Raw genomic sequence first — 44512 nt, forward strand, 5'->3', positions numbered from 1 at the left:
TGTCTTCTTTACTTACCATCATACGGAATAACATCTTGTCCAAATTCTTTTGTGATATATGCTTTCATATCATCTGATTGCAGTACTTTAATTAAGTCCTGGAACTTCTTATCATTTTTATGTCCTTCCTGAACAGCAAGGATATTGGCAAATGGTGAAGACTTCCCTTCAAGTGCAATCGCATCTTTATGCGGGATGATACCATTGTCTATCGCATAGTTGGAGTTCATGATCACTGCAGCACCTTCACCGTTTTTGTATGTTTTCGGTAGAAACTCTGCACTTTGCTTATTGTTGAATTTCAGATTCTTTTTGTTCTCAATGACATCTGTGAACTTGGCGTCTTCAATTTTCACACCTTCTTTAAGCTTAATAACACCTTCATTAACGAAGAATGACAGGAAGCGTCCTTCTTCAGCAGGATTACTGGATACGAAGATTTCAGCACCGTCTGGAATATCACTCAGTTTTTTGTACTTCTTGCTGTATACGCCCATCGGTGTCGTGAAGACTTTTCCGACTTCTTCTATTTTATAGCCGTGTGTTTTTTTCTCGGCATTTAGATAAGGGATGTGCTGGAACAGGTTAGCATCAACGTCACCTTCGTCGAGTAGTTTATTCGGTACTTTATAATCATTAACAATTTTAACTTCAACATCATAACCTTTTTTCTTCATCTCTTCTGCTGCATGCTTCACTATTTCACCGTGCGGCGTCGGGGATGCTGCGACGACAATTTTATTACTTTCTTCTTTAGCACTTGACGCACCACATCCCGCAAGTGAAGCTGATAATACAATAGCCCCTAATAAACCTAATCCTTTTTTCATAACAGTTTCCTCCTCAAAATTAACTTCAACAATAAAAAATACTTTCTCCATCAAAAAATAGAGAAAGTATCAGCTTCCTCTCATCTTCTAAAGCAATCGCTTTATGTGAATTAGCACCATGTCGTCTGACTGGTTGCCGGGCTTCGCAGGGCACATCCCTCCGCCACTCTGGATAAGAGTTCATTATTAAATTAGTATTATCTTATCAAGCTGAAAATCCACTGTAAATATCAGATTATTAAAAATATTAAATCATTTATATTTAAGACAATTTCATTATTTTCTGACAATGTGTCTGCTATGATATGAAAGAGGTGAAATTATGTCTGAACAACAAAAAGGTATGATCTATGCAGCACTCAGTTATATGATCTGGGGTGTGCTACCGCTTTACTGGAAGCTCATAGATACTATCAATCCATATGAAATACTTGCACATCGTATTATCTGGTCTCTTGCTTTTATGATTTTTCTAATTATAGTTTTGCGCAAGACAACAGAATTCACCGTGCAGACAAAGCGTTTATTCAAGGAACCTAAACAGACGCTGAGTTTATTTACCGCTGCGCTCGTTATAGCCATCAACTGGGGGCTGTTTATATGGGCTGTTTCGAATGGACACGTGATGCAGGCCAGTCTCGGCTACTATATTAATCCACTGATGAGTATTCTGCTGGGTCTCTTCTTCATGAAAGAGCGTTATTCTAATGTCGAATGGATTGCCATCGCATTGGCAGCAGCTGGTGTTTTATTTATGACGTTTTCACTAGGTGTATTCCCCTATATTTCCGTGATGCTTGCGGCTTCATTCGCGGTGTACGGGCTGCTGAAAAAGAATATCCGTATTGATGCCATGTATACTATACTTCTGGAGTGCTTATTTACTCTACCTTTTGCACTCATCGGTATTATTTACTTGAGAAGTGCGAATATGAGTCATTTCGGTCTCAATCAGGATAGCTTTACATTACTCTTTTCGGGCGCACTGACTGCTATTCCACTTATTTTATTCACTGCAGGTGCCCGGCGTATTCCATTATCACTTATTGGATTCTTGCAATATATCGGACCTACACTGATGTTATTGCAAAGTGTTTTTCTGTTCAACGAAGCATTCACACTTACGCATCTCGTGACCTTCAGTTTAATATGGGCAGGACTACTCTTATATAGTTCATCCAAAATCATCGCCTATAGAAGGCGCACTCGTTAAATAATCTATCAGGAGGTCAACGCGTGAACTTTGAAATTCCTCTTACTCTAATGGTATCTCTTATATTAGCACTTGCTATTTTCAGTCAATGGCTCGCCAGTATTCTGAAATGGCCGGCCATCGTACTGATGGCCATTGCGGGCTTATTGATAGGTCCGCTTCTCGGACTCTTTAACCCGCAGGAAATAATGGGTGACGATGTCTACCGCACGATTGTCTCCTTTTCAGTCGCCATTATTTTATTTGAAGGGAGCAGCAATCTAGATATTCGTGAACTAAGATCTATCTCAATCGCCACTAAGCGTATATTGCTGATTAGTTCTATCATCGGCCTTGTACTGGGTACAGTGGCTCTGCATTATATCGTCGATTTACCCTGGGCTATCGCTCTAGTACTCGGCAGCCTCTTTATTGTTACAGGCCCTACCGTTATTCAGCCCCTCCTTAAACAGGCTAAAGTTAAATCGACTGTTGATTCCATTTTAAGATGGGAAAGTATTATCCTGGATCCGATAGGTCCCATTATTGCTCTTTTATTTTTCTATATTTATCAATCTTTTAATGTTAAGAGTTTACTGGCTTTTGGTGCTGGTATAGGTTTCGCAGCCGTTCTTGGTGTAATAGCAGGATTATTGTTTAAAGAAATGATTTATAAAGATAAAATTTCTCAGGAGCTCATGGCACCGATCCAGTTTGTATTTATTTTTCTGATTTTTGCACTCAGTAATACCGTTCTACATGAGTCAGGACTTTTGGCAGTTACTATTTTTGGCTTAATGATGGCCCGTGCTAAGCGAGAACATCTTATTTTCCACGAGTCCAATCATTTTATTGATCAGCTTGCTCTCATCTGTGTCTCAACGGTCTTTGTTCTTATTACAGCTTCATTGACCACTGACATGTTACGCTCTATATTGTCCTGGCAGGTTTTATTGTTTGTCATCCTGATGATTTTTATCATTCGACCTTTAGCTATCTTTATTTCAACCGTTAACACCGAAATTTCATTTAAAGAAAAGGCACTTGTTTCTTTCGTCGCGCCACGTGGAATTGTAGCACTGACTGTCGCAGAATTTTTTGCAAGTAAGTTTCAGCAAACAGATTTAGCAATGATTGATATGATTTTACCAATTACCTTTGCCTTTTCATTTATATCAGTCGTCATATACGGCTTCAGCTTCAGTCCTTTCAGCAAACGTCTGGATCTATCCAGCACTGAACCAGAAGGTGTTATCTTAATCGGAGATAATCAGTTTTCCGTCACGCTGGCAAAACAGATTAAATCTCATGGTATTCCAGTGATGATAGCAGACGTCCTTTCAAGTGGCCCCGTTAAACCTGAAGATGGTATTGAACGGTACCGTGGAAATATATTATCTGAAAAAGACCGCCTGCATGCTGATTTGATCCGATTTAATAAGTGTCTGATTATCACACCATCTTTAACTTTCAATATGATGGCATTTGATATTCTCGCTGAAGAGTTCGGCTTAAAATCGGTTTATATGCTGCAATCTGACAGCGAAAAGGCTAATGAACAACTGAACACCTATATGCATGCCCATATACTCTTTGGTGATAAAGGGTTAAGGGATCTTAATAAGCTAGTCAGCAATCAAAATATTGATGAAATAGAGGCATCTGCCTATAATCAATTATCAGATGATACACTGGTACTCTACTACATCGATGCCAATAATGAAATTTCATTTAAAAGTAAGACACATGACCTTAACTTAAATGATGAAGGTATCATAGGTGTGATAAAACAATAAGAGAGACGCTGACTCACACTCAACGTCTCTCTTATTTTCTGTCTTGCATCATTGTACGAATGAAGAGGATAGTTAGTACTGCTACCAACAACAAGATATGCCAGGATTCAGCGAGCACTTTCAGAGTATCCATCAAACTTAGATCTGTATTCAACTGAGACGTTTCGGGCTTAGGTTGAACTTTATCGCCATCCTTCGTCGTTCGCTCAGCATAGATCAGCAACCGTTCATGACCAGATGGCGTGCAGGTCAGCAGTGTAATGATATCTTTTCCTTTGTCGTTGTGTAATTACGTAATTTCTGAGTGGTAATGGTTTAGTCAATAGCCCTTCCATTGTTATCATACGTTCTTACATAATTAAATATATACGTCGTCGCCGTTGATGGTACACTCTGTTTCTGAACCATCTCATTCGTCAATGTGTTGACAAGATAAATGATAGTGTCCGGTGCTGTTACATCAACTGGAACCTTCTGATAATCAAGCTGTCCTGTTACTTCTTTCAGCTGATAGACAACATCAGATGATTGAATAGGTGCCTCGCTGCTCGTCGTTTCAGCTGTCAAACGATAATTTGATGACTGGTCAATAATATATGTCTTAAGGTTCACTGTATATGCTTGAGTCAAACCATTAATCTTCAATCGGTAGATAGATTGACTACCGTCAGGTTGCGAGACCTCAATTCTCTGTTCTTTGAAAGCTGCATTTAGAGCAGGTAAATCGATTTGATGAGCACCTTGCAGTTTTAAAGTGACGACATCTTTCGACAAATTATTCGACAGTTTATTGATATCAAGTTGCCAGTTAATTTCGGAGTTATTATGAGAAGTTTCAAGTAATTTAATAATGTTTTCGTTATCAGCAGTCGATGTTGTCATATCAGCGTAAGCTGCCCGTAAGACTGAATTGATAACAACTGACAATGTTATTAACATAAATAAAACTTTCTTTTTAGATGATTAATCGTCTTCGCCCCCCTTTCTTATGAGTTTTGTAGACTTAATATTAACCTCTTTTAAAAAAATGGCAATCGTTATTTTTATTAACTTTTCCACCTGTCTAGTCATATTTAATCAACTCTCAAATAAATAGTTATTATAATATAACTATTTTTTATAAACCATTTTTATCCAGCCTTAGAGCTCTAGCGCTTTTAGTTTCAAGTATTAGTATTCGACATTTAATTGTTATTTTCGACATAGTACGACAAATTGTTTATCACTTCTTATCATCGCAAAGTCACAACAAAAAAACCCATACATCCTAGGATGTATGGGTTTAAAAACTACTATTTTTATCATTAGAAGTATCATCATGCCCCGCGCCAGCCTCTCTTGAATCATCACCAGCATTAGAGTCATTTAACTTATCATTTAAATAATCTTATCCTTGCTTCTTTAAATCGTCAAATTTCATTATTGACAATTCCTTCTATAATAAAATGTATAGATTTAGATGAAATTCTTCTTTTCAACTTCTTCAGTGTTTTCGTTCTGTTGCTCAGCAGCTGCGTCCTGCTCAAAACGTTTTTCTACACGTTCTTCTTTAACTTCTTCTACATTTTTGTTTTCTTCTGTCATAACAGCCTCCTATTATAGATGTGATATTTATATTTACCCGCGAGAGATTATTCTAAACTTTTTTCACTATTTGAGATGATGTCTCTCCTCCTTATTGTAATTTAGTCAAATAAATGAATAAAGATTCAAAATAATACTTGTATTTATATTTCGCTAAGTTATAATGAGTTTAATATTCTGAAAATTCAATTATTTTAAACATATGGGGGTCTGGCTATGAAAAAAGGATATGCATTGCTCGCATCATTAATGACAGTATCAGGATTAGCTGCTTGTTCAACTTCAGAGAAAGACAGTAAAAATAACGATACTTCTGCTGATGGTAAACTCAAGCAGGAGCTTAAGCTGATGTCTATTTCAGATATTCCGACACTTGATACTTCTCTTGCTACTGATATGGTTGCATTCAACGTGATGAATCAGACCATGGAAGGACTTTATATGCTGGATGATAAGGATAAAGCTACGCCTGGTGTTGCTATAGGAGAACCTGAGAAATCAAAGGACGGTAAGACATGGACAATTAAACTTAGAGAAGATGCTAAGTGGTCGAACGGGGATCCTGTTACTGCTGATGACTTTGTCTATTCATGGAGACGTACGCTTAATCCTGCTACTGGTGCAGAATATGCATATATTATGTATGACGTAAAAAATGCTGAAGATGTCAATCTCGGTAAGAAAAAACCTGAAGAGTTGGGTGTAAAAGCGCTGGATGCTCATACTTTGCAGATTGAACTTAATACAAACGTGCCCTACTTCCAGGAGCTACTGGCTTTTGGAACTTTCTATCCTCAGAATCAGAAGTTCGTTGAAAAAGAAGGAAACAATTACGGTGTTACTGCAGATTCAACCTTATATAATGGTCCTTTTATACTGTCCGAATGGAATGTTGAGAAAAATTATGTACTGACACCTAATAAACATTACTGGGATAAAGATAAAGTCAAACTTAAAAAAATTGATTATCAAGTGGTCAAGGATCAGCAGACTGCCGCTAATCTATATTCAACAGGTTCACTAGATATAACACAACTAGCAGCGGAGCAGGTCAGCAAATACAAGAATGAGAAAGGGTTTGATGCGCAGCTTGAAGCTCGGACATATTTTATGCGCTTCAATCAGGATAAAGTACCTGATTTAAAGAATAAGAATCTACGTCTTGCTCTTGCGAAGTCATTTGATAAGGCAAGCTATGTGCATACACTACTAAACAATGGTTCAAAAGCAACAGATGTACTGACACCTGCAGAATTCGTTTCCGGTCCAGATGGCAAGGATTATGTTGAGGGTGTGAAATCTCCGCTGAATTATGATAAAGAAGAAGCGAAAAAGTATTATGAACAAGCAAAAAAAGAACTTGGCAAAGATTCATTCTCATTCGAATACTTGACATATGATCAGGATACAGCAAAGAAAGATGCCGAATATGTGAAAGAACAGATCGAAACGAATCTGCCAGGCGTTAAGTTGACCATTAAACAGCAGCCATTTAAGCAGAAACTGAAACTGGAAGCTGATCAAAATTACGAAATTTCGTTTGGACGCTGGGGTGCAGACTATCCGGATCCAATGACGTATGTTGATCTCTTCCTGACTGACGCAACAAACAACGAAACCGGCTGGTCCAATAAGGAGTTTGATCAGCTTGTTCATGACTCAAAAGGAAAACTGCTGGATAATCCAGAAAAACGCTGGACTTCATTACAGCAAGCAGAAACTATTTTACTCGAGGATGCTGCTATCGCACCTGTTTATCAGAGCGGTATGGCTCGTCTTGTAAATCCGAAAATTAAAGGAATGGTTCTTCATAAATTTGCCGGAGATACTTCTTTAAAGGAAGCTTATTTAGAAGAATGATAATGGCCGTCTACAGTTTGCTGTAGGCGGCTATTGTTTTGATTTTCACATGTTAGTAACTTCTTACAATTCTTCTCTTACCTTTGGAAGTCTACTTAATGTGGATTTGTACGCGTTTCATCTGGCATCTCCCTACTTTCATTACATTACCACTAATCAACTTCAATAAATTTCAAAGCCATTAAACCATCATCTGCCCCATTTCAAATGAATCAGATTATAATTATTATAAAAAGGTTGAATTATATTTCTATTTAAATTAGAATAATTATAAATAAGGAGGGAATATGAAATGACTAACGATAATAATAAAAAATTAAGAGGACTATTCGGTGCACCTGTTGGAGACCGGGAAAATTCCATGACAGCAGGTCCGCGTGGTCCATTACTCATGCAGGATATCTACTTCCTCGAACAGATGGCACACTTTGACCGTGAAGTGATTCCTGAACGTCGTATGCACGCTAAAGGATCTGGAGCATACGGGACGTTCACAGTAACACATGACATTACACAATTTACGAATGCTAAGATTTTCTCAGAAATCGGTAAGCAGACTGAGATGTTTGCACGATTCTCTACTGTTGCTGGTGAACGCGGTGCTGCTGAAGCAGAACGTGATATCCGTGGCTTTGCTCTTAAGTTCTACACTGAAGAAGGCAACTGGGATCTGGTCGGCAACAATACACCCGTCTTCTTCTTCCGTGACCCTAAACTATTCGCCAGCCTGAACCACGTTGTTAAACGGGATCCAAAAACGAACATGCATAACCCTGAAAGCAACTGGGACTTCTGGACTGCTTTACCTGAAGCACTGCACCAGGTGACCATTCTGATGTCAGATAGAGGCATCCCAAAAGGTTTCCGTCATATGCACGGATTCGGTTCACATACATATAGTATGTATAATGATAACGGGGAACGTGTTTGGGTCAAATTCCATTTTAGAACACAGCAAGGCATTGAGAATTTTACAGCTGATGAAGCAGAACAAGTCATCGCGCGTGACCGTGAATCTAGTCAACGTGATCTATTTAATGCAATCGAAGAAGGTAATTTCCCGAAATGGAAGATGTATATTCAGGTCATGACCGATGAGCAAGCAAAAAATCATAAGGACAACCCATTTGATCTGACAAAAGTCTGGTTCAAAGATGAATATCCTCTAATTCCAGTCGGTGAATTCGAACTGAACCGTAACCCCGAGAACTATTTTGCTGAAGTTGAACAGGCAGCATTTGCTCCGACGAATATCATTCCAGGTATCGACTTCTCACCTGACAAAATGTTACAAGGCCGCCTCTTCTCATACGGCGATGCACAGCGTTACCGTCTCGGTGTCAACCACTTCCAGATTCCTGTCAACTCACCTAAAGCAGTAACAGGTGGCTGTCCCTTCTCAAGAGATGGGCAGATGCGAATCGACGGCAACCTAGGATCACATACAAACTATTATCCAAATAAGTACGGTGATCATCAGGATGATCCACGCTATAAGAAACCAGCACTTGAACTGGACGGTGCTGCTTACGAATGGAACTTCCGTGAAGACGACGATAACTATTTCGAACAACCAGGTAAGCTGTTCAATATCCTGACATCAGATGAGCAGCAACGTCTATTTGATAACACAGCTAGAGAAATGTCACCCGTTTCAGATGAAATAAAACACCGCCATATTAAACACTGTTATAAAGCAGATCCTAAGTATGGCCAAGGTATTGCATCAGCACTAGGTATTGATATTAATAACGTTAATTTAGACTAATTTAATTGAAAAGGATGCTCATATATGACTAATCAAGAACAAGTACATCGCTCACTCAATCAACAAATCGCGGACTGGACAGTCCTTTACACGAAACTGCATAACTTTCACTGGTACGTTAAAGGGCCTACTTTCTTTGTATTGCACGCGAAGTTTGAAGAACTTTATACACAGGCAGCAACGTATATCGATGAACTCGCAGAACGTCTGCTTGCAATTGGCGGACATCCGGTAGCTACTTTAACAGAATCACTTGAATTGTCTGCCATTAAAGAAGCTAAACAAAAACTCTCAGCAGAAGATATGGTTTCTGAATTATCTCATGACTTCAATCAAATCATCAGCGAACTGAAAAAAGGACAGCAGCAGGCAGAAGATGCTCATGATGATATGACAGCGGATATATTCCTCAGTATGATTACAGACCTTGAGAAACATAACTGGATGCTGCAATCTTATTTAAATGAATAATATATAAATAATAAAAAGAGACCTGAATTAATTTTCATTAATTCAGGTCTCTTTTCTTTTAACCTATTAATTTATTAATATTTTCTCAAGAACGGCACTGGTCGCTGATAATGCTGATCATTAATATATTGCTGAACCTTCAATAGTATGTGCTCAATATCATACGTACGGTTACCGAGTATTCTAAGTGTAAAACCGTTGATGGTCATCATACTAATACCGAAACGTATGTCTCTATCCTCACCTTTAATCATCTCTACAAGATCATCAAGTAAAGTCTGATTAATTTCAGGATGAATAAAGTAACATGAACCTAGATGTGTATAGCCTTCCATAAAACCAATATCACCGATTTCATGTTCATGTGGTATCAGCTTCATATTATCGTATAGCACTAGTTCTTTGTCGACATAAATTTCGTTTAACAGGTGCAGCTGTTTATAACTGAAATCTTTTGCTTCACTATCATAGCCGGGCGTCAATATATCTGTATAGAACATCGTACTAGTCGGTGTCAGATTGAAGATATTCTGCTGATAGTAATCAGCATCTTTGTAAGCAATAATAGGATCTGCTACATATTCAAAATAGGTATCGGCACCTAAATCAAATGTCTGATACTGCTTCACACAATCTTTAAGTGTCTTGTAGATTTTAGTTGCACCTTGAGTAGTCAGCGATAAAGAGGCTTGCTCTTCAAAAGTAAAAAGACATGAGAAAATTGTTTTGTAAAAATGTTCACAAAAGAGTTATTATATTAAGAATTATATTGGATATTATAATATAAGATATTTTGAAACTGTTTCATTACAGTGGATTGTATCTATAATCCTTACTATATCTTTTTATTCTTTATATTTAATAAATTTAATGTCACAATACATATTAAAGTTACTCATTTTAAGGAGGCTTATATGGATAAAATAAAAAATACACTATCTGCATGGCTCATCATAGAAGCTCTTCAACCTGGAGAAATTAAAAATACTGAAAAGTATTTAGAAAAAGAATTTTTTAAAAATCTTGTTAAACAAAAACAAGTAATAGGTGCAGACAGTTATAATCCTATCTGGGAAAATGAAAATTATATCATTTCAGAAACCAAATCCATACAGTATCAGCAACATTTTAAGTTTTATCGTTATGCATTTTATTACTATCAGATTCATGATTATTTTGAAAAACTGAATCCCAATCAATACAAAGAAGAAATATATAATAAATCAAAAAAGTTATGTTTCAGTTACTCATTTGAAGTGAATCATGAAGGAAAAATTAATATGGACACCTTTCATGTTCCTCTGCTGATGTATGTACTTAAAGCAACAAAACAAAATATTCATTCAGAAATCAATAGTGATTATGAAAAGACATTTAATCAGTTTAAAGAGCGAGCACTAGAAATAATAGCAGATGATATTTTAACCTTAGATAAATTGAAAAAATTAGACATGGCTTATTCAAAATTCTTTTATGTCTTTCAGTCTCAAGCGCCATCTACGCATTACATCAGCACTGAGTACATTAAACAGGATCAAGAAAAATTATCTGAATTCAACAGCTTCTTTATTCAAGATATAGAAAAAGCGCGTAACTCTCCTAACCAAACATTAAAATATTATATAGAAGGAAAAAATGAAAATGAAAGAATAAATGTAGATGAAAACAGACAATATATCGAATCTATATTATCTCCAGATTACTTACCTGACGGAAGATGGCCATCATTAGTTGAGCATCGTCTCTCTCTTATGCAGCAAGTTGCTGTTAATCAGATTATACAATCAGATAATCCAATTAGCTCTGTCAATGGACCTCCAGGAACAGGTAAAACTACTTTGTTAAAAGATATTTTCGCTCACTTAGTAGTTGAAAGGGCAAAAGTAATTACTAATTATTCCTCACCCTATAAAGCTTTTACTAAAGTGAAAGTAAACCCTATGGATCAGCATGATATCCCTGTAATTGATTCTGCACTCACTCATTTCAAAATGGTAGTGTCTTCAAGTAATAATGGTGCTGTCGAAAATATTTCCAAAGATTTACCTAAAATTTCAGAGATTATAAGACCTTTAGAGATCCCAGAGAACCCTACAGAGGAGGAACTAATAAAACTAAATTTTGAGCAAGAACTCCATAAATACACAAAAGAATTATCAGATCTCTCATCTATCTCTTCAGAATTAATCAATGAAGAGTCATGGGGTCTATTCTCAGGAGTATTCGGCCGTACCAATAATATCAATAAAGTCGTTGATATTTTAATAGAGAGTAATGAAAATAATACAGATACTAATAAATTAACTGCTATCTTAAATAAACTATCTCGTTCAACTAATATTTATAATGAGTTTTTAAAACAAAAATCTGATTTCCAGCAAACATTGGATAAAATTACAGCGATAAAAAAAGATATTAATGAAGATAAACAAACTTATGTATCCTTAAATAGAAGGATTAATGATATAAAAATCTTAAACTCTAAATATTTAGATTCGTTAAATAAACAACAAAATATCATTCAGACTATTAATTCATTAAAAACAGATAGTAAGCACTTGAACCAAAGACTCCATAATTTACAGGAGAGAATTGATACGCTTGAAATCCTTATCATCTCCGAAGAAAGTAAGCAAAAAAATAATTTTTTAAAGAGTCTTTTTGGGAGACAGAAGAATATCACAAACAATCCTCTGATTGAAGATAGAAATTCTCTGTTACTTGAAAAAAAAAGTTTGCTAACCGAAATAGATGAATTGGAAAAATCATTAATTATTAATGAAGACTCTTTAATGCAAAATGAGATAGAAATTGATCAGTTGCAGAAGGAATCTAATGAAGCTGATCAATTAACTAAGCAGATAGCAGTTATAAAGAATAAATATATTATACCTGATGAAAGTTTTTGGGCAGATGATAATTATGATGAACGTCAATGCAGCCTTCCTTGGGTCACAGATGAATTACAACACTACAGAGGATTATTATTTGTTCAAGCTATGATTTTACATCAGACGATTCTGATTGCTAATCATTCTAAGGTTCTTACTATTCTTAAAGATTTTAAAAATCGTAGGAGTTATCTGGATACTGCGCCACTTAAAGTAGAAAATGCTTGGAATTTAATACATTTAATTTTCCCGGTCATTAGTACTACTTTTGCTAGCTTCGGCAATATGTATCGGACAATGCCAAAAGATTTCATTGACTATTTATTCATAGATGAAGCAGGTCAAGCAGTTCCACAAGCAGCTGTCGGAGCTCTTTATAGAAGCAAAAAAGCTATTGTGGTAGGGGATCCTATCCAAATAGAACCTGTAGTTACTATTGATGATTATCTTCTTCAATTAATCAGAAAAACTTATCAACTTCCAGAAACCATTATTGATAAAGATGTATCAGTACAAACATTGGCTGATCTTTCAAATCCATATGGTTACTATAAAGAAAATGAAGAAAATAAAGTATGGAACGGTATACCCCTTTGGGTTCATCGTCGATGTTTAAACCCAATGTTTACAATAGCAAATGAGATTGCCTATGAAGGGAAAATGGTTTTACCTAGTTACTTTGATACCTCAGGAAAAGTAAAATGGATCGATGAAAAGGGTTCTGCTGTCAGTAAACAGTACGTTAAAGAACAAGGAGATAAGCTAGTAGAACTTCTCATAGAAGATTGGAAAAATACTGAATCTCTGCCAAATGTATATATTATTTCACCATTTTCAGAAGTTAAAGATAAGTTGAAAATAAAGGTACAAACTGAACTTAATAAACACTTAAATATCGATAAAAAGATAATTAAGTCATGGGTTAAGGAATCAATTGGAACTGTTCATACTTTCCAAGGTAAAGAAGCTGACAAAGTCTACTTTGTCACTGGCACAGATGAAACTCAAAATGGAGCGATAAACTGGTCATGTTCCAAACCAAATCTCATAAACGTGGCTGTGACTCGAGCTAAAAAAGAATTTTATATTATCGGCGATAAGTCACGTATTAGTCACCTCCCTTACTATAAAACAATTAATCAAAATACAAATTAATAGATTGGCTGAGTTATTTCTCAGCCAATCTATTATTATTCATTGTCTTGATACTCAAGTATATCTCCCGGCTGACATTCGAGTGCCTTACAAATGGCTTCCAATGTCGAGAAACGCACTGCTTTCACTTTTCCAGTTTTCAAGTTGGATAAGTTTGCGACACTGATGTCGACTTGTTCTGCCAGTTCATTCAACTTGACTTTCCGGTCGGCCATCACCCGGTCTAATCTGACTATAATCATATTCTCACTTCCTAAACCGTCGCGTCATATTCTTCTTGCAGAAACGCACCGTATTTAAAGGCTCTGCCGATAAACCATATTGTAATCGCAATGAGCACAGTATTCCAGTCGAATGTCAGCAATTGATATTTCGTTGAAGCAATAACGTTATGTTCTAATAAAAACTGATCGAGATTCGTACCTTTCATCATCAGCATACCAATTAATGAAATCATCGTCTGAAATGTATGACCTAAAACAAGTACGAGCCAAGCAATACTTTCGATAAAATTTCCATTGTTTTTATGGAAGAACTGATCCTGCTTAAATGCTTTAATCAGTTTGCGTGCTAACCAGACAATGGTAAGTGTTAATGCTAAGTTAAACAGTCCGACCATTAAAACTATTAATAGTAAATTCTTATCCACTGCTAGATGTCCCTGCAGATACTCATTCGCAAATTGATAGGATGTATTACCTATCGAGAAAGTGAGTTTTGTATTCTCCGCTTTCAACAATTGATTGATAGCCGCTTCACTTTGAGTCGATAAATAGATGGTTATACCTAATACAACAATAAAACCAAATGATATGAGTCCAACAGCAATCATATAGAGCACATCGAGAACTTTTAGTAGACCTCTGAATTTACTAGCTTCATTTTGATTCATAACTATCTTCCTCTCTTTTCAAGATAATCTTATTATAAATCACATATTATCATATTACAATATTTAATTATCGATTAACGATAATTATTTTATAATAAATAACAAATAAAATATATATGATATTTTTTAAGAAAATAATCATTTGACATCTAATTCCATATTTTCTATACTATACTTAACTACTTTGCATTACAAAGTAGTTTTTTTACTCCACACTACCTTGTATTACAAACTAGAGAGGTGAAGCGATGAGTATCAGAACTCAGCTCCTGAAAGGACTGCTGGATGCTTGCGTCCTGTCCATTATTAAAGAAAAAGAAATTTATGGTTACGAGCTCTCACAGAAACTGCTGGACTCTGGTCTCGGTAATATTAGTGAAGGAACAATATATCCCGTTCTTCTCCGCTTACAGAAGAAAGAACTGATCACTAGTGAGATGCGTGAAAGTGAACTAGGTCCTAAACGAAAATATTATTTCATTACCGCTCAAGGTATACAGGCACTCGATGAAATGATAGAAGAATGGAATACAATACAGGGACCGATTACGGAATTACTGAATGGAGGACAAACATTTGAATGAGTTTAATGCGATGAACTTAGATTACATGCGTAAAACAAAATATTTAAACGGCAGCAATAAAGCTGCTTTTATGGCAGTCGCTAATTATGTCAGATTCTCTTATACCAAATCTGAGCGTGATGCACATGTCATTTTGTCCGATATGCTCGATCATTTAATTGAAGCTCAAGAAAACGGAACGCAGACTGCAGATTTCTTCGGTGATGATTATCAAGCATTTGCACAGGAAATAACGGCTGAGCTACCTGACGAAAGTCGTTACAAAATGCTGTATCATTTTCTCTTCATTCTTGTTCTAAATTTAGGCAGCGTCACACTCGCTTATGGTGTAGGAGATTTAATCAAGCTTCTTGCTACAGGGACCCACCTAAGATTTCCACTTATCTCGCTCATCATCAGTTGCACTGTATTTGTAGTTACTGTCAGTCTTCTTACTTTTTTTATGATAATAACTGCTAGGAACAATACATCTAAAACGTTAAAAACTAAACTAATCATTTATCTGTTAGTCTTTTTAATGTTAATGGTTCCTTTGTTATTCTTTATCTTTTTCCCGATCGGCTCTATTATGAGTTTTAAATATTATTATGCAATTCCGTCAGGTATTATCTTGTTCGTTTTAGCACGTTACTTTTATAAAAAGATGAGTAGGTGATTATATGCATACAACAGAACTTCTCGGTAAAGAAATTGAAAATAAAGAAAAACAGATGAATATAGATTTTTACAATGACTTCTCTTCCATTAGACGCTATATCATGACTGACTTTTCATTATCACATCATCAGTCATTAGAACTACTGAATGAATTAGCAGATCATATTTTAGAGAGCCAGTCTAATGGCGCCACTGCACAAGAGTTTTTTGGTGATAATCTGGAACTCTATGCGAATGAATTAGTAGAAGAACTTCCTACGGAGAAGACATTTTTTAAGCTATCCGTCATTGGTTATGCCGTATTTAATGTATTAGGTTTATTATTTCTTTTGATGATGATAGTTGAATTATTTGTCACCTTTACAAGCAGTGGACACTTTGAATTTTATCCTGTTGCGTTAATCGTCAGCGTCGCTACATTTTTGTTTGGAGTATTAGGAAGCTTGTTTATCCTTCTAAAGTTTTCACATGTGGAGGAATTTAAGGACCGTAAATATAACCTTTTGAAAGAATTGCCTATCTATGCTGCTGGAGGAATAACCATATTGGGTTCACAGATGATTTTTAAGAACATGGATGTGGGTCCGAAGACTCATCTCAACTGGTATATGTACATAGTTCTGGCCCTTATCGCTGTTGTCATCGGATACCTGTGTTCCAATAAAGCCGACTAGGAGGATAATGAAATGAAATTGGGTTCTATGTCTATTACTATGGGAATTTCTTACGCGATAATGATGAGTGTTATATTTTATCAGAGTATGGGGATATCTGGAATCGCAATAGGCTTGATGTTTGGTCTTTCGATGGCGATGGCCTTTAATACAGATGAAAAGGAGGAAGAAGATGAAGACAAGTGAATTGATAGAACTGAATAACGAGAAGAGAGAATTACTGACTAAGGAAAATATGAGAGAGTATGATAAAGTACTCATCTATCTTCGCTTAGAATGGCGTCTAAGCACTCTTGCTACTGAAGAACTGCTGAATGATTTGCTCGATCATCTACTGGAAGCCCAGCAGAAAGGAATAACAACTGAAGAGTTCTTTGGAGATGATACAGAATTATTTGCAAAAGACCTTATAGCAGAACTGCCTAAAGAAAGCAGACGTAATACAACTGCACTGCTTAGCATTCTCACTATCATGCCTTTAGGCTCTATATTATTTATTCATGGTCTAGTAGACTTGATTGCTTCATTTTTCATTGATCCAAAACCTGTTGATGTGGGGTCATTTATTGTCAGTTATCTATTGTTAATTACCTCATTCTTGCTCATGCTGAATTACGTCATCCGATACTTCCAGAAAGACGAAATGGCGGCAACAGGTAAAGCTTCTACTAAAAAGCGTGTGCTGCAGTTTATTAATCTTTATTTATTGAGCGGTATTGTCTTTGCACTATTCATTATACCTTTGATTTTTCTTCATACACCCTTCGTCTATAACATGCCGGGGTATATCAGCATGATAGCGGGTGGACTCATTCTTACCATCATGTATGGTATCTATAAATTTCATGACTCTTCACCTAACTAGTAGAACATGACCATTTTTTCAGATAACAATGATATAAAAACGCCTGTGAAGCTATCCCTCTATTCACAGGCGTTTTCTATTAAGCATTCACTTCAAAAACTATTGATATTTCTTCAATATCTCTTTCCATTTTGCTTGCGCTGTTTCGTCATTTGAGACTTCGAATTTCTGTGTTGGCGTATAGTTCCCTTTCATTCCATCATCATACTCTCCAAAGCCAGAAGAAAATGATGACTGATCTTTCGGTGCAATCATTTCATAGACAACACCATTATCACCCAACATGTATTTATGAATGCCAGTTCCACCTTTAGCTACGCGTGCATAACCTTCAGCTGTAATGCCTTCAGGTTCATACTTATCGGTCAAACCTTCAGCCGCTGTATAGAAAACGACATCCGCTATCTCATGATTCTGAAAATCACTAAAGCCTGGATACTCATTATCCTGAACCTGCACCTCTCCGTACGGTGTCTCTGCGTACCAATCTTCGCGTCCAGCAGCACCGTACGTAAACCACATTTTAGTCACTGCCATGTTGCCGTTTTTTGTAACTCTGCTGCCCAGTAGTAGAATTCTTCATACATGGCAGTCATATCGCCTTGTTTAAAAGGAACAGATGCCGTTTTTCTCTAAGGTTCAGCAGCTTGTTCAATCAGAGCTACCTGACTATTCACAAAAAGAATCACCACTTGATAGCCATTGTTCGGATTATCGTTATAGATAAAAGTAACACTGCCCACAGTCGACTTCTCTGTCGGTGTGCCATAAGATGCTTCTATCTGTGCCTTAGTTACAACCATTTTTTTACGTTATATACTATGATTATCATAATACATTAATTATTCTCATTTTAAAAAATCTCTACACAGCTGTGCAGAGATTTCTTAAAATGCCGTTTTAGTCGCTGTCAGAAATTCATAGAATCCCGTCAGATCATCTAGCTGACCGTTACAACGATTACTGTCATGACAGATATAATTGCCGTTCTTGGTATAAGTACCATCCCCTGCTACTTTAGTAGTCGCCAGGAACATAGATAGCTTACTATCAGCCTTACAGATCGGGCATATCCCCTTATTAACAGAGGGCGATAAATCACCGTATAAACCTCTGAGTTCACCTTCATGATAGAAAATGATGAACTTCTTCTGCTGACCAGCATCATTCCAGCCGATATAAGTCGACTCAGTCAGGTCATAGTCAGACCAGTTCGGATACTTCAGTTTTTTCACTTTCTTAAAAAGTTTATCCAGCTCCTTATTAGAAGGTGCTTTGAATGGTTCGACATAAATTTTAAGCAGTTCAAGCTGTTTCTCAAGCTGATGACGCGTAATAGAGCCATCCATGACCACTTCAAGAAACGCTTCAATTTCAGGCAGTGATTCAGTAAAAATGCGTTCGACACTCTCCTGGATGAGACTCTGATATGTCTGGTTCATCTTAGGGTCATTCATCGTCTGATAAGCCTTCATCAGACGCAGACTCTGGCGCTTGATGCCGATATATTGATAAGGTAGTATGTTATTCATAAAAGTCAGTCCTTCAGTCATGTCTTGTGGAGTTATTATAGCCTTCAATATGATGCAACTTATAATCTACATCATTTACTTCATCAGGTTTTCCGACTTTAAGAACAAAAGCTCTGACTTGTTCTTCTGTCACTTGATTTTGATGATTCTGTACTGTTTCATCTTTAGTCTGATTTTGTGTAGTTTGAGGGGATAAGTCTCCCTCATCTGTCTCAATTGCTCGAACATAAACGTCAATCCCTGTGAATGTTACAGAGACATGGTAGCCATTCTGGTTATTACCGTCATATATAAAGGTCGGCATATATGCGCCACCCTTGCCTGCCGCTATACCTTCTTTCATATATTGATGTTCATCTAAAGTAGGTTCTCCGTACAATCTTCGAATATCCTCGACATTTAATTTCTCGGTTGGATTAAGAAGAATGGTATCTACGATATCCTGCTGATTATAGACTACAACAATATCTCCATATCTTTCACCAACACCTGTTTGTGCAGATTGTCCAACACCTTGAGACTTATCATAAACAGCTTCTACCTGATTACGTGTTATACCTTGCTTAATATTTGCAAACTTAGTTCTTCTATTTCCTGAGAAATAATAATCCATGAATGCCTGAGAAGAAATATTAACGCGACCCTTGGTGTCAACAAAACTGAAACCTTCAATTTTATCGCTATTTGCTGCATCCTCTTTTTCTTTTGCAACCTCATCAGTATCTTTTTTCTTCGCTTCGGAAGTAGGTTTTTCTGTCATAGTTTCTTCGGTTGTTACTTCTTCTGTGGTTGGTTTTTCAGTCACTGGTTTTTCTGTCGTCATTTTCTCTTCGGTTGTTTCATTACTTGGCTTCATTTTGTTACATTTTTATATTTTTTTATCAATTCTCATTATCTCAATTAAGCTCAATAATAGCATTTTAATTTTAAGAATTGCATTATGCTATTTTCCTCAAAATTAGATATCGTCATGCAATGTCCAGTTCATATGATTGTGAACATATTTTAAATCCAGAGATTAATCTATTTCATTTTTTCAATGTAGTTTGCGAGTCTTTATATTCAACATCAATTAAAAAATGACGTTTTGTTAGTAGTATATATCCTTTTGACTCATAATTGCTCGCACCGATTTCATAATGAATTCTATATTTTCAGCAAGCATTTAAAAGTCCAGAAACCTCCTTCAAGGTCTCTTGATTATTTTAATTCTCTAATTGCTATTGTAGTCTTGTCGTCTTTAATTTGCAGTTTCTCTTTCAATGGTTTCTCCGCTTCTCTATTAAATAAGATAGTATAGCCATGACCTTCAAGGCTGTCTTCAAACTGCGAATCAATAAGCATATCTGTTTCATTCTGATCATTTAGAAAAGTAAATCGATGATATTTACCTGCCATATAGGCATTTCCCTTTTTAATAACAGGTAAAATGGTATATTCATTGAAGTCCGCGTATTGATGTTTATAAATATAGTAACTTGCTGCATCTGACTTAAGAACATCGAGTAGCTCCCCTTTGTCTTCTACTCTATCTGTAGCTGATGCAGCTTGTTCTACTGAATCATAACTTTTCATCTTTTCTTTAGCACCAACTGCAAAATTTGAAGCGTCAAGCCAGTGACCATTACTATCGATATGGATGAGTGAGGGATTAAGACTTCGTTCTACTCGTAAACCCTGCGTATTATCATCATTGACCATCCTAATATCATTAAGGTTCACCCCATTATTCAGATCACCACTTCTAAAAGTAATCTCACCAATCGGTGTTTTCTCCGTCCAAGTCTGCGTCTTGAACTTTTCCTTATTCATAATAGGTGTTAAAAAAGGTTCTCCAATCGTTAACTTACTCTTTCCTGTTTCATCAACCTGTATATAGCTGTTTGTAACATACGTTGTATGCCGTCGTTGTCCGTCCAGAAGTTGATGGATGACGTAGTTACCATTTTTGAGCTTGAAGTAGTCCTGCCCCAGACCGACCACTGACATACCAGCATCAGCCATCGCATCTGATGTCTTTCCATCTGCTTCACTTAGACTCGCATATTCTTTCTCAGTCTTACTTTTATCGAACGGCTTAACATCCATGCCTATCGTATAACGATAAATCTGCCAGCCTGCTAACGCTAAGATAACTAGGATTACTAAGCCGATTAACCATTTCTTCATCTTCAGCACCTACTTCAACTTTTTCTCTATTATGACATAATAAATAAGGAAAATACTGTATTTTTAATATTTTTAATCACTAATATTTATGTAGACTTAATATTGAAATGTTTTCTGTTCATTCAGACGGTCTTCAAGTGGATATTTAGGATAAATATATTCTGATACATAGTTATACCAACGTGCATCACGATATTCCCGTATCTGACACTCTACAGTATCTTCAGATTCAGGATCATAATGAAAATCTGACATATCAAGTTCAAAACATTCATATATTTGAGTAGAGCCCTTTTCTATGACTAAATGATGAGCAAGACTTTCGATATCTGAGATCAGTTCTTCATTACTATATAGATCATTTTCCGGTAGATCAGTAATAGTAAGTATATAAATATCATCAGTTTCCCATATATAAACCTCTAGATGCGTATACTGATAGACTTCCTCCGCATATACAGATCCAGGATACATATACCAGTGCTCTAAATTCGGCAGACGTAGATTTCTTGTTAATGTCATCATCTCACTCCTCTTCTCATATTGGATATTACTTCAATATTCCATTATTTTCTATTATCATTGTATTGAAAGGAGTTTTATTATGCAAAAACAAACAGGTTATGCTTTATACTTAGCCCCGTTTATAATGACATTTTTCAGTTATCATACTTATGCTAATAGTATAATGAAGCACCCTGATGCGTGGCGTATTATTTTGAGCGGATTAGGTTTTACATTTTTCTTCTGTGCTTGGTTCTATATGATCTGGGTTAAGGAAGCATGGGGGCAATAATTTTTTTACAACACCTCGAGCATCTGTATTTCTAATGTTCATGGTGTTTTTTTAGTACAATAAAATAAAGGAGGTTCTGCTATGAATTCTGTTCAAGAACGTGCGATCCAGATTCTTAAAAATACTTATGGACCTGATAGTGAATTCCGTGAAGGTCAGCTCGAGGCGATTACAGCTGTGGTTAATAAGCAGAAGACGTTAGTGATTCAGAAGACCGGTTGGGGTAAGTCGATTGTTTATTTTATTGCGACTAAGATTCTACGCGAGCATGGTGCGGGTCCTACGATTATTATTAGTCCGCTTCTCGCGCTTATGCATAACCAGATTGAGGCTGCAAAACGTTTAGATCTTAATGTCGTCACTATCAATAGTAATAATCGCGATGAGTGGGATGATATTTATGCTTCCTTAAATACAGTTGATGCTATTATTGTCTCACCTGAGAAACTGTCGAACCCTGAATTCATCGAAAAGCTCGGCACGGTGTCTGATATTGAGATGGTTGTCGTGGATGAAGCACATTCCATATCCGACTGGGGTCATGATTTCAGGCCTGATTATCAGCGTATTGTCTACTTGCTGCAGACTTTTCCTGACCATATTGCTATTCTTGGTACGACGGCGACTGCCAATGACCGGGTCATTCAGGATATTAAGGATCAGCTGGGTGATGACTTACAGGTCTTCCGTGGTGACTTAATCCGCGATAATATTTCAATCCAGGTCAATCCTGCACAGAGTAAAGTTGAACGGCTTGCCTTTATTACAGAAGCATTGACGCGTCACCCATTCCTCAGTCAGCAGCAGGGTATCATCTACTGTCTGACGAAGAAGGAATGTGACTCGGTTGCTGACTTCCTGCTTCAGAATGGTATTTCAGCGGTTGCCTATTATTCAGGCGTACAGGATGCATTCGGTGAAGATATTTCTGCGGAAATATTGGAAGAGTTCCATACCGGCAAGACGCGCGTTATCGTCTCTACCGTCAAACTCGGCATGGGCTACGATAAATCTAATATCGGTTTCGTCATTCATTTTCAACTGCCGCAGAACTTGATTGCCTATTATCAGCAGATTGGTCGTGCCGGTCGAGATGGTTCTCCTGCCCTTGCGATTCTGCTGCACGGTGATGAAGACGAGGAAATCATTAAATCCTTTATTGATAGCGCGAATAAGGACCCTGAACTCCTGCAGCAGATTCTGCAAGTCATCGGCAGCAGTGACAATGGCTTAAAGCGCAATGAAATTCTGCAGCACTTCAACTTGAATGTGACAAAACTGACTTCAGTACTGAAATACCTCTACGTTCACAACTATATTTATATGGAGAAAAGTACGTATTTCGTCCATCCGAATCATCACTTCGATGCCGTTAAAAATGCTCAGCTTCAAGCACAGCTAAATGAGACACGGCTTGCTGAACTGGATAATCTGAAAGCCTTTATCAATTTTGACGGCTGTTATATGAAATTTATTGCAGACGAACTGGATGCACCTGATACGAAGGAAAGATGCGGGCTCTGTGCACATTGCAGGAATAGACCGTTCGTTACGTTATCAGAAGATAATGACTACCTGGAAGCTGCTAAAGATTATAAAAATAAACTGCATGGTGTGATCAGTCCGCGTAAACGCTGGTCAAATAATAAGAAAATTGATGATATTTTTGAACACGGCTGGACTTATACTGTTGATGCTTATTCACCGATTGGTAAACGTTTCATGCGGGAACGTGATCAGGGTCATTATTCAGATAAAACCATGACGACTATTAGCCAGTTCCTAAAAGAGCATATTGAAGCGCATCATATCGATGCCATTGTGGCAGTACCGAGCGTCAGACGGCCCTCTCTTGTCAAGGGACTTGCCAGACAGATTGCGCTTGAACATGGTATCTCTTATGTCGATGTACTGAAAAGAAGCGCTGACAATGCTCCGCAACGAGAAATGCATAACTCAATGATGCAGGAACAGAATGTCAGAGATAGTTTACAGACCGTTAATACGGATGCAATCAGAGAGCAAAATATTCTTCTAATCGATGATATCGTTGATTCCAGATGGACAATCACCATCGCCGCCAGCTTACTCCTCGAGCAAGGTGCAAGTCATATCTATCCATTTGCACTCGTTAACACAGGTAGCAGCGATTAAATAAAAAAAACACTTATCAAAAGATAAGTGGTAAGTAATGCACCCTGACGGATTCGAACCGCCGACCCCTTGCTTGTCGAGCAAGTATTCTCCCGCTGAACTAAGGGTGCTGATATTCATTCATTATAGCACCTGAAATCGGTTTCGCCAACAGTTGTATTGGATTTTATTAACGCACCATGCTAGTCTACAGTTACAGACTTTTTGAGGAGGATTTATGGACAAAAGAATATATATCACTATCTTTTTAGTGCTCGCTTTTACACTTTATCAGATTTATGCTGCCTACCAGGCTGTGTCAGCCGGCTCTCTAGCTGGTTTACTCTCACCTTTAATGTATGTAGGCATTATCGGCCTCGTTGCCCATCAGTTAATGATGACGAACTTACAGTCATCGTTTATGCGCCGTTATAAATTACCACAGATCATTCGCTTCCTGCTTATTCTATCAGTCGTTCTTATGGTCTTATATGCTATTCTTCTCGTGATGAATCTTGTATATGGTATTATGTTCTCCGGAATTTTCAGCGCACTGCTTCTTTATTCAAGCTATAACAGTTATAAGCAGACGCAGACACTGAAGAACCAGTACGGACTCTAAAATTGCTCGCATGATTGATGTTGCTAAGTTTTACAATTGTTAATTTTAATTTCAGTGACTGAGATATTATAAAAGTACGTTACATTTCTGACATTATAAGCTTATAATAAGATATCTTATTAGAGCAGAGGGTGTCTTTCATGTTTAGAAAAACAGTATTATCATGGTCTTTAGGTTTGACTCTAGCAACGTCTATCGTCTTCGCAGATGATGTATCAGCTTTTATTACGAAGTATTATTATGATGGTGAACAATTATCTAATCTGAAGGCAGCTGCAAGTCTGGCCGATGATTATCCGAACAGTGAGGTCTATATGAAATATACGGGCTATAATACAACTTCACCTTACAAGGCTGTCGGCTACATTCGCAATACTTATGGCTGGAATGGCGGTGAATCGATGGGAACAGGTACTGTCATCGATGATTATACAGTTCTGACGAATGCCCATGTGATCGATAATAAAAACGGGTACGCCACTGCTGCCAGTCATCTCAGTTTTCTGATGAATCGTGATGGCACTTATATCCCTTATCGTTTTGCCATCAAAGGCGTCCGTAAAGTCCCTAATTCTGATCTTGCCCTTATCTATACCACTAAGAGACTGTCTGCCTATGTAAAACCTCTTACCTTTGCAACTGAGACACAGATTAACAGTCTGAAGACCGGACAACCGCTCTTCTCTGTCGGTTATCCTCGTTTTAATGGGCGATACGACAGACGCGTGTGGAACCGTATTCTCTTCCTCAGACAGAGCTCTAACCATAATGAACTCATGTTGAAGGATATGATACGTGCCGGCGCTTCAGGTTCTCCACTTGTTGACAGTCGCTATAGAATATACGGCGTCCGGACATATGGTGAACGGGTCGACGGCTTCGATGAAAATATTTATGCCAAGTATGAAATCGGTGGTGCATTTGCACTGAAAGGTAAGACCCGCGAATATATTATGCAATATAAACAATAGACAACAAGATCTCAAAGGTATGATACCAATGAGATCTTTTTTATGGTGTCAGTAATCAGGATATAGTCCTGCAAACAGTTAAAAGGTTGGTTTTTATGCAGGTAGATAAATTATTGTTCGATGGTTTTGATGTCATCGGTAGAACTATTTTAATTGGTATTATGAGGAATCTCGCCCTTATTTTTATTTTAAGAGTCGGCGGCAAACGGACACTGACACAGCTTAATGCCTACGATATGATTGTAACTGCAGCACTCGGTTCTATACTATCCGGTATTATGACGAGCAAGGATATCACTATTGCGCAAGGTGTGACCACCTTTCTGACGCTCGTTATCTTACAATACATTTTTACGAAGTTATCATTCAACAGCAAGTTGTTCAGCTTACTGATTAAATCGAATGCAGGCACTTCAATTGAGAATGTGAATGCTGTGATTCTTGAATCTGACGGCACGCGGTCTGTTTTGACAGGTGATAAAAAACTGGATGGATTCATCAGTACTTCGCAACTTAAAACATCATAACAATCAAGCATGAATTTAAAACTCGTGCTTTTTTATATGGGTTGTTCTCCCCATTTATTACGCCACTCCATAGAACCTCTCACAAGCTGCACGAACCCCCAAATCTGCAGGGAGAAATAAGCAAGCGTTGCCACGATAAATACAGTTCCGGATAATTCATTACTGAACCACCCAATGATTAGGTGCGTAATGAGACGCCAGATAACAGGTGACAGAACGAATAATATGACCCACCAACCAGAATGACCAACGTCATGGAAGCGGCGAACCATCACTGCCAGATGAGGAATCAAAACGACCAAGATCAAGATAAGACCGATGATGTAAAGTGCAGGTATGAGGTAAGGAAAGTTAATGGACTTCATCTGAAATAGTATTGTCATAATAAAATAGAGAACCATTAGTATTCCAAAATGAAGCAACTGCGGCACCCAGTACTCCTGACGTGTTGCTCTTCCTTTAAAGTTAAGTCCTTGTTGCCAGAATCGTCGATAAGTTTCCAGAAAAGTATCGTACATCAGTATCTCTCCTTTCCACTGTATTATTACACAAATACCTCAATATTTCCTTAAATTTACTGGAAATTTAATTTTGATTATGATGTCCATGCTATGATAGATAAAAAAGGAGGCTGATTGTATGAAATTAACACGCAGTATGATGTCGATGCGCGCACCTTATCACTGGTGGTCAACTATTTTGTGGGCACTAGGTATTTTCTTTGGTTCTTCTATTTTGACCTCTTTTATTGCTATACCTATTCTTGTCTTCGCTAGTTCTATTACAGATATCAATGAATTGATGCAAGGTGATTATCTCTTTTTCTTAAATATGGCCGTTTTTCCTGTTACATTGATGTTCTTACTTCTTTGTAATCGCTATGTTTATCAGCATCCTCAGCAGGCGCTTGGCTTCTACAAAAAAGACCTGGTCAAAAAATATGGACTTGGAGCATTGATCGGTATTGCTCTGATAGTCATTGTTTTTATTTTTAACTTAATCGCCGGTGCGATTACTACTACATTTAACCCTAATCACAGTGTCCTAATGATCATCTTCATGATACTCGCGTTCGGTGTCCAAGGTCTGACTGAAGAAGTACTGGCACGTGGCTTCATTATGAATAAGACAGCCAAACAGATAGGTGTGCCTGCTGCCATCATTATTAATTCACTTTTCTTCTCTGCGCTACATCTGCTGAATCCTGGTGTTGATGCAATTTCCACATTCAATTTATTCCTGGCAGGTGTGATGTTCTCACTTCTTTTCTACTGGAGTGACAATATCTGGCTGACAGGTGCTGCACATAGTCTATGGAATATTATGTTAGGCGTAATTTTAGGCAGCGAGGTAAGTGGTATGCGGCTTGATCACACCTTATTCATCACTCAATTCGATCAACAACATATCTTTCTGAATGGTGGACATTTCGGTTTTGAAGGTGGCATTTTCACGACAATCATCACATTACTCTTTTCAAGCCTGCTCATCTATTTGATTCAGAAACATCACAGAAATGATATATAAATAGATTGCTTACCCTATAGTACAAAAAAAGCATCCTTACGATGATGCTTTTATATGAAGTAAAGCAGTGCAATAAAATGAAGCGATGCGCCTGCCAGTATAAAGAAATGCCAAATCATATGGAAATAATGACGTGATTTCTGTGCATAAAACCATGTCCCAATTGAATAGGCAAGACCGCCAGCAACAATCAGTATGACGAATGTCATATTGACTTTTTCAATGAGACTCGGGAATAAAATAATGCCGAGCCATCCCATCGCCAGATATAATCCGAGGCTGACTTTTGGGTTCACGTTTTTGGCTACTGCCTTATAGATAATACCGCCGATTGTCACGATCCACTGGATAATCATAATCGTCCAGCCTAGTTTTCCGCCAACAATACTGAGCGCAATGGGTGTATAGGTCCCGGCAATTGCAATATAAATCATGCTATGGTCAATAATACGCATAATATATTTATGGACGGAATGATTCGGCATCAAGTGGTAGATACAAGATGACAGGAACATCAGAAAGATACTGATGAGAAACACAGATATCCCTAATGTCAGTACTGCACCGCCCATTAAATATGTTTTCACTGCAAAATAAGGAAGTGAAAGCAGGATCAGAAGCGCTGGTACCCCGTGAGATACAGAGTTACCGATTTCCTCACCCATCTTAAGCGCACGAATATCTCTAAAATTATTTGCTGATGACATCTTTTCACCTCTATATGTTCTTTGCATTTATTTTAACACGATTTGCGAGGTGATGACGATTATGACTCTTTAATAATAACTGTTTGAGCTTCATCATCAATGACAAAGTAGATAACATCACTTTCTGTCTCTTCATATTTAACATCGCCGTTACTTTCAGTGGCAGTGACTGATCCTATTTCTTCTATAGAAAGTGTCCCGTCCTCCATCGATACCTCATCAGTTACAATGATGCTATCTTCAAGTTTCGCAATCTTATCATCTGGATAATGTGTCTCATTTTTTATTTTCCAGCCATCAAAATGTGCCATTATATCCTCTCCTTTTATCAAGTATTAGACTATACCCTTTCAGAGTACTTATAATGATTGAATGAACTTCTCGATTTGTCGGGGTGATTTCAATATGATGAGCTGTTGATCCGATGGAAGTTGATTCAATTTTTGCATGATGCCCGGCTTTTTATTTTGCGGGAAATTCCAGATCCACGACAAAAACTCAAGATCAAGCTTCTCGGTACATCCTTCTGCCATATCAGGTCTTACTACCCCTCTGTTATGCCAGTACCGTCTGATTGCCTGGTAAATACAGATTCTTTTACTAATATCCAGAAAGATAACTGTATCCGCTTCGTTAAGTCTTACATCCATTGTACCGGAATAATTCCCGTCTATAATCCACTCATCCCCCTGCATCAACTTCTGCTGAATCGACTTCTGTTCCTCACGTGAACTAAGCTGCCAGTCACGCTTCCACATATGGGCGTCGAGATGATGGACTGGCAAGTTCAGTTGGATTCCTAATTTTCGTGCAAGCGTCGATTTACCTGAGCCACCTGAGCCGATAATCATGATTCGTTTCATCGCAGAATGTCCTGAATATTTAGCCATACTCTTTCTTTATTACCATCGATAACTTCACCTGATTTAATGAATGCTTCAAGGTCTTCTACATCGATCCAGCGGTAGTCAATAGTCTCTGTCTCCTGCAGAACAACACTGTCTTTGCTTTGATTCGTTTCTGCGAGGTAACCGAAGTAATGTGTCTTATTCTGATCACTCGTCAGCTGATAGATAGGTATCAACTTATCCACCGCTATACCTGTCTCTTCTGCTAACTCACGGATAGCTCCGCTTTCAATGGATTCTCCCTTATAAACACTGCCACCTGCTGTTATTTCAAACAGACCCGGACCCCCACGTTTATTCCAGTCTCTCTGCATCGCAAGAAAAGAACCAACACTATGTCTCAGTACCACTTCAACAACAATGTGATAATGACCCTCAGGTATCTCCTCTCCACGTACGAGATCAACTCCCAGTTTATTCAATTTTTGATCATAAGCATCCCAGATTTCCATAGTAACCTCCTTAAATGTAGTCCTTCTATTATACAGAAAACTAAAGCTACAAGTTAATCCCATCTATCATTGCTCTTTTTATAACTTCTATATAAAAAAAAGAGCCGGATACACTGGCTCTCGGTGTTTAGCTATAAATGGAAATCACAGTCAGATAGCCTTTACTGTCAAACGCTGCGAAATAACCACCGTTTTTCGTTTCGTATTTCAGGAAAGTTTCGCCTGCTTTATTAGTTGTCGTTCTAACAAGCTTGTTATCTTTATGGGCTTTAATAAAATCAGCTTTAGCAATGGTACCCTTTTTGACCGGGAATTCAATTGTGCTAACTTTACCACTATTATCTTTAACAATAGTTGTATCGTAAACTTTAGATTTCTGACCCTCTTTACCTAATTTAGCATCAGCTGCAACTTGATAACCATTGAGCGTGAAATTCTCACTCTTCAGTGCTGTCACGAAATATTTATCCGTTACAAACTTACCGTCATATTGTGTATAGCCCTTATAGTTATAGTAAGGTTTCTGCGCCGTCTCTGTCTTCGCCTGAGCAGGTTGCTCAGCTACTACTGTACCCGTTACAATCGCTGAAGCCAGCATGCCAGCTCCTAGCATTTTAGTCCATTTATACATAATACCACTCCTTAATTTATTGCTCATCAAAAGCTACATATATAGTATATACCTAATAGCCAATCATTACAAAAATTTACCTATTAAACATGACAAGACTCCTAATCACGTGATTAGGAGTCTATCCATTATTCTACTGTAACTGATTTCGCTAAGTTACGTGGTTTATCGACATCGCAGCCTCTGTGAAGCGCTGCATAGTAAGCTAAGAGCTGTGTCACGACAACTGATACAAGAGGTGCCAGCATTTCATGTACGTGAGGAATCACATATGTGTCACCCTCTTGTTCTAAGCCTTCCATTGTAATGATACATGGATGTGCACCACGTGCAACAACTTCTTTCACATTACCTCGGATTGATAAGTTAACCGCTTCTTGTGTTGCCAGTGCGATAACAGGTGTACCTTCTTCAATCAGTGCGATTGTCCCATGCTTCAGTTCGCCTCCAGCAAAACCTTCAGCCTGGATGTAAGAGATTTCTTTTAATTTTAACGCGCCTTCAACACCTACATAGTAGTCCATTGTACGACCGATGAAGAATGCATTGCGTGTTGTTGAAAGGAAATCACGTGCTATCTGTTCCATTGTGCTTGCGTCGTCAACAATCGCTGTAATAGCAGCTGTTACTTTTGCAAGTTCTGGTAATAAATCAACATCCACTTTAATACCTGCATCTTTAGCTACGACTTGTGACAGAATCGCTAAAACTGCAATCTGAGCTGTGTATGCTTTAGTTGATGCAACAGCAATCTCAGGACCTGCATGAAGAATAAGTGTATGATCCGCTTCACGTGATAATGTTGAACCTGGTACGTTTGTCACTGTTAAAGCTGTGTGACCTAATTTTTTGATTGCAACAAGGACTGCACGGCTATCAGCTGTTTCACCTGATTGTGAGATGAAGATGAATAATGGTTTCTTAGAAAGTAAAGGCATGTTGTACACGAATTCTGAAGCAACGTGTACTTCAGTTGGTACACCCGCCCATTTTTCTAAGTATTCTTTACCTACAAGACCTGCATTATAAGAAGTCCCACATGCAACGATATACACACGGTCTGATTTACGTACAGCTTTAATGATATCTTTATCGATTTTCAGTTCGCCTTTGTCATCCTGATATTGCTGGATGATTTTACGCATAACACCTGGTTGCTCATGAATTTCTTTTAACATGTAGTGAGCATAAGTGCCTTTTTCGATATCAGAAGCATCGATTTCAGCTTTATAAGGTTTACGTTTGATTTCTTTGCCGTCTAAGTTTTTGATTGTGACGCCGTCTTTTTTAACAAGGACGATCTCACCGTCAGTCAGTTCAACGTAAGTATCTGTTACTTGCAGCATAGCCATCGCGTCTGATGCGATAACATTGAAGCCTTCTCCAAGACCAACAAGTAATGGAGATTTGTTTTTCGCAACATAGATCACTTCTGGATTTTCTTTATCTAGTAAACCAAGCGCATATGAACCGTGAAGCAATTTAAGAACTTCAACAAATGCTTTCTCAGTCTCAAGACCTTGTTTTGAGAAGTATTCAACAAGTTGAACAATAATCTCAGTATCAGTATCAGAAGTGAAAGTCACACCTGTTAAGTATTCTTTTTTAAGTTGTTCGTAGTTTTCGATTACACCGTTATGCACTAAAGTGAAACGTTCTGATTCTGATTGATGCGGGTGAGAGTTGTCGTGATTCGGCACACCGTGAGTCGCCCAGCGTGTATGACCAATCCCTGTTGACGTTTCAAATGAAGCATCCACGACTTTACGCAGTTCAGCAATACGGCCTTTTTCTTTGTAGACACGTACATCTTCGCCCTTACGTACAGCAATACCTGCTGAATCGTACCCACGGTATTCTAACTTCTCAAGCCCTTTTAATAAAATCTCTTTTGCATCCTGTGTTCCAATATAACCAACGATACCACACATAAATAATTCCTCCGATAATCTTATAAGTTTAGTTTAATACGATCTCGGTTTAAGTATTTGCTTATGCTGAGTGTCTTTGTTCGACCAGTCACCTGGAAGTTTTAACAAACAGCTGTCGAACAGCAAGTCCGGAATGGCATCCGCCGAATTTTCGATAACCATTCTCCTCGTCAACAGTCGAAACTGTACTGGCGCTGTAGCCCTAAAAATTCCCTATCCTCCTAAAAAGTTAAACCTAACTCATTATACAATTAATAAGTTGTAGATACAAGTTTGAACTGTAACATTTTACTTTGTCATTAGACCGTGTGACAAAGTTGAATTTACTAATGATAGAAAAAACGACGTACACGTCTTATTATGGAGATAACAAATCTAATATTAAAGGAGAAAAAATATTATGGCAGAACAAAAAAGCGGTATCCAACGTCGCGTTCAGGCATTCGGTTCTTTTCTGAGTAGTATGGTAATGCCAAACATTCCTATCTTCATTGCATGGGGTTTTTTAACTGCCCTTTTCATTGAAAAAGGTTGGTTTCCTAATAAGGATCTTGCAACAATCGTTGATCCAACAATTCATTATCTTATTCCTATTATGATCGCATTTATGGGTGGTAAACTCGTTCATGACGTTCGTGGGGGTGTGGTCGGTGCAGCAGCAACAATGGGTATTATTGCTGCGTTTGATCAGCACATGTTACTCGGTGCAATGATTATTGGTCCATTAACCGCATGGCTAATGAAAAAATTTGATAATGCTGTTCAACCTAGAATTCGTACTGGCTTTGAGATGTTGGTCAACAACTTCTCAGCAGGATTCATGGCACTTGGTATGATGATTGTGTCATATTTCCTCTTATCACCCATCGTCGGTTGGATTATGTGGGCTCTCGGCAAAGCTGTTCAATTTTTAGTTGACTTGCATATCTTGCCTTTAACGTCATTATTAATAGAACCTGCAAAAGTTTTATTCTTAAATAATGCCATTAATCACGGGGTATTAAATCCACTAGGTATTAATCAAGCAGCAGAAGCCGGACAATCTATTCTCTTTACATTAGAATCAAACCCTGGACCTGGTTTCGGTATTTTACTTGCCTATATGTTCTTCGGTCGCGGCACTGCAAGAGCAACTGCACCTGGTGCTGCATTAATTCACTTTGTAGGTGGCATTCATGAAATCTATTTCCCTTATGTATTAATGAAACCTGCATTAATCATCGCAGCAATTGCTGGTGGTATGACAGGTGTAGGTTACTTCTCCTTAGTTGACTTCGGTTTAAAAGCAGCACCTGCACCTGGTTCTATTCTTGCTTACATTGCAATGACACCTAAAGGTGAATTTATTCACATGTTTATCGGCATCGCGTTAGCGACATTAGTTTCATTTATTGTTGCTTCATTGATTCTCAAGTTCTCTAAAAATAAAGGTGAAGATGATATTGCAGCAGCAACTGCTGAAATGGAAGCTCGTAAAGGTAAAAAATCATCAGTTTCTGATGCGTTGACTGGCGCTTCTGCTGGTGCTACAGCCGGAACTGCTTCAACTTCTGACCGTGTCAATGTCGTTGAAGTGGATAAAGATGAAACGACTGAACCTGATTTACTTGCTAAATATGATACTGAAAATGTTGATGCGCATGATTATTCTAACGTCAGCAAAGTCATCTTTGCTTGTGATGCTGGTATGGGTTCTAGCGCAATGGGTGCTGGTATGTTACGTAACAAGTTCAAGAAAGCAGGTATCAATGCTGAGATTACAAACTCTGCAATCAACCAGTTACCTCAGGATGCACAGCTTGTTATTACACAGAAAGTACTGACAGACCGTGCGATCAAGCAAGTTCCTGATGCTATTCACATCTCAGTGGATAATTTCCTGAACTCTCCTCGTTATGATGAGCTGATTGCTAACTTAAAACAAAATCAGTAATTAGACATTTGAATTTATCAGCTTTAGAATAAAGATATGTAATTGAATAATCTTCTATAGGAAGGGAGTGTGGATATGCAAATCAGTCATCGTGAGAAAAAAATCATCGAGTCGCTGCTTAAAAATCCTCGCTCCTTTCTGTCTATTCATCAGATTGCTCAGAATTTAGGTGTTTCCAGTCGTACCGTTCACCGCGAACTGAAGTTTGTCGAGGAGACACTCAGTAAAATGAACCTGACGCTTGAAAGACAGACTGGAAAAGGTCTGAGGATGACTGGCAGTGATATTGATTTTGCTTTACTGAGTGAACAGCTTGAAATGTCTACTGTCCTTGATCTCTCTGTTGAAGAGCGTAAAGTCATTATTCTGTATACGCTGATTAAAGCGAAGGATCCTGTCAAAATATATAGTCTCGCCAGTGAAATCGGTATCTCAATCAACAAGCTGTCCAAGGAACTTGAAAATCTGGAGAGTGATCTCAGTCGTCAGCGTCTGACGTTACAGAAAAAACGCGGAGAAGGATTACAGCTATTAGGCGATGAACTGAACAAGCGTCAGCTGCTCGCTGATATTATGCTTGAAAAGCTCGATTCTACTAGTGTCTACTCTGTCATTGAAGATCATTTTGTATATCAGACATTGAACGATACAAATCTTAAAGACCTGGTCGATATGGATCAGATCTTCAGTGTAGAGCGTCTTCTGATGGATGAATTATCTGAACTGCCGTACGTCTTACTGGAAACCGCTTATCTGACATTAACCATTCATATCGTGCTGGCTATTGAGCGAATTCGTAATGATGAACAAGTTTCCATTGCAGATGATATCATTCAGTCCTTAAGCGTTACTCCCGAGTTTAAAGTCGCTGAACGATTGGCCGATTCTCTATCGGAGGCTTATCAGATTAATTTCGACAAGGAAGAAGTCATTTTTATCACCATGCACTTGCGAGGTGCTAAACGCAGAATATCAGAAAGTGAAGTCACTGTTGATATCTCTCAAAAAACAGATCAGCTGATTAACGAAGTCTCTTCTCTCACTCATCATGACTTTACAGACAATCATACTTTAAGAGAAGGACTTCTGCTCCATCTTGTTCCTGCATTAAATCGTATTTCCGGGGGAATAGATACTTATAATCCACTGACTACCATGATCAAAGAGGATTATAAAAGGCTCTTCCAGGCTGTCCATTCAGCTCTCGAATCTGTATTTCCAGATGCCTTTTTCCCTGATAATGAAATTGCTTTTATTGTTCTTCACTTTGGTGGTGCCATGAAACATAGCAGTTCAAGTGTGCTGATTGTCTGTACGAGCGGGTTCGGTACAAGCCGCATTCTCTCAAAACTGATTGAAGAGCAGTTCCCATCCGTCCATGTATCAAAACTCGCTTCAGTCAGCGACTTGAAAGCGCTCGACCTAACAGCATATGACTATATCATCTCTACTGTCGGTCTCGATATCAACCAGCCCTACACAGTTGTCAATCCGTTGTTACCGGAAAGTGATCAGCAGTTGCTGCAGCAGGTGTTCAGTAGACCTATATTGTCTCAAGTGCAAACTGCTAAAGTGAATGTGTATAATGAAGTCGTGCCATACGTCATTGGGGCACATCAAATCCTCAGCTCTGTTCATTTCAGAACGCTGACTATAGACAACTGGCCAGCCCTCCTTCAAACGTATAAAGTGGCTGATGAACTATCGGAGCGTGAGAAAGTACAAGGATTTGCTATTACCGGTTATCCAGTTGCCCTTCCTCATATCGTCCATGCTGATATAGACTTACCAATTATTGAATTTGTGACATTAACATCTCCCGTTAATATGAAAAATATGGATGACGCGGTGCAGCAGGTTCAATATCTTCTTATCATGCTGCTTCCTGAAAAAACACTTGTACGTCCGTTTGTCAGTGAATTAAGTGTTTTACTCATGACTTATCTGGATATACCTGACAAAATTTTTAATGATAAAGATTTTGTCATACAATATATGCAACAAACGCTGATCAAACAAATCAGTGAAAAAATCTATTAAATGGAGTGAATCAAACATGTCAAACTTAATCCCAACAGAAAATATTTTAGTAAACCAGCAATTCGCAACAAAAGAAGAAGCGATTGAAGCAGCAGGTCAGAAATTAGTTGATGCAGGTGCTGTTAATCCCGGCTACATTCAAGCGATGAAAGAACGTGAAGCAATCGTTTCCACTTACATGGGTAACTTCCTTGCTATTCCACATGGTACAGATGATGCAAAGGCAGAAGTCATCCAATCAGGTATCACTTTATTACAAGCACCTGATGGTATTGACTGGGATGGCAATGTCGTTAAAGTCATTGTCGGTATTGCTGGTAAAGACGGCGAGCATTTAGACTTATTATCACAGATTGCGATCGTTTTCTCTGAAGAAGAGAACGTAGACCGTGTTGTCAATGCGCAGTCTGCTGAAGAAATCAATGCAATCTTCGGGGAGGTTGAACTATAATGAAAGCCGTTCATTTCGGTGCCGGCAATATCGGTCGTGGCTTTATCGGTAAAGTACTTTATGACAACCACTATGACATCACGTTTGCTGATGTCAGTGCTCAAATTATCTCGCTCATCAACCAGGAAGGTGCCTATGATGTTATCATCGCTGAAGAAGCTAAAACACGTCAGCATGTTGAAGATGTAAAAGGTATTCATAGTGTCGAGCAGCTTGAAGCGCTGGAACAGGCAATGATGGAAGCCGACTTAATCACAACAGCGGTCGGTGTTAACATTTTACCGATCATCGGTAAATCAATCGCTTCTGCCCTCGCTAAACGCGATGCATCGCATCCAGTGAATGTCGTAGCCTGTGAAAATGCAATTATGGCGACTGACCAGCTGAAAAAAGCAATCGTTGAAGAAGTTGGAGAATTAGGCGAACATGTCCATTTCCCTAACTCAGCAGTTGACCGTATTGTACCGATCCAGAAGCAGCAGAACCCACTTGACGTTATGGTTGAGCCATTCTTTGAATGGGTGGTTGAAAAAGATGCATGGCATGGCAAACAACTTGAAGGTGTTAAATATGTCAGTGACCTGCATCCGTTTATCGAACGCAAACTTTTAACAGTTAACACAGGCCATGCATTTATCGCTTACTTCGGTAAATACAAAGGTTACTCAACAGTAGACGAAGCGATGAAAGATGCTGAAGTCGTTGAACAGTTACGCCAGGTACTCAGTGAAACGAGCGACTATCTGACAAGTAAATATGACTTCACGCAGGAAGAACAAGCGGCTTACGTTGATAAAATTATCGGTCGCTTCCAGAATCCATATCTATCAGATGATTTAAACCGTGTCGGTCGGTCCCCTCTACGTAAAATCAGTCCGGAAGACCGTATTATTAAACCTCTGAACTACCTTGCAGCAGAAGGAAAACCTCATGAAGGCCTTGTCAATATGGCTGCATACTTATTGCGTTATAATGACGAACATGATCCAGAAGCAGTAAACAAAGATAACTACATTCAGGAACATGGTGCCCAAGCATTCCTTACTGAATATGCAAAAATAGATGAAGCATTAAGTAAAGAAATCACTGATAAATATCAGGCATTATAATAAAAAAGCAGTGAGATTCACGATCTCACTGCTTTTTGTATTCATTATAATCCCATTTTCTCCTGCACAACATCCGCAATGCTATGAACGAAGCGTTCTGCATCCTCTTCTGTTTTCGCTTCAACCATAACACGTACGAGTGGCTCTGTACCTGATGGACGAACAAGTACACGGCCTTCACCGTTCATCTCTTCCTCCACTGCTTTAATAGCCTGTGCCACATCTGTATTTTCTTCTACTGCATGTTTATCAGTTACACGAATATTGACTAATCGCTGTGGATATTTCGTCATCTGTCCAGCGAGTTCGCTTAATGTCTGACCTGATTCTTTAATAATAGAAGCTAACTGAACACCTGTCAGCAGTCCATCACCTGTCGTATTATGATCCATCATAACGATATGACCTGATTGTTCACCGCCAAGGTTATAGCTCCCACGTCGCATTTCTTCAACTACGTAGCGGTCACCGACTTTAGTTTTATTACTGTCAATATCGAATGTTTCTAATGCTTTGTAGAAACCAAGGTTACTCATAACGGTAGATACAACCATATTGTCTTTCAGTTCACCACGTTTACTCATCGCTTGAGCGAGGATGAACATAATCTGGTCGCCGTCCACAATCTGACCTTTCTCGTCTACCGCAATGATACGGTCGCCATCACCATCGAATGCGAGACCGAAGTCACTACCGCTTTCAACGACCAATTCTGCCAATGCTTCTGGATGAGTAGAACCTACTCCGTCATTAATATTATTACCGTCCGGGCTACATCCCATGGTCACTGTATCTGCTTCTAAATCACCGAAAAGATAAGGTGCGAGTGAATGCGTAGAGCCATGAGCGCCGTCCAGTGCTATCTTCAGTCCTTCTAAGTCCCCGTCAATCGTTGACTTCAGGAAGCTTAAATAACGCTGACCACCTTCAAAGTAATCTGAAGTGTGTCCTAAATCTACACCTGTCGGACGAGGTACTGTATCTTCTTCCGCGTCGATAAGCGCTTCAATCTCCGCTTCCTGATCATCTGTCAATTTGAAACCATCTGCACCGAAGAACTTAATACCATTATCCTGAACTGGGTTATGACTGGCAGAGATCATTACACCTGCCTGCGCTTCCAGTTCCCGTGTTAAATATGAAACACCCGGTGTTGAGATCACACCGAGACGCATTACTTCTGCACCTGTTGATAGCAGACCTGCTACAAGCGCTGATTCAAGCATCTCTCCAGAGACACGTGTATCGCGTCCAACAAGTACAGTCGGTTTACCATGTTCTCCGTGTGCGAGTACGTAACCGCCGAAACGTCCTAATTTAAATGCAAATTCCGGCGTCAGTTCACTGTTCGCGACACCTCGTACACCATCAGTTCCAAAATATTTACCCATAATATAATAACTCCTCTATTTCTTATTTTTTAGATACATCAACTTTAACGGTCACTTTATCTGGATCTACTTTAGAGACATCACCGGGTAGCGGAATCTGCTTATCAAGTGTAGTATCTGTAGTGATTGTATCCAGATTAATCGCAATTTCAATATCACCAATGCCATCCAGTACAGATCGTTTGCCTTGTAGTTTAGCTTCTTCAACTGATAATGTAATACCCTCGAGCTTAAGATCTGCCGGCAATGTACCTGTCGTTACTGGCACAAGCTTAACAAACTTAAAGGACGGCTGTACTTCCATCATCACTTTTACTTTAGCCGGTTTAACAGTCACATCCAGCTTATTAAGATTGTTATCAAAAACTCCAACTTCTGCTTCTTCAGTCGTTGATTCGGATAGCTTCGTGTTGTCATTCAATGTTGCTTTCACATAGGCTACTTTCGCAATTTCATCGCTACTACCTGTGATAGTGACCTGCGTCGGATCAACTTTTTTCTCTATCAGTTCATACCCTGTAGCCAGTCTACCTGGATTCACTTCCGCTTCAACAGTATTAGTGACGCTCACCTTCTCAGCCAGCGTGATGTTCGCAGTCTCGGGTATCACTTCATAGTCAAGCTTATCAGAAAGACCTTCCACTTTGAATTTCTTCTTATGGTCACCTACTAAGTCACGCGACAGATCCAGCTTAACATTGAAATCCTGCATGCTCTCAGCTGTCTTCACTATCGCTTGAGGCCCTGCAATCTTCACGTCAACCGTTTGCGGTGCTCCTGACAAATAAAGATTAGTCTTATCGTAAACTGTTTCAACTGGTACATCACGAATGATGACTGAATCCTCTTGACTCAGTTGTTCCTGTGACACTACATTAAAGATATCATTGACTGATAGAAAAAGGACAAGTGCCAGGACAAATGAGATGATTCTCAGTCCCCATTTAGACTCCAACATTGTCATCTCCACCTTTCTTATCCAGGTGTGAACTGAACCAGTGCTCCGTCAGAAGTGCTTCAAATACTTCGAGCGAGACTTCTTTACGCAGTCTGCCGTTATAAGTGACGGAAATCGCACCTGTTTCTTCTGACACTACAATTGTGAAGGCATCAGAGACTTCCGATATACCGACAGCAGCACGGTGTCTTGTTCCAAGACTCTTCTGTATTTTAGCAGAGTCTGATAAGGGTAGATAACTCGCTGCAGTGGCTATTTTATCACCCTGTATAATCATCGCTCCGTCATGCAGAGGTGTGTTCGGAATAAAAATATTAATCAGCAGTTCTGATGAAATATTTGCATAAATAGGAATACCTGTTTCAATATAATCCTGTAATCCTGTTGATTTCTCAATGACAATTAATGCACCAATTCTTCGTTTTGCCATATACTGTACAGATTTAACCATATCTTCTGTCAGTTTTTTCTGATTGATGTTATGTGTTGAACTTCGTTTGAATAGACTACCTCGCCCTAACTGCTCCAGTGCTCTTCTAAGCTCCGGCTGGAATATGACAATAACAGCAAGAAAACCCCATTCAAGAACGAAATCAAATAATCGCGTTGTCGTCGTCAATCCTAGCAACTGACTGACATACTTACCGATTAAAATGAACAGAACTCCTTTAAGTAACTGTATCGCTTTAGTGCCCTTAATCGCATTGATGATTAGATATAGGACATACCAGACAATTAACAGGTCGAGGATGCCAATGATGACTTTAAGGCCATTCAAATTGCCTAATGAATCAAAAAACTGCATTGCATCTCCTCCATGCTCAAACTCTTCCCTATTATATCATGTCCGTTACAAGTTCATCATAGAACTGCACACTTTTTTCATAATATTCTAAGGATTTATCAATCTTACCGATTTTACGGAAAAGGTCAGCTATCTTCGGATAGAGTCTCGCCTTATATAACTGCTCATCCTTCGTCTCGATAGACTTCTTATAATAATCGACTGCCTTTTCCATATGACCTTCGAGCATCAAAATATCTCCCATCAACTCGTAGCCGAATCCCTGAATACCTTCATTCTCAATTTCCAGGTTCTTTTCAACAAGTTTTTTAGCTGCTTCAATATCACCTCGGATAGCGAGCACTTGACCGTATCGCAGTTCAACTGTTGATTTAAAAGGGACATTTAACTGATATTCATTTAATATGTCCATTGCCTCTTTCAGTATTTCATACGCTTCTTCATACTGCTTCGTCTTGATATGTAGAATACCTAAATTCGTCTTTAATCCTGTCCGGTCCATCGGGTCTTCATCAATCTCCGCATATTGAATCGCGCGTTTAATATGTTTCTCAGCTTCCGCGTAATTTCTGATGCCATAAAAGGCTTTAAAAAGTGAGTTTTCAATATCCATACCCCTATGATGTATATTGAGCTTCTTATTCAAGAGTAGTGCATCCCTGTTAAAGTTAATAGAGACATAGCTCTCACCCATCTGACGATAAAATTCACCTAAATAATAGAGAATCGAAACACGCAGTGTATTAGAAACATTCTCATAGATAGTCACATTGTTCGCTTTAGTCAGTTGCTGAATGGCTTCATTTGTATGATAGTTTTCATATTCGATACGTGATAATAGAATTAAGCAGCGCAAATAGAGATTAACTTCCTTTATGCCTTCAACAATTTCAATAGCCTTATCAATCTGCTGACGTGCTGAATTGAAATCTTCTTTATTGAAATAGTAACTGGCTCTGACCCAGTAAGTTGCTCCGCGTTCATATTCAGTGATGCTATCCAATGTCTGATAGTCTTTATTGATAAACTCATCTAACTTTGAAAAATCATTGGTTTTTACATTGTTTTCAGCCCATTTGATTTCTTTTTTTATATCCAGCAGACTCAAATTACGTCCAGATGCTGTCGTAGTGAAATCATCGAGCGTACAATTGAGTTTTTCACTTAATTTTTTCAGTACATTGGTTGAAGGATGAACGGTATTCTTTTCAATAAGACTCAAGTAAGTCCTTGAAATAATGCCATCTGCTAATTCTTGCTGTGTCATATTTGCTGCATTTCTTAATTCTTTTACACGTTGACCTACCATCATGGAACCTCCCTTTTTGTTTATTATATAATATTTAACATAAAAAGTTTATACCTCATTTTTTAATTTTTTGCTAAATTTTAGTTAACTATATATAGTGATAAATATATCAATTCGTGTATAAAGTTGACATCTATACTTAAGAGGATAATAATAAAGTAACTATGTATGTAAAAGGAGTCTCGTATGCAGGATACTATATTGATTGATAACCTTGCACAACTAAAATGTATCAGTGATCCTTTCCGTATTAAATTACTTGAATGTCTCTATGTGATGCCTAAAACAGGACAGCAGCTTGCTGATGAACTGGATATTCCTCGTGCTAAGATTCATTATCATCTGCGTGAAATGGAGAAGTATGGTTTTATTGAGATTGTTAAAACCGAACAAAAAATTAGTATTATACAGAAATTTTATGCACCGACTGCTTCTGAATTTATTCCTGCACCTTATCTGCTGCAGTTTCATGAAAAATCCTCTGAACATGTAGAATCTAAAGCTTTAAAGCCATTAAATATTCACATCAATGAGGAAGATTTCCCCCATTTTAAAAAGGAACTTAAAAAGTATTTAAAAAAGGCTTCAGTAAAATCTGCTGATAGCCAGTATGAAATCCATATTCAACCAGTATGAAATCCATATTCAACCGGTAAATAAATAAGAGCAGCCTGCAGGCTGCTCTTATTTGTTCAGAGAAGTTTATCACCGAAGAACGTAACGAGTAATCCAACCGCTTGATTCGCTGTTTTATTATGCAGATCAATCAAAGGATTAACTTCAACAATTTCCATTGATGTGATACGTTCTGAATCATGCAGCATTTCAAGCGCAAGATGACTTTCACGATATGAGATACCACCAGGCACTGTTGTTCCTGTTCCGGGTGTTTCGAGAGGATCTAGAGCATCAACATCCAGCGACAGGTGAATGCCGTCAGTATTCTTTAAATGAGCAAGGGTTTCCTCAATCACTCGTGCCATGCCTAAACGGTCGATATCTGACATAGTGTATGTTTTAATGCCTACTTCTTTAATATAGGCTTTTTCGCCTTCGTCAAGATCGCGCATACCAATGAGGACAATGTTTTCTACTTTTACTTTTTCCTTATAGCCACCGATATTTACTAAATCCGGATGACCATCCCCAATTAATGCACGCAGAGGCATACCATGAATATTGCCTGATGGAGAAGAGTCCGCTATATTTAAATCACCATGCGCATCATACCAGATGACACCTAGATTATCATAATGTTTTTTAACTCCTGAAATCGTGCCCATTGCAATAGAATGATCACCACCGATAACAAGTGGATATTTACCTGCTGCAATAGTGGCATCTACTTCTGAACAAAGTGTCTCACAAAATTCAACGACCTCGGGTAAATTACGTAGTCCACCTTCTTGTTCACTTCTATACTTTTTCATATCGATGGCCGGACTTTCGATATTGCCTTTATCTTCAACTACACGTCCTATTGCTTCAAGTCTTTCGATTAAATCTGCATACCGCATTGCATCAGGCCCCATGTTAACCCCTAATTTACGCTGACCAAATGCACTAGGTGCACCAATGATTTCAATCGTTTTATTCACTTTACTATCCCCTTTAGTTAAAATAATGAAAACGCTATCAGTATTATTTTAAACGAGTTATTCAATGAATACAATTAAATTATGCAGTCATGTATAAAATACTATAATTTTCCATAATAGGATACAAAAAAACCATATCCAATTAGATATGGTTTTAGATGAGCCATAGAGGATTCGAACCTCTGACCCTTTGATTAAAAGTCAAATGCTCTACCAACTGAGCTAATGGCTCTAATGGCTGGGGTAGCTGGATTCGAACCAACGAGTGACGGAGTCAAAGTCCGTTGCCTTACCGCTTGGCTATACCCCAAGAATGGTGGAGGGGGGCAGATTCGAACTGCCGAACCCGAAGGAGCGGATTTACAGTCCGCCGCGTTTAGCCACTTCGCTACCCCTCCAGTTTATATGTATTAACTTAACTTTAAAATGGTGGAGGATGACGGGATCGAACCGCCGACCCTCTGCTTGTAAGGCAGATGCTCTCCCAGCTGAGCTAATCCTCCAATATGACCCCTACGGGATTCGAACCCGTGTTACCGCCGTGAAAGGGCGGTGTCTTAACCGCTTGACCAAGGGGCCTTGGCTCCACAGGTAGGACTCGAACCTACGACCGATCGGTTAACAGCCGATAGCTCTACCACTGAGCTACTGTGGATAAATAAAAATATTGCCCGGCAACGTCCTACTCTCGCGGAACGTAAGTCCAACTACCATCGGCGCTAGAGAGCTTAACTTCTGTGTTCGGTATGGGAACAGGTGTGACCTCTCTGCCATCGTCACCAGACAAATTGAG

Annotated in this window: 46 protein-coding genes, 7 tRNA genes, 1 rRNA gene and 1 riboswitch; of the genes, 22 read left to right on the forward strand and 32 right to left on the reverse strand. The window is 38.4% G+C overall.

The window, feature by feature from the left end; all coding sequences use genetic code 11:
* Positions 1-8: 8 nt before the first annotated feature.
* Positions 9-830, reverse strand: a complete 822-nt coding sequence (locus ERX37_RS08870) for a MetQ/NlpA family ABC transporter substrate-binding protein (RefSeq protein WP_133430316.1) — start codon at positions 828-830, stop codon at positions 9-11.
* Between the two features lie 77 nt (positions 831-907).
* Positions 908-1009: riboswitch (SAM riboswitch) on the reverse strand.
* 140 nt (positions 1010-1149) lie between these two features.
* Between ERX37_RS08870 and rarD the strand changes: the two genes are divergently transcribed.
* A complete protein-coding gene (gene rarD, locus ERX37_RS08875) occupies positions 1150-2043 on the forward strand; it encodes an EamA family transporter RarD (protein WP_188352339.1) in 894 nt (297 codons plus the stop codon).
* 23 nt (positions 2044-2066) lie between these two features.
* Entirely contained in the window at positions 2067-3818 is a 1752-nt protein-coding gene (locus ERX37_RS08880) for a cation:proton antiporter (protein WP_133430318.1), read from the forward strand.
* Positions 3819-4133: 315 nt separating this feature from the next.
* Here ERX37_RS08880 and ERX37_RS08885 read toward each other — a convergent pair whose 3' ends face one another.
* Together ERX37_RS08885 and ERX37_RS11720 are read right to left on the reverse strand one after the other, a co-directional pair.
* A complete protein-coding gene (locus ERX37_RS08885; RefSeq protein ID WP_133430319.1) occupies positions 4134-4757 on the reverse strand; it encodes a hypothetical protein in 624 nt (207 codons plus the stop codon).
* Positions 4758-5273: 516 nt separating this feature from the next.
* Positions 5274-5402, reverse strand: coding sequence for a hypothetical protein (locus ERX37_RS11720; protein WP_268234315.1), 129 nt, complete (start codon positions 5400-5402; stop codon positions 5274-5276).
* A 216-nt stretch (positions 5403-5618) separates the two neighbouring features.
* Between ERX37_RS11720 and ERX37_RS08890 the strand changes: the two genes are divergently transcribed.
* The 3 genes from ERX37_RS08890 (at position 5619) to ERX37_RS08900 (ending at position 9501) form a co-directional block, all read left to right on the forward strand.
* On the forward strand, positions 5619-7262 hold the full coding sequence (locus ERX37_RS08890; RefSeq protein WP_133430320.1) for a peptide ABC transporter substrate-binding protein: 1644 nt from the start codon (positions 5619-5621) through the stop codon (positions 7260-7262).
* Positions 7263-7554: 292 nt separating this feature from the next.
* Entirely contained in the window at positions 7555-9030 is a 1476-nt protein-coding gene (locus ERX37_RS08895; RefSeq protein ID WP_133430321.1) for a catalase, read from the forward strand.
* 24 nt (positions 9031-9054) lie between these two features.
* Positions 9055-9501 (forward strand): Dps family protein, encoded by a 447-nt coding sequence (locus ERX37_RS08900; protein WP_133430322.1) that lies wholly within the window; start codon positions 9055-9057, stop codon positions 9499-9501.
* A gap of 74 nt (positions 9502-9575) precedes the next feature.
* Here ERX37_RS08900 and ERX37_RS08905 read toward each other — a convergent pair whose 3' ends face one another.
* Positions 9576-10223 carry an urease accessory protein UreD gene (locus tag ERX37_RS08905; RefSeq protein WP_133430323.1) on the reverse strand — a complete coding sequence of 216 codons (648 nt, stop codon included), beginning with the start codon at positions 10221-10223 and terminating at the stop codon, positions 9576-9578.
* A 192-nt stretch (positions 10224-10415) separates the two neighbouring features.
* Here ERX37_RS08905 and ERX37_RS08910 point away from each other — a divergent pair, with 192 nt between their 5' ends.
* Positions 10416-13547 (forward strand): DEAD/DEAH box helicase, encoded by a 3132-nt coding sequence (locus ERX37_RS08910; protein ID WP_188352335.1) that lies wholly within the window; start codon positions 10416-10418, stop codon positions 13545-13547.
* A 35-nt stretch (positions 13548-13582) separates the two neighbouring features.
* Here ERX37_RS08910 and ERX37_RS08915 read toward each other — a convergent pair whose 3' ends face one another.
* Both ERX37_RS08915 and ERX37_RS08920 read right to left on the reverse strand, forming a co-directional pair.
* Entirely contained in the window at positions 13583-13789 is a 207-nt protein-coding gene (locus ERX37_RS08915; protein WP_133430324.1) for a helix-turn-helix domain-containing protein, read from the reverse strand.
* A gap of 11 nt (positions 13790-13800) precedes the next feature.
* On the reverse strand, positions 13801-14439 hold the full coding sequence (locus ERX37_RS08920) for a DUF2975 domain-containing protein (RefSeq protein WP_133430325.1): 639 nt from the start codon (positions 14437-14439) through the stop codon (positions 13801-13803).
* 248 nt (positions 14440-14687) lie between these two features.
* On the opposite strand from ERX37_RS08920, the gene ERX37_RS08925 reads away from it, so the two are divergent.
* From ERX37_RS08925 to ERX37_RS08940, 5 genes are read left to right on the forward strand one after another with little or no spacing between them, the layout of a single operon-like run.
* Entirely contained in the window at positions 14688-15023 is a 336-nt protein-coding gene (locus tag ERX37_RS08925; RefSeq protein ID WP_133430326.1) for a PadR family transcriptional regulator, read from the forward strand.
* On the forward strand, positions 15016-15678 hold the full coding sequence (locus ERX37_RS08930) for a DUF1129 family protein (RefSeq protein WP_165982022.1): 663 nt from the start codon (positions 15016-15018) through the stop codon (positions 15676-15678). The genes ERX37_RS08925 and ERX37_RS08930 overlap by 8 nt, the downstream gene beginning before the upstream one ends.
* A gap of 4 nt (positions 15679-15682) precedes the next feature.
* Positions 15683-16354: a DUF1129 family protein gene (locus ERX37_RS08935; RefSeq protein ID WP_133430328.1), complete on the forward strand. Its 672-nt coding sequence runs from the start codon at positions 15683-15685 to the stop codon at positions 16352-16354.
* 12 nt (positions 16355-16366) lie between these two features.
* Entirely contained in the window at positions 16367-16540 is a 174-nt protein-coding gene (locus ERX37_RS11445) for a hypothetical protein (RefSeq protein ID WP_165982023.1), read from the forward strand.
* Positions 16527-17219: a DUF1129 family protein gene (locus tag ERX37_RS08940; RefSeq protein ID WP_165982024.1), complete on the forward strand. Its 693-nt coding sequence runs from the start codon at positions 16527-16529 to the stop codon at positions 17217-17219. Before ERX37_RS11445 ends, ERX37_RS08940 begins: the two co-directional genes overlap by 14 nt.
* Positions 17220-17318: 99 nt before the next feature.
* On the opposite strand, the gene ERX37_RS08945 is transcribed toward ERX37_RS08940, so the two are convergent.
* The 6 genes from ERX37_RS08945 to ERX37_RS08965 form a co-directional block, all read right to left on the reverse strand.
* Positions 17319-17741 carry a hypothetical protein gene (locus ERX37_RS08945; RefSeq protein ID WP_165982025.1) on the reverse strand — a complete coding sequence of 141 codons (423 nt, stop codon included), beginning with the start codon at positions 17739-17741 and terminating at the stop codon, positions 17319-17321.
* 110 nt (positions 17742-17851) lie between these two features.
* Complete coding sequence (locus ERX37_RS11450; protein ID WP_165982026.1) at positions 17852-18022, reverse strand: hypothetical protein; 171 nt, start codon at positions 18020-18022, stop codon at positions 17852-17854.
* Between the two features lie 84 nt (positions 18023-18106).
* Positions 18107-18751, reverse strand: a complete 645-nt coding sequence (locus tag ERX37_RS08950; RefSeq protein ID WP_133430331.1) for a FusB/FusC family EF-G-binding protein — start codon at positions 18749-18751, stop codon at positions 18107-18109.
* Between the two features lie 13 nt (positions 18752-18764).
* The gene (locus ERX37_RS08955; RefSeq protein ID WP_133430332.1) at positions 18765-19607 is read right to left on the reverse strand and encodes a hypothetical protein; all 843 of its coding nucleotides are present in this window, start codon (positions 19605-19607) and stop codon (positions 18765-18767) included.
* Between the two features lie 344 nt (positions 19608-19951).
* On the reverse strand, positions 19952-20920 hold the full coding sequence (locus ERX37_RS08960) for a hypothetical protein (RefSeq protein ID WP_133430333.1): 969 nt from the start codon (positions 20918-20920) through the stop codon (positions 19952-19954).
* 96 nt (positions 20921-21016) lie between these two features.
* Positions 21017-21445 (reverse strand): hypothetical protein, encoded by a 429-nt coding sequence (locus ERX37_RS08965; RefSeq protein WP_188352336.1) that lies wholly within the window; start codon positions 21443-21445, stop codon positions 21017-21019.
* A 79-nt stretch (positions 21446-21524) separates the two neighbouring features.
* On the opposite strand from ERX37_RS08965, the gene ERX37_RS08970 reads away from it, so the two are divergent.
* Both ERX37_RS08970 and ERX37_RS08975 read left to right on the forward strand, forming a co-directional pair.
* Complete coding sequence (locus ERX37_RS08970) at positions 21525-21716, forward strand: hypothetical protein (RefSeq protein WP_133430335.1); 192 nt, start codon at positions 21525-21527, stop codon at positions 21714-21716.
* An 81-nt stretch (positions 21717-21797) separates the two neighbouring features.
* On the forward strand, positions 21798-23870 hold the full coding sequence (locus ERX37_RS08975; RefSeq protein ID WP_133430336.1) for a RecQ family ATP-dependent DNA helicase: 2073 nt from the start codon (positions 21798-21800) through the stop codon (positions 23868-23870).
* 38 nt (positions 23871-23908) lie between these two features.
* Here the strand turns inward: ERX37_RS08975 and ERX37_RS08980 are convergent.
* A tRNA-Val gene (locus ERX37_RS08980) sits at positions 23909-23980 on the reverse strand.
* A gap of 107 nt (positions 23981-24087) precedes the next feature.
* Between ERX37_RS08980 and ERX37_RS08985 the strand changes: the two genes are divergently transcribed.
* From ERX37_RS08985 to ERX37_RS08995, 3 genes are all read left to right on the forward strand, one after another.
* Positions 24088-24471, forward strand: coding sequence for a hypothetical protein (locus ERX37_RS08985; RefSeq protein WP_133430337.1), 384 nt, complete (start codon positions 24088-24090; stop codon positions 24469-24471).
* Between the two features lie 140 nt (positions 24472-24611).
* The gene (locus tag ERX37_RS08990) at positions 24612-25442 is read left to right on the forward strand and encodes a S1 family peptidase (protein ID WP_133430338.1); all 831 of its coding nucleotides are present in this window, start codon (positions 24612-24614) and stop codon (positions 25440-25442) included.
* A gap of 95 nt (positions 25443-25537) precedes the next feature.
* Complete coding sequence (locus ERX37_RS08995) at positions 25538-25969, forward strand: DUF421 domain-containing protein (RefSeq protein ID WP_133430339.1); 432 nt, start codon at positions 25538-25540, stop codon at positions 25967-25969.
* A 32-nt stretch (positions 25970-26001) separates the two neighbouring features.
* Here ERX37_RS08995 and ERX37_RS09000 read toward each other — a convergent pair whose 3' ends face one another.
* A complete protein-coding gene (locus ERX37_RS09000) occupies positions 26002-26487 on the reverse strand; it encodes a DUF805 domain-containing protein (RefSeq protein WP_133430340.1) in 486 nt (161 codons plus the stop codon).
* Positions 26488-26608: 121 nt separating this feature from the next.
* On the opposite strand from ERX37_RS09000, the gene ERX37_RS09005 reads away from it, so the two are divergent.
* Positions 26609-27496, forward strand: coding sequence for a CPBP family intramembrane glutamic endopeptidase (locus ERX37_RS09005; RefSeq protein ID WP_133430341.1), 888 nt, complete (start codon positions 26609-26611; stop codon positions 27494-27496).
* Positions 27497-27546: 50 nt separating this feature from the next.
* Here ERX37_RS09005 and trhA read toward each other — a convergent pair whose 3' ends face one another.
* The 6 genes from trhA to glmS form a co-directional block, all read right to left on the reverse strand.
* Positions 27547-28203 (reverse strand): PAQR family membrane homeostasis protein TrhA, encoded by a 657-nt coding sequence (gene trhA / locus ERX37_RS09010; protein WP_229713113.1) that lies wholly within the window; start codon positions 28201-28203, stop codon positions 27547-27549.
* A gap of 59 nt (positions 28204-28262) precedes the next feature.
* On the reverse strand, positions 28263-28514 hold the full coding sequence (locus ERX37_RS09015) for a hypothetical protein (RefSeq protein ID WP_133430343.1): 252 nt from the start codon (positions 28512-28514) through the stop codon (positions 28263-28265).
* A 48-nt stretch (positions 28515-28562) separates the two neighbouring features.
* Entirely contained in the window at positions 28563-29066 is a 504-nt protein-coding gene (locus ERX37_RS09020; protein WP_133430344.1) for a DNA topology modulation protein, read from the reverse strand.
* Positions 29063-29563, reverse strand: a complete 501-nt coding sequence (locus ERX37_RS09025) for an NUDIX hydrolase (protein WP_133430345.1) — start codon at positions 29561-29563, stop codon at positions 29063-29065. The genes ERX37_RS09020 and ERX37_RS09025 overlap by 4 nt, the downstream gene beginning before the upstream one ends.
* Positions 29564-29690: 127 nt before the next feature.
* On the reverse strand, positions 29691-30194 hold the full coding sequence (gene isaB, locus ERX37_RS09030) for an immunodominant staphylococcal antigen IsaB family protein (protein WP_133430346.1): 504 nt from the start codon (positions 30192-30194) through the stop codon (positions 29691-29693).
* Between the two features lie 128 nt (positions 30195-30322).
* Positions 30323-32125: a glutamine--fructose-6-phosphate transaminase (isomerizing) gene (glmS, locus tag ERX37_RS09035; protein ID WP_133430347.1), complete on the reverse strand. Its 1803-nt coding sequence runs from the start codon at positions 32123-32125 to the stop codon at positions 30323-30325.
* Positions 32126-32525: 400 nt separating this feature from the next.
* On the opposite strand from glmS, the gene ERX37_RS09040 reads away from it, so the two are divergent.
* From ERX37_RS09040 to ERX37_RS09055, 4 genes are all read left to right on the forward strand, one after another.
* The gene (locus ERX37_RS09040; RefSeq protein ID WP_133430348.1) at positions 32526-34058 is read left to right on the forward strand and encodes a PTS mannitol transporter subunit IIBC; all 1533 of its coding nucleotides are present in this window, start codon (positions 32526-32528) and stop codon (positions 34056-34058) included.
* A 75-nt stretch (positions 34059-34133) separates the two neighbouring features.
* Positions 34134-36098 carry a BglG family transcription antiterminator gene (locus ERX37_RS09045; protein WP_133430349.1) on the forward strand — a complete coding sequence of 655 codons (1965 nt, stop codon included), beginning with the start codon at positions 34134-34136 and terminating at the stop codon, positions 36096-36098.
* A 16-nt stretch (positions 36099-36114) separates the two neighbouring features.
* A complete protein-coding gene (locus ERX37_RS09050; RefSeq protein ID WP_133430350.1) occupies positions 36115-36549 on the forward strand; it encodes a PTS mannitol transporter subunit IIA in 435 nt (144 codons plus the stop codon).
* The gene (locus ERX37_RS09055; RefSeq protein ID WP_133430351.1) at positions 36549-37658 is read left to right on the forward strand and encodes a mannitol-1-phosphate 5-dehydrogenase; all 1110 of its coding nucleotides are present in this window, start codon (positions 36549-36551) and stop codon (positions 37656-37658) included. Before ERX37_RS09050 ends, ERX37_RS09055 begins: the two co-directional genes overlap by 1 nt.
* Positions 37659-37702: 44 nt before the next feature.
* On the opposite strand, the gene glmM is transcribed toward ERX37_RS09055, so the two are convergent.
* The 4 genes from glmM to ERX37_RS09075 are packed head-to-tail and all read right to left on the reverse strand — an operon-like array spanning position 37703 to position 42124.
* Positions 37703-39049: a phosphoglucosamine mutase gene (gene glmM, locus ERX37_RS09060; protein WP_133430352.1), complete on the reverse strand. Its 1347-nt coding sequence runs from the start codon at positions 39047-39049 to the stop codon at positions 37703-37705.
* A 22-nt stretch (positions 39050-39071) separates the two neighbouring features.
* Positions 39072-40007, reverse strand: coding sequence for a CdaR family protein (locus tag ERX37_RS09065; RefSeq protein ID WP_133430353.1), 936 nt, complete (start codon positions 40005-40007; stop codon positions 39072-39074).
* The gene (cdaA, locus tag ERX37_RS09070) at positions 39994-40812 is read right to left on the reverse strand and encodes a diadenylate cyclase CdaA (RefSeq protein WP_133430354.1); all 819 of its coding nucleotides are present in this window, start codon (positions 40810-40812) and stop codon (positions 39994-39996) included. The genes ERX37_RS09065 and cdaA overlap by 14 nt, the downstream gene beginning before the upstream one ends.
* A gap of 31 nt (positions 40813-40843) precedes the next feature.
* Entirely contained in the window at positions 40844-42124 is a 1281-nt protein-coding gene (locus ERX37_RS09075) for a helix-turn-helix domain-containing protein (RefSeq protein ID WP_133430355.1), read from the reverse strand.
* A 183-nt stretch (positions 42125-42307) separates the two neighbouring features.
* On the opposite strand from ERX37_RS09075, the gene ERX37_RS09080 reads away from it, so the two are divergent.
* Positions 42308-42757 (forward strand): ArsR/SmtB family transcription factor, encoded by a 450-nt coding sequence (locus ERX37_RS09080; RefSeq protein WP_133430356.1) that lies wholly within the window; start codon positions 42308-42310, stop codon positions 42755-42757.
* Positions 42758-42813: 56 nt separating this feature from the next.
* Here the strand turns inward: ERX37_RS09080 and rocF are convergent, their stop codons facing one another.
* The 8 genes from rocF to rrf form a co-directional block, all read right to left on the reverse strand.
* Positions 42814-43719 carry an arginase gene (gene rocF, locus ERX37_RS09085; RefSeq protein WP_133430357.1) on the reverse strand — a complete coding sequence of 302 codons (906 nt, stop codon included), beginning with the start codon at positions 43717-43719 and terminating at the stop codon, positions 42814-42816.
* Between the two features lie 159 nt (positions 43720-43878).
* A tRNA-Lys gene (locus ERX37_RS09090) sits at positions 43879-43951 on the reverse strand.
* Positions 43952-43954: 3 nt separating this feature from the next.
* Positions 43955-44029, reverse strand: a tRNA-Gln gene (locus ERX37_RS09095).
* Positions 44030-44033: 4 nt separating this feature from the next.
* Positions 44034-44117, reverse strand: a tRNA-Tyr gene (locus ERX37_RS09100).
* Positions 44118-44146: 29 nt separating this feature from the next.
* A tRNA-Val gene (locus ERX37_RS09105) sits at positions 44147-44222 on the reverse strand.
* A 4-nt stretch (positions 44223-44226) separates the two neighbouring features.
* Positions 44227-44298: transfer RNA gene (locus ERX37_RS09110), tRNA-Glu, on the reverse strand.
* Position 44299: 1 nt separating this feature from the next.
* Positions 44300-44374, reverse strand: a tRNA-Asn gene (locus ERX37_RS09115).
* Positions 44375-44388: 14 nt separating this feature from the next.
* Positions 44389-44503: ribosomal RNA gene (gene rrf, locus ERX37_RS09120) — 5S ribosomal RNA — on the reverse strand.
* Positions 44504-44512 lie beyond the last annotated feature (9 nt).

Source organism: Macrococcus hajekii (assembly GCF_004359505.1).
In the GTDB taxonomy this organism is placed as follows: Bacteria; Bacillota; Bacilli; order Staphylococcales; family Staphylococcaceae; genus Macrococcus; species Macrococcus hajekii.

Excerpts from the sequence above, each read along its gene's own strand:
- ERX37_RS08870 (WP_133430316.1), bottom strand. The coding sequence starts at position 830 with ATGAAAAAAGGATTAGGTTTATTAGGGGCTATTGTATTATCAGCTTCA.
- ERX37_RS08885 (WP_133430319.1), bottom strand. The coding sequence starts at position 4,757 with ATGTTAATAACATTGTCAGTTGTTATCAATTCAGTCTTACGGGCAGCT.
- ERX37_RS11720 (WP_268234315.1), bottom strand. The coding sequence starts at position 5,402 with ATGACAGAAGAAAACAAAAATGTAGAAGAAGTTAAAGAAGAACGTGTA.
- ERX37_RS08890 (WP_133430320.1), top strand. The coding sequence starts at position 5,619 with ATGAAAAAAGGATATGCATTGCTCGCATCATTAATGACAGTATCAGGA.
- ERX37_RS08895 (WP_133430321.1), top strand. The coding sequence starts at position 7,555 with ATGACTAACGATAATAATAAAAAATTAAGAGGACTATTCGGTGCACCT.
- ERX37_RS08900 (WP_133430322.1), top strand. The coding sequence starts at position 9,055 with ATGACTAATCAAGAACAAGTACATCGCTCACTCAATCAACAAATCGCG.
- ERX37_RS08910 (WP_188352335.1), top strand. The coding sequence starts at position 10,416 with ATGGATAAAATAAAAAATACACTATCTGCATGGCTCATCATAGAAGCT.
- ERX37_RS08915 (WP_133430324.1), bottom strand. The coding sequence starts at position 13,789 with ATGATTATAGTCAGATTAGACCGGGTGATGGCCGACCGGAAAGTCAAG.
- ERX37_RS08920 (WP_133430325.1), bottom strand. The coding sequence starts at position 14,439 with ATGAATCAAAATGAAGCTAGTAAATTCAGAGGTCTACTAAAAGTTCTC.
- ERX37_RS08925 (WP_133430326.1), top strand. The coding sequence starts at position 14,688 with ATGAGTATCAGAACTCAGCTCCTGAAAGGACTGCTGGATGCTTGCGTC.
- ERX37_RS08935 (WP_133430328.1), top strand. The coding sequence starts at position 15,683 with ATGCATACAACAGAACTTCTCGGTAAAGAAATTGAAAATAAAGAAAAA.
- ERX37_RS11445 (WP_165982023.1), top strand. The coding sequence starts at position 16,367 with ATGAAATTGGGTTCTATGTCTATTACTATGGGAATTTCTTACGCGATA.
- ERX37_RS08940 (WP_165982024.1), top strand. The coding sequence starts at position 16,527 with ATGAAGACAAGTGAATTGATAGAACTGAATAACGAGAAGAGAGAATTA.
- ERX37_RS08945 (WP_165982025.1), bottom strand. The coding sequence starts at position 17,741 with ATGTGGTTTACGTACGGTGCTGCTGGACGCGAAGATTGGTACGCAGAG.
- ERX37_RS11450 (WP_165982026.1), bottom strand. The coding sequence starts at position 18,022 with ATGGTTGTAACTAAGGCACAGATAGAAGCATCTTATGGCACACCGACA.
- ERX37_RS08950 (WP_133430331.1), bottom strand. The coding sequence starts at position 18,751 with ATGAATAACATACTACCTTATCAATATATCGGCATCAAGCGCCAGAGT.
- ERX37_RS08955 (WP_133430332.1), bottom strand. The coding sequence starts at position 19,607 with ATGAAGCCAAGTAATGAAACAACCGAAGAGAAAATGACGACAGAAAAA.
- ERX37_RS08960 (WP_133430333.1), bottom strand. The coding sequence starts at position 20,920 with ATGAAGAAATGGTTAATCGGCTTAGTAATCCTAGTTATCTTAGCGTTA.
- ERX37_RS08965 (WP_188352336.1), bottom strand. The coding sequence starts at position 21,445 with ATGATGACATTAACAAGAAATCTACGTCTGCCGAATTTAGAGCACTGG.
- ERX37_RS08970 (WP_133430335.1), top strand. The coding sequence starts at position 21,525 with ATGCAAAAACAAACAGGTTATGCTTTATACTTAGCCCCGTTTATAATG.
- ERX37_RS08975 (WP_133430336.1), top strand. The coding sequence starts at position 21,798 with ATGAATTCTGTTCAAGAACGTGCGATCCAGATTCTTAAAAATACTTAT.
- ERX37_RS08985 (WP_133430337.1), top strand. The coding sequence starts at position 24,088 with ATGGACAAAAGAATATATATCACTATCTTTTTAGTGCTCGCTTTTACA.
- ERX37_RS08990 (WP_133430338.1), top strand. The coding sequence starts at position 24,612 with ATGTTTAGAAAAACAGTATTATCATGGTCTTTAGGTTTGACTCTAGCA.
- ERX37_RS08995 (WP_133430339.1), top strand. The coding sequence starts at position 25,538 with ATGCAGGTAGATAAATTATTGTTCGATGGTTTTGATGTCATCGGTAGA.
- ERX37_RS09000 (WP_133430340.1), bottom strand. The coding sequence starts at position 26,487 with ATGTACGATACTTTTCTGGAAACTTATCGACGATTCTGGCAACAAGGA.
- ERX37_RS09005 (WP_133430341.1), top strand. The coding sequence starts at position 26,609 with ATGAAATTAACACGCAGTATGATGTCGATGCGCGCACCTTATCACTGG.
- trhA (WP_229713113.1), bottom strand. The coding sequence starts at position 28,203 with ATGTCATCAGCAAATAATTTTAGAGATATTCGTGCGCTTAAGATGGGT.
- ERX37_RS09015 (WP_133430343.1), bottom strand. The coding sequence starts at position 28,514 with ATGGCACATTTTGATGGCTGGAAAATAAAAAATGAGACACATTATCCA.
- ERX37_RS09020 (WP_133430344.1), bottom strand. The coding sequence starts at position 29,066 with ATGAAACGAATCATGATTATCGGCTCAGGTGGCTCAGGTAAATCGACG.
- ERX37_RS09025 (WP_133430345.1), bottom strand. The coding sequence starts at position 29,563 with ATGGAAATCTGGGATGCTTATGATCAAAAATTGAATAAACTGGGAGTT.
- isaB (WP_133430346.1), bottom strand. The coding sequence starts at position 30,194 with ATGTATAAATGGACTAAAATGCTAGGAGCTGGCATGCTGGCTTCAGCG.
- glmS (WP_133430347.1), bottom strand. The coding sequence starts at position 32,125 with ATGTGTGGTATCGTTGGTTATATTGGAACACAGGATGCAAAAGAGATT.
- ERX37_RS09040 (WP_133430348.1), top strand. The coding sequence starts at position 32,526 with ATGGCAGAACAAAAAAGCGGTATCCAACGTCGCGTTCAGGCATTCGGT.
- ERX37_RS09045 (WP_133430349.1), top strand. The coding sequence starts at position 34,134 with ATGCAAATCAGTCATCGTGAGAAAAAAATCATCGAGTCGCTGCTTAAA.
- ERX37_RS09050 (WP_133430350.1), top strand. The coding sequence starts at position 36,115 with ATGTCAAACTTAATCCCAACAGAAAATATTTTAGTAAACCAGCAATTC.
- ERX37_RS09055 (WP_133430351.1), top strand. The coding sequence starts at position 36,549 with ATGAAAGCCGTTCATTTCGGTGCCGGCAATATCGGTCGTGGCTTTATC.
- glmM (WP_133430352.1), bottom strand. The coding sequence starts at position 39,049 with ATGGGTAAATATTTTGGAACTGATGGTGTACGAGGTGTCGCGAACAGT.
- ERX37_RS09065 (WP_133430353.1), bottom strand. The coding sequence starts at position 40,007 with ATGTTGGAGTCTAAATGGGGACTGAGAATCATCTCATTTGTCCTGGCA.
- cdaA (WP_133430354.1), bottom strand. The coding sequence starts at position 40,812 with ATGCAGTTTTTTGATTCATTAGGCAATTTGAATGGCCTTAAAGTCATC.
- ERX37_RS09075 (WP_133430355.1), bottom strand. The coding sequence starts at position 42,124 with ATGATGGTAGGTCAACGTGTAAAAGAATTAAGAAATGCAGCAAATATG.
- ERX37_RS09080 (WP_133430356.1), top strand. The coding sequence starts at position 42,308 with ATGCAGGATACTATATTGATTGATAACCTTGCACAACTAAAATGTATC.